This window comes from Thiorhodococcus minor (assembly GCF_010820565.1).
In the GTDB taxonomy this organism is placed as follows: Bacteria; Pseudomonadota; Gammaproteobacteria; order Chromatiales; family Chromatiaceae; genus Thiorhodococcus; species Thiorhodococcus minor.
This window is the reverse complement of record NZ_JAAIJQ010000033.1, coordinates 1-57,671: the sequence shown is the minus strand read 5'-3', so window position 1 is coordinate 57,671 and position 57,671 is coordinate 1. Positions and strand designations below refer to the sequence as shown.

51 protein-coding genes and 1 riboswitch (1 of these 52 running past the window's edge) are annotated in these 57,671 nt (G+C 63.5%); of the genes, 20 read left to right on the top strand and 31 right to left on the bottom strand.

Going from position 1 to position 57,671, the window contains the following annotated elements:
* The 6 genes from G3446_RS12670 to G3446_RS12645 all read left to right on the top strand — a co-directional run.
* Window positions 1-2,021, top strand: the 3' portion of a protein-coding gene (locus tag G3446_RS12670; protein ID WP_164453200.1) for a bifunctional diguanylate cyclase/phosphodiesterase. It extends 526 nt beyond the left edge of the window; only the last 2,021 of its 2,547 coding nucleotides appear in the window; its start codon lies off the left edge, out of view; its stop codon occupies window positions 2,019-2,021.
* Window positions 2,022-2,199: 178 nt separating this feature from the next.
* Complete coding sequence (locus tag G3446_RS12665) at window positions 2,200-2,880, top strand: TIGR04282 family arsenosugar biosynthesis glycosyltransferase (protein WP_164453199.1); 681 nt, start codon at window positions 2,200-2,202, stop codon at window positions 2,878-2,880.
* A 209-nt stretch (window positions 2,881-3,089) separates the two neighbouring features.
* The gene (locus G3446_RS12660) at window positions 3,090-3,785 is read left to right on the top strand and encodes a GntR family transcriptional regulator (RefSeq protein ID WP_164453198.1); all 696 of its coding nucleotides are present in this window, start codon (window positions 3,090-3,092) and stop codon (window positions 3,783-3,785) included.
* 231 nt (window positions 3,786-4,016) lie between these two features.
* On the top strand, window positions 4,017-4,901 hold the full coding sequence (prpB, locus tag G3446_RS12655) for a methylisocitrate lyase (protein ID WP_164453197.1): 885 nt from the start codon (window positions 4,017-4,019) through the stop codon (window positions 4,899-4,901).
* A gap of 106 nt (window positions 4,902-5,007) precedes the next feature.
* Window positions 5,008-6,162, top strand: a complete 1,155-nt coding sequence (prpC, locus tag G3446_RS12650; protein ID WP_164453196.1) for a bifunctional 2-methylcitrate synthase/citrate synthase — start codon at window positions 5,008-5,010, stop codon at window positions 6,160-6,162.
* A 98-nt stretch (window positions 6,163-6,260) separates the two neighbouring features.
* Window positions 6,261-7,709: a bifunctional 2-methylcitrate dehydratase/aconitate hydratase gene (locus tag G3446_RS12645; RefSeq protein WP_164453195.1), complete on the top strand. Its 1,449-nt coding sequence runs from the start codon at window positions 6,261-6,263 to the stop codon at window positions 7,707-7,709.
* A 224-nt stretch (window positions 7,710-7,933) separates the two neighbouring features.
* On the opposite strand, the gene G3446_RS28690 is transcribed toward G3446_RS12645, so the two are convergent.
* Window positions 7,934-8,068, bottom strand: a complete 135-nt coding sequence (locus tag G3446_RS28690; protein ID WP_280818815.1) for a hypothetical protein — start codon at window positions 8,066-8,068, stop codon at window positions 7,934-7,936.
* 202 nt (window positions 8,069-8,270) lie between these two features.
* Window positions 8,271-9,041 carry a spermidine synthase gene (locus tag G3446_RS12640; protein ID WP_164453194.1) on the bottom strand — a complete coding sequence of 257 codons (771 nt, stop codon included), beginning with the start codon at window positions 9,039-9,041 and terminating at the stop codon, window positions 8,271-8,273.
* A 173-nt stretch (window positions 9,042-9,214) separates the two neighbouring features.
* Between G3446_RS12640 and G3446_RS12635 the strand changes: the two genes are divergently transcribed.
* Both G3446_RS12635 and G3446_RS12630 read left to right on the top strand, forming a co-directional pair.
* Complete coding sequence (locus tag G3446_RS12635; protein ID WP_164453193.1) at window positions 9,215-10,165, top strand: hypothetical protein; 951 nt, start codon at window positions 9,215-9,217, stop codon at window positions 10,163-10,165.
* A gap of 15 nt (window positions 10,166-10,180) precedes the next feature.
* Entirely contained in the window at window positions 10,181-10,726 is a 546-nt protein-coding gene (locus tag G3446_RS12630) for a YqiA/YcfP family alpha/beta fold hydrolase (protein WP_164453192.1), read from the top strand.
* Between the two features lie 395 nt (window positions 10,727-11,121).
* On the opposite strand, the gene G3446_RS12625 is transcribed toward G3446_RS12630, so the two are convergent.
* Window positions 11,122-12,327, bottom strand: coding sequence for a TraB/GumN family protein (locus tag G3446_RS12625; RefSeq protein ID WP_164453191.1), 1,206 nt, complete (start codon window positions 12,325-12,327; stop codon window positions 11,122-11,124).
* A gap of 243 nt (window positions 12,328-12,570) precedes the next feature.
* On the opposite strand from G3446_RS12625, the gene G3446_RS12620 reads away from it, so the two are divergent.
* The gene (locus G3446_RS12620; protein ID WP_164453190.1) at window positions 12,571-13,011 is read left to right on the top strand and encodes a hypothetical protein; all 441 of its coding nucleotides are present in this window, start codon (window positions 12,571-12,573) and stop codon (window positions 13,009-13,011) included.
* A gap of 371 nt (window positions 13,012-13,382) precedes the next feature.
* The gene (locus G3446_RS12615) at window positions 13,383-13,697 is read left to right on the top strand and encodes a DUF3301 domain-containing protein (RefSeq protein WP_164453189.1); all 315 of its coding nucleotides are present in this window, start codon (window positions 13,383-13,385) and stop codon (window positions 13,695-13,697) included.
* A 24-nt stretch (window positions 13,698-13,721) separates the two neighbouring features.
* Here the strand turns inward: G3446_RS12615 and G3446_RS12610 are convergent, their stop codons facing one another.
* From G3446_RS12610 to G3446_RS12565, 10 genes are all read right to left on the bottom strand, one after another.
* The gene (locus tag G3446_RS12610; RefSeq protein WP_164453188.1) at window positions 13,722-14,189 is read right to left on the bottom strand and encodes a ClpXP protease specificity-enhancing factor; all 468 of its coding nucleotides are present in this window, start codon (window positions 14,187-14,189) and stop codon (window positions 13,722-13,724) included.
* 20 nt (window positions 14,190-14,209) lie between these two features.
* Window positions 14,210-14,845 carry a glutathione S-transferase N-terminal domain-containing protein gene (locus G3446_RS12605; protein ID WP_164453187.1) on the bottom strand — a complete coding sequence of 212 codons (636 nt, stop codon included), beginning with the start codon at window positions 14,843-14,845 and terminating at the stop codon, window positions 14,210-14,212.
* Between the two features lie 460 nt (window positions 14,846-15,305).
* The gene (locus G3446_RS12600; RefSeq protein ID WP_164453185.1) at window positions 15,306-16,037 is read right to left on the bottom strand and encodes a cytochrome c1; all 732 of its coding nucleotides are present in this window, start codon (window positions 16,035-16,037) and stop codon (window positions 15,306-15,308) included.
* Entirely contained in the window at window positions 16,034-17,278 is a 1,245-nt protein-coding gene (locus G3446_RS12595) for a cytochrome b (protein ID WP_164453183.1), read from the bottom strand. The genes G3446_RS12600 and G3446_RS12595 overlap by 4 nt, the downstream gene beginning before the upstream one ends.
* On the bottom strand, window positions 17,278-17,871 hold the full coding sequence (petA, locus tag G3446_RS12590) for a ubiquinol-cytochrome c reductase iron-sulfur subunit (protein WP_164453182.1): 594 nt from the start codon (window positions 17,869-17,871) through the stop codon (window positions 17,278-17,280). The genes G3446_RS12595 and petA overlap by 1 nt, the downstream gene beginning before the upstream one ends.
* Window positions 17,872-18,077: 206 nt before the next feature.
* Entirely contained in the window at window positions 18,078-18,830 is a 753-nt protein-coding gene (locus G3446_RS12585; RefSeq protein ID WP_164453181.1) for a Nif3-like dinuclear metal center hexameric protein, read from the bottom strand.
* Window positions 18,831-19,254: 424 nt separating this feature from the next.
* Window positions 19,255-19,995, bottom strand: coding sequence for an acetoacetyl-CoA reductase (gene phbB / locus G3446_RS12580; protein WP_164453180.1), 741 nt, complete (start codon window positions 19,993-19,995; stop codon window positions 19,255-19,257).
* A 172-nt stretch (window positions 19,996-20,167) separates the two neighbouring features.
* On the bottom strand, window positions 20,168-20,533 hold the full coding sequence (locus G3446_RS12575; RefSeq protein WP_164453179.1) for a phasin family protein: 366 nt from the start codon (window positions 20,531-20,533) through the stop codon (window positions 20,168-20,170).
* 175 nt (window positions 20,534-20,708) lie between these two features.
* A complete protein-coding gene (gene phaR, locus G3446_RS12570) occupies window positions 20,709-21,185 on the bottom strand; it encodes a polyhydroxyalkanoate synthesis repressor PhaR (protein WP_164453178.1) in 477 nt (158 codons plus the stop codon).
* Window positions 21,186-21,319: 134 nt separating this feature from the next.
* Entirely contained in the window at window positions 21,320-22,504 is a 1,185-nt protein-coding gene (locus G3446_RS12565; RefSeq protein WP_164453177.1) for an acetyl-CoA C-acetyltransferase, read from the bottom strand.
* Between the two features lie 149 nt (window positions 22,505-22,653).
* Here G3446_RS12565 and phaE point away from each other — a divergent pair, with 149 nt between their 5' ends.
* Window positions 22,654-23,748, top strand: coding sequence for a class III poly(R)-hydroxyalkanoic acid synthase subunit PhaE (phaE, locus tag G3446_RS12560; RefSeq protein WP_164453176.1), 1,095 nt, complete (start codon window positions 22,654-22,656; stop codon window positions 23,746-23,748).
* Between the two features lie 54 nt (window positions 23,749-23,802).
* On the top strand, window positions 23,803-24,870 hold the full coding sequence (locus G3446_RS12555) for a class III poly(R)-hydroxyalkanoic acid synthase subunit PhaC (RefSeq protein WP_164453205.1): 1,068 nt from the start codon (window positions 23,803-23,805) through the stop codon (window positions 24,868-24,870).
* Window positions 24,871-24,964: 94 nt separating this feature from the next.
* Here G3446_RS12555 and G3446_RS12550 read toward each other — a convergent pair whose 3' ends face one another.
* Both G3446_RS12550 and G3446_RS12545 read right to left on the bottom strand, forming a co-directional pair.
* Window positions 24,965-25,576: a hypothetical protein gene (locus G3446_RS12550; protein ID WP_164453175.1), complete on the bottom strand. Its 612-nt coding sequence runs from the start codon at window positions 25,574-25,576 to the stop codon at window positions 24,965-24,967.
* Between the two features lie 10 nt (window positions 25,577-25,586).
* A complete protein-coding gene (locus G3446_RS12545; RefSeq protein ID WP_164453174.1) occupies window positions 25,587-27,761 on the bottom strand; it encodes an EAL domain-containing protein in 2,175 nt (724 codons plus the stop codon).
* 40 nt (window positions 27,762-27,801) lie between these two features.
* Window positions 27,802-27,971, top strand: a riboswitch (TPP riboswitch).
* Window positions 27,972-28,157: 186 nt separating this feature from the next.
* Here G3446_RS12545 and thiC point away from each other — a divergent pair.
* Together thiC and G3446_RS12535 are read left to right on the top strand one after the other, a co-directional pair.
* Window positions 28,158-30,050 carry a phosphomethylpyrimidine synthase ThiC gene (gene thiC, locus G3446_RS12540; RefSeq protein WP_164453173.1) on the top strand — a complete coding sequence of 631 codons (1,893 nt, stop codon included), beginning with the start codon at window positions 28,158-28,160 and terminating at the stop codon, window positions 30,048-30,050.
* Window positions 30,051-30,539: 489 nt separating this feature from the next.
* Window positions 30,540-31,592, top strand: coding sequence for a rhodanese-like domain-containing protein (locus tag G3446_RS12535; protein ID WP_164453172.1), 1,053 nt, complete (start codon window positions 30,540-30,542; stop codon window positions 31,590-31,592).
* A 101-nt stretch (window positions 31,593-31,693) separates the two neighbouring features.
* On the opposite strand, the gene G3446_RS12530 is transcribed toward G3446_RS12535, so the two are convergent.
* From G3446_RS12530 to ubiK, 6 genes are all read right to left on the bottom strand, one after another.
* The gene (locus tag G3446_RS12530) at window positions 31,694-34,198 is read right to left on the bottom strand and encodes a glycogen/starch/alpha-glucan phosphorylase (protein ID WP_164453171.1); all 2,505 of its coding nucleotides are present in this window, start codon (window positions 34,196-34,198) and stop codon (window positions 31,694-31,696) included.
* A gap of 96 nt (window positions 34,199-34,294) precedes the next feature.
* Complete coding sequence (locus G3446_RS12525; RefSeq protein WP_164453170.1) at window positions 34,295-34,588, bottom strand: hypothetical protein; 294 nt, start codon at window positions 34,586-34,588, stop codon at window positions 34,295-34,297.
* A 1-nt stretch (window position 34,589) separates the two neighbouring features.
* Window positions 34,590-35,045 carry a DUF2939 domain-containing protein gene (locus G3446_RS12520; RefSeq protein WP_164453169.1) on the bottom strand — a complete coding sequence of 152 codons (456 nt, stop codon included), beginning with the start codon at window positions 35,043-35,045 and terminating at the stop codon, window positions 34,590-34,592.
* Between the two features lie 100 nt (window positions 35,046-35,145).
* On the bottom strand, window positions 35,146-37,047 hold the full coding sequence (locus G3446_RS12515; protein WP_164453168.1) for an ATP-binding cassette domain-containing protein: 1,902 nt from the start codon (window positions 37,045-37,047) through the stop codon (window positions 35,146-35,148).
* 56 nt (window positions 37,048-37,103) lie between these two features.
* Window positions 37,104-38,624 carry a YifB family Mg chelatase-like AAA ATPase gene (locus G3446_RS12510; protein ID WP_164453167.1) on the bottom strand — a complete coding sequence of 507 codons (1,521 nt, stop codon included), beginning with the start codon at window positions 38,622-38,624 and terminating at the stop codon, window positions 37,104-37,106.
* Window positions 38,625-38,639: 15 nt separating this feature from the next.
* Window positions 38,640-38,906, bottom strand: coding sequence for a ubiquinone biosynthesis accessory factor UbiK (ubiK, locus tag G3446_RS12505; RefSeq protein ID WP_164453166.1), 267 nt, complete (start codon window positions 38,904-38,906; stop codon window positions 38,640-38,642).
* Between the two features lie 409 nt (window positions 38,907-39,315).
* On the opposite strand from ubiK, the gene G3446_RS12500 reads away from it, so the two are divergent.
* The 4 genes from G3446_RS12500 to G3446_RS12485 all read left to right on the top strand — a co-directional run bounded on the left by G3446_RS12500 (window position 39,316) and on the right by G3446_RS12485 (window position 43,131).
* Window positions 39,316-40,038, top strand: coding sequence for a TorF family putative porin (locus G3446_RS12500; protein WP_164453165.1), 723 nt, complete (start codon window positions 39,316-39,318; stop codon window positions 40,036-40,038).
* A gap of 77 nt (window positions 40,039-40,115) precedes the next feature.
* Complete coding sequence (locus G3446_RS12495; protein ID WP_164453164.1) at window positions 40,116-40,454, top strand: P-II family nitrogen regulator; 339 nt, start codon at window positions 40,116-40,118, stop codon at window positions 40,452-40,454.
* 21 nt (window positions 40,455-40,475) lie between these two features.
* Window positions 40,476-41,786: an ammonium transporter gene (locus G3446_RS12490; RefSeq protein ID WP_342450107.1), complete on the top strand. Its 1,311-nt coding sequence runs from the start codon at window positions 40,476-40,478 to the stop codon at window positions 41,784-41,786.
* Window positions 41,787-41,928: 142 nt separating this feature from the next.
* The gene (locus G3446_RS12485; protein WP_209262388.1) at window positions 41,929-43,131 is read left to right on the top strand and encodes an ammonium transporter; all 1,203 of its coding nucleotides are present in this window, start codon (window positions 41,929-41,931) and stop codon (window positions 43,129-43,131) included.
* Between the two features lie 199 nt (window positions 43,132-43,330).
* On the opposite strand, the gene speE is transcribed toward G3446_RS12485, so the two are convergent.
* From speE to G3446_RS12450, 7 genes are all read right to left on the bottom strand, one after another.
* Window positions 43,331-44,194, bottom strand: a complete 864-nt coding sequence (speE, locus tag G3446_RS12480; protein ID WP_164453162.1) for a polyamine aminopropyltransferase — start codon at window positions 44,192-44,194, stop codon at window positions 43,331-43,333.
* Between the two features lie 87 nt (window positions 44,195-44,281).
* Window positions 44,282-44,617, bottom strand: a complete 336-nt coding sequence (locus G3446_RS12475) for an ArsR/SmtB family transcription factor (protein WP_164453161.1) — start codon at window positions 44,615-44,617, stop codon at window positions 44,282-44,284.
* Between the two features lie 11 nt (window positions 44,618-44,628).
* Window positions 44,629-45,510, bottom strand: a complete 882-nt coding sequence (locus G3446_RS12470) for an ATP-binding response regulator (RefSeq protein ID WP_164453160.1) — start codon at window positions 45,508-45,510, stop codon at window positions 44,629-44,631.
* A complete protein-coding gene (locus G3446_RS12465) occupies window positions 45,507-47,939 on the bottom strand; it encodes an ATP-binding response regulator (protein ID WP_164453159.1) in 2,433 nt (810 codons plus the stop codon). Before G3446_RS12465 ends, G3446_RS12470 begins: the two co-directional genes overlap by 4 nt.
* A gap of 27 nt (window positions 47,940-47,966) precedes the next feature.
* Complete coding sequence (locus G3446_RS12460; protein ID WP_164453158.1) at window positions 47,967-48,431, bottom strand: peroxiredoxin; 465 nt, start codon at window positions 48,429-48,431, stop codon at window positions 47,967-47,969.
* A gap of 38 nt (window positions 48,432-48,469) precedes the next feature.
* Window positions 48,470-49,837 carry an ATP-binding protein gene (locus tag G3446_RS12455; protein WP_164453157.1) on the bottom strand — a complete coding sequence of 456 codons (1,368 nt, stop codon included), beginning with the start codon at window positions 49,835-49,837 and terminating at the stop codon, window positions 48,470-48,472.
* Window positions 49,834-50,547 (bottom strand): response regulator, encoded by a 714-nt coding sequence (locus G3446_RS12450; protein ID WP_164453156.1) that lies wholly within the window; start codon window positions 50,545-50,547, stop codon window positions 49,834-49,836. Before G3446_RS12450 ends, G3446_RS12455 begins: the two co-directional genes overlap by 4 nt.
* A 213-nt stretch (window positions 50,548-50,760) precedes the next feature.
* Between G3446_RS12450 and G3446_RS27470 the strand changes: the two genes are divergently transcribed.
* Window positions 50,761-50,907, top strand: coding sequence for a hypothetical protein (locus tag G3446_RS27470; RefSeq protein ID WP_167757080.1), 147 nt, complete (start codon window positions 50,761-50,763; stop codon window positions 50,905-50,907).
* Between the two features lie 358 nt (window positions 50,908-51,265).
* Here the strand turns inward: G3446_RS27470 and G3446_RS12445 are convergent, their stop codons facing one another.
* Window positions 51,266-52,621, bottom strand: coding sequence for an HlyD family type I secretion periplasmic adaptor subunit (locus tag G3446_RS12445; RefSeq protein WP_164453155.1), 1,356 nt, complete (start codon window positions 52,619-52,621; stop codon window positions 51,266-51,268).
* Window positions 52,622-53,320: 699 nt separating this feature from the next.
* Here G3446_RS12445 and tnpC point away from each other — a divergent pair.
* The gene (gene tnpC, locus G3446_RS12440; protein WP_209262387.1) at window positions 53,321-54,325 is read left to right on the top strand and encodes an IS66 family transposase; all 1,005 of its coding nucleotides are present in this window, start codon (window positions 53,321-53,323) and stop codon (window positions 54,323-54,325) included.
* Here tnpC and G3446_RS12435 read toward each other — a convergent pair.
* A complete protein-coding gene (locus G3446_RS12435) occupies window positions 54,259-56,145 on the bottom strand; it encodes a type I secretion system permease/ATPase (protein ID WP_164453154.1) in 1,887 nt (628 codons plus the stop codon). The genes tnpC and G3446_RS12435 overlap by 67 nt on opposite strands.
* A 188-nt stretch (window positions 56,146-56,333) precedes the next feature.
* A partial coding sequence (locus G3446_RS12430; RefSeq protein WP_425338397.1) for a hypothetical protein occupies window positions 56,334-57,671 on the bottom strand: 1,338 nt, incomplete at its 5' end.

The following is a 57,671-nucleotide window of genomic DNA, read 5'->3' as shown; positions in this document are numbered from 1 at the left end:
CCGACAACGACCTGGTCGTCTGGTCGGAAGAGATGGTGTCCATCTGGGGGCTTCCGCCCGGGAGCAGCCGAGGCAGGCTCGCTGAGCTCGACGCCCGGGTCCACCCTGAGGATCTACCGCGCTGGCGCGCCAGCTTACGCGCCTGCGTCGAGGATGGCGCGGCACAAAACCTGGAGCTCAGAGTCGTTTGGCCCGACGACTCGACCCACTGGCTCGTCATCTATGGCGACGCGGTTCGCGGCGCCGACGGCCGCGCCATCCGCCTAGCGGGCGTCGCCCGCGACAACACGGAGCTGAGACAGGCCGAGGACGAGCAAGCCAGATTCTTCGGGCTATCCCTGCATCTCTTTCTCATTGCCAGCCTCGACGGGACGATCCGGCGCGTCAATCCAGCCTGGACGGAGATACTCGGCTATCGTCAGGACGAGCTGATCGGGCATCACCTGCTCGACTATCTCTATCCTGGCGATTCTGAAACAACCCGCGCGAAGCTCCAGGCGCTGCTGCAAGGACGCGATAGCGACTATTTCGAGAACCGTTACCTCTGCAAGGACGGCAGTCTGCGCACCCTCGCCTGGTCCGCCACCGCGCCCGCCGACACCGGCTTGATCTATGCCGCGGCGCAGGACATCACCGAACGGCGCGTAGCCGAGCAAGCCTTACGAGACAGCCAGAGTCGCCTAGAGGCGATGGCCTACTACGACCATCTCACCGGACTCCCGAACCGGCGGCTGCTGCTCAATCGGCTACAGCAGGCCATCGCCGTCGCCGACCGCGAAGGCTGTCTCGTTGCCGTTTGCTATCTGGATCTCGACGACTTCAAGCCGATCAACGACCAATGCGGCCATGAAGCCGGAGATGACCTGCTTCGGGCCGTCGCGGATCACCTCACCGCGAGCGTTCGCCCGGGCGACACCGTCGCCCGCTGGGGCGGGGACGAGTTCGCACTCGTACTCACGGACATGGTCGACCTGAGCACCTGCACCCAAGTCCTGGAGCGCGTCTTACGCAGCCTGAGCAAGCATCAGCTCATCCAAGGCCAGCCCCACCCAGTCTCTGCCAGCATCGGAGCAACGCTCTATCCGGACGACCACGGGGACGCCGATACCCTGTTGCGTCACGCCGACCACGCCATGTACTTGGCAAAGCAGTGCGGGCGCAACAACTTTCAATTCTTCGACCCCGAGCAAGACCGCCAGGCGATCGCCAGCCGCGAGCTGCTGCACAGCATCGCGCGGGCGATCGACGCAGGCGAGCTCTGTCTGCGCTATCAGCCGATCGTCAACATGCGCCGTGGCTGCATCGAGGCCGTAGAGGCACTGGTCCGCTGGCAGCACCCACTGCGAGGCCTCTTGGCGCCAATCGAATTCCTGCCCGCCATCGAAGGAACGGATTTGATCCGCGAGCTCGATCACTGGGTACTGAGCGAGGCACTGGCCCAGCAGGCGACCTGGGTCCAGCAGGGACTTTCCTTGCGCCTGCACATCAACGTGTCGGCGCAATCACTGCAAACGCCCGATTTCCTGCACGAAGTTTCATGCATCATCGACCGTCACCCGAGGGTCCAAGCGCAAAGCATCGAGCTAGAGATTTTGGAGACGACCGCGCTTCAGGACCTCGGCCTGGTGAGCGCGGTGATTGGCGAGGGCGCCCGGCTCGGGCTTTCCTTTGCCCTCGACGACTTCGGAACCGGCTACTCTTCGCTGATCTATCTGCGACGGCTGCCCGCGGGAACGCTCAAGATCGATCAGACCTTCGTCCGCAACATGCTCCAGGACAGGGAGGATCGCAACATCGTCGAAGGCGTCATCGGCATGGCCCGCGCCTTCGGCCGTGACATCATTGCCGAAGGCGTGGAGACCCTCGAGCACGGCAGTTTGCTGATGCGCCTAGGCTGTGATCGCGCCCAGGGCTACGGAATCGCGCGGCCAATGACCGCGGCGCAACTGCCGCAATGGATCGCCGCCTATCGGCAGCCGGCGCTCTGGGCCGATCGGGCGGAGCACCTCCTGTCAGAGTAACGCATGGCCCTTTTTCTCCGAGCCCAGGCGTCACTGCTCGGAAGCTCGGAAGCTCGGAAGCTCGGAAGCTCGGAAGCTCGGAAGCTCGCGTTTGATCATGGATCAAGTGACACCCGCGGCAACTGCCCCCACATCGCCGATCAGGCAGATCGTCATAGCGACAGACGGGAGCAGAACCATGCCAAGCCTGCACGAGAGTGCACGCGACGAGCCGGCTGGGCTCACCACACGCACGCTGATCTTCGGACGAGCCCCTGTCGCGGGCGAGGCGAAGACCCGCCTGATTCCCGCCCTCGGCCCCGCTGGCGCGGCAGCGCTGCAAGAACACCTCATGGCCGATCTCCTCGAAAGGCTGAGCGAGGCGCCCCGAGCACGCTTGGAGCTCTGGGCCGCGCCAGACGCCAGTCACCCGACCTTCGGCGATCTCGCACGCCGCCATGCCCTGAGCCTGCATCGGCAGTACGGCGAAAATCTGGGTCAGCGACTCGCGCACGCAGCACGGCAAGGACTGACACGCGCCGACGCTGTTCTTCTCATTGGCACCGACTGCCCCGACCTCACGGCCGACTACCTCGAGATGGCGCGTGAGCGGCTCCGCTGGAGCCATGCCGTTCTCGGCCCCGCATTAGACGGCGGTTATGTGCTTTTGGGATTCAAACGGCTATCGCACCATCTCTTCGACGGAATGCCTTGGGGGGGCGATCGGGTCGCCGACCTCACCCGCCAGCGACTCCGCGACCTACGATGGAGCTGGAGCGAGCTCCCCGCATTGGCCGACATCGACCGTCCCGAGGACCTTGTCCTTTTACCACCAGGACTCCAACCTCCTTGGCCGGTCCTAGCGCATGCCGCAGACTAGCCCGGACCGCCGCCGTCAGGACGCCAGACAAGCACCCCTTAGCCTTCGCGCAAGCGCGCGACCCCGCCAACAGCCGAGCCTGGACACGAACGCCTTCGCGACCCAGACACTTCACTCCCGAAACCAAAATTGTCGACAATAATATTGACAATGCCCGTTTTTGAGGCCATTTTTCACCTATGACTGGATCAGTGTCGACACTTCAAGCCATGGCAATCACCGCTGAAGCTTTACCTGAAGTGACCGCGACCATCGCGGATCGCATCTTCGATCAACTCCGCCAGGCCATCGTCGAGGGCGAGATCCCGCCCGGCAGCAAGATCAGCGAGCCCGTCCTGGCGGCACGCTTCGGCATTAGCCGAGGCCCCTTGCGCGAGGCCATGCGCCGACTGGAGTCGAGCAGCCTGGTCGAGCGCAAGCCCAATGTGGGGGCACGCGTCATCACACTGACCAGCGAGCAGTTGCTCGAGATCTATGTGATCCGCGAAGCGCTGGAAGGCATGGCCGCCCGCCTGGCGGCCGAGCACATGAGCGACGCGGCCATCGCCGACCTCAAGCGACTGCTGGCGCAGCACCGCAACGACGTCGCCCAGGAGGAATGGCAGGCCTACTTCCAAAAGGAAGGGGACCTGGACTTTCATTTCCGCATCGTGCAGGGCAGCGGCAACCGTCGGCTCGCCAACATCCTCTGCAACGATCTCTACCACCTGGCACGCATGTACCGCTGCCAATTCGGCATGAAGAGCGACCGGGCCAGGGATGCCCTCAAGGAGCACGAGCTAGTCGTCGACGCCATCGCCGAGCGCGATGGAGAGCTGGCCGAGTGGCTGATGCGCCGCCACATCCGCGCCTCGCGCAAGGCGACCGAGCGGCGCCTGGCGGCGATGCGCCCCTCAGACACCTGACACCTGACACCTGACACCTGACACCTGACACCTGACAACTATAAACCTAGATTCGGCAATTAGAACCGCAAAGGCGCGAAGGACACTAAGAAAAACAGAGGCTTGCATTGCCGCGTCGCTTCACCCTCTGGGTGAGCATGGCTTCGCAGACAAGATGTTGAAATCCTCTGCGCTCTTTGTGCCCTTTGCGGTTCAACTGCTCTTTTTGGGATAAATCGACCGGAGACCACCATGACAAAGACCCAAGGCGCCAAGCTGCGCCTCGCCGTGCAAGAGGAGTGCCCCCTGCAAGTGGTCGGCGCCATCAACGCCTATCACGCCCGCATGGCCGAGCGCACCGGCTACCGCGCGCTCTACCTCTCCGGCGGCGGCGTCGCGGCCGGCTCCTACGGCATCCCGGATCTGGGCATGACGAGCCTGGACAATGTGCTCGAGGACGTCAGCCGCATCACCTACGCGACCGGCCTGCCCTTGCTGGTCGACGCCGACACCGGCTGGGGCAGCGCCTTCAATATCGCCCGCACCGTCAAGCAGCTGATCCGCAATGGCGCGGCCGGCTGCCACATCGAGGACCAGGTCGCCGCCAAGCGTTGCGGACACAGGCCCGGCAAGGCCATCGTCTCCAAGGACGAGATGGTCGACCGCATCAAGGCCGCCGTAGACGCGCGCACCGACGACTTCGTCATCATGGCCCGCACCGACGCGCTCGCCGTCGAAGGGATGGACTCGGCCATCGAGCGCGCCATCGCCTGTGTCGAGGCCGGCGCCGACATGATCTTCCCAGAGGCCATGACCGAGCTGGCCCAGTACAAGGAATTCACCGCCGCGGTGAAGGTGCCCGTGCTCGCCAACATCACCGAGTTCGGCGCCACGCCCCTGTTCAAGACCGACGAGCTGGCGGACGTTGGCGTCTCGCTCGTGCTCTATCCGCTCTCGGCGTTCCGCGCCATGAATCAGGCCGCGCTCAACGTCTACCAGGCCATCCGCCGCGATGGAACCCAGGCCAAGGTGCTCGACACCATGCAGACCCGCATGGACCTCTACGACTATCTCGACTACCACAGCTTCGAGCAGAAGCTCGACGTGCTGTTCGCCCAGGGAAAGGCAGAAGACTAGCGATCGCCCGGGGCCCCGCCCCGGCCAGCAATCGCGCCCTCACGATTGGGTCCACACCGGCCAATTCAGGGGCCGGACACCACTCCAGACCGAGGAGACATCGATCATGGCTGAAAACCAAGAGAGCCAACTGCCCAAGCCGAAGAAGTCTGTCGCCCTGTCCGGCACCGCCGCCGGCAACACGGGCATCTGCACGGTCGGGCGCACCGGAAACGATCTGCACTACCGTGGCTATGACATCCTCGACTTCGCCGACACGGCCGAGTTCGAGGAGATCGCCCACCTGCTGATCCACGAGCGCCTGCCGACCCGCAGCGAGCTGGCCGCCTACAAGCGCAAGCTCAAGGCCCTGCGCGGCTTGCCCGCCGCCCTCAAGACGGCCCTGGAGCAGCTGCCGCCCTCGGCCCACCCCATGGACGTGATGCGCACCGGCTGCTCGGTGCTCGGCACCCTGGAGCCCGAGAAGGACAGCATGCCGGTTGCCGCAGCGCGCGACATCGGCGATCGGCTCATCGCCAGCTTCGGCTCCATGCTGCTCTATTGGTATCACTTCGCCCACAACGGCCGGCGCATCGAGGTCGAGACCGACGACGACTCCATCGGCGGCCACTTCCTGCACCTGCTGCATGGCGAGACGCCGAGCGAGGAATGGGTGCGCGCCATGCACACCTCGCTCATCCTCTACGCCGAGCACGAGTTCAACGCCTCGACCTTCGCCGCGCGCGTGGTCGCCGGCACCAACTCGGACATGTACTCGGCCATCACGGGCGCCATCGGCGCGCTGCGCGGCCCCAAGCACGGCGGCGCCAACGAGGCCGCCTGCGAGGTCCAGCAGCGCTACGCCACCGCCGACGAGGCCGAGGCCGACATCACCGAGCGCGTCGGCCGCAAGGAGATCATCATCGGCTTCGGCCACCCGGTCTACACCATCTCAGACCCGCGCAACGAAGTGATCAAGTCGGTTGCCAAGCGCCTCTCCGAGGGCAACGGCCACATGCGGATGTTCGAGGTGGCGGATCGCTTGGAGACCCTCATGTGGAGCCTCAAGAAGATGTTCCCCAACCTCGACTGGTTCTCCGCCGTGTCCTACGCCCAGATGGGCGTGCCGACCGCCCTCTTCACGCCGATCTTCGTCATCTCGCGCACCACGGGCTGGGCCGCGCACGTCATCGAGCAGCGCAAGGACGGCAAGATCATCCGCCCCAGCGCCAACTATGTTGGCGTCGAGAACCTCGAGTGGAAACCGATCGAGCAGCGCTGACCAGCCACCAGCTGCCAGCGCAAGCACTCCACCAAAGAGCTGGAGGCCGACCGCTGGGAGCTGGAGGCTCTCTTTAACCACCAAATGAGATCCGAACCATGAGCGCTCACATCGCCGACGCCAACCTGCGTCCCGATCCGGACCAGGAGCTGGTCGCCATTGCGGACTATGTCTGCGACTACAAGATCGACTCGCAAGAGGCCATCACCACCGCCCGGCACTGCCTGATGGACTCGCTGGGCTGCGCCATGCTGGCCCTTCAGTACCCGGAGTGCGCCAAGCACCTCGGCCCCATCGTTCCTGGCACGACCGTCCCGAACGGTGCCCGTGTGCCAGGCACTCAGCACACCATGGACCCGGTCAAGGCCGCCTGGGACATCGGTGCCATGGTGCGCTGGCTCGACTTCAACGACACCTGGCTGGCCGCCGAGTGGGGGCACCCCTCGGACAACCTGGGCGCCATCCTCGGCCTGGGCGACTATCTCTCACGCAAGGCCGTGGCCGACGGCGCCGCGCCCCTGACGGTGGGCGACGTCCTGAGCTACATGGTCAAGGCCCACGAGATCCAAGGGGTGCTGGCGCTGGAGAACAGCTTCAACCGGGTCGGACTCGATCACGTGCTGCTGGTGAAGGTCGCCTCGGCCGGCGTCTCAGCGCTCATGCTGGGCGCCGACAAGGACCAGGTCATCGACACCCTGTCGCAGGCCTGGGTCGACGGGCAGTCGCTGCGGACCTATCGCCACGCGCCCAACACGGGCTCGCGCAAGTCCTGGGCGGCCGGCGACGCCAGCTCGCGCGCGGTGCGGCTCGCCATGATGGTGCAGAAGGGAGAGATGGGGCTGCCCTCGGTCCTGAGCGCGCCGCGCTGGGGCTTCTACGACGTGCTCTTCAAGGGCAACAAGTTTGCGTTCCAGCGCGACTACGGCAGCTATGTGATGGAGAACATCCTATTCAAGATCAGCTTCCCGGCCGAGTTCCACGCCCAGACCGCCGCCGAGTGCGCCATGACCCTGCATGAGCAGGTCAAGGACCGCGTCGACCAGATCGAGCGCATCGAGCTGACCACCCAGGAATCCGCCATCCGCATCATCAGCAAGGACGGCCCGCTCCACAACCCGGCCGACCGCGACCACTGCCTGCAGTACATGGTCGCCGTGCCGCTCATCTTCGGTCGCCTCACGGCCGACGACTACGAGGACGCGGTCGCCAAGGACCCGCGCATCGACGCCCTGCGCGAAAAGATGGTGGTCACCGAGGACCCGCGCTACACCCAGGAGTACCTGGATCCCGAGAAGCGCTCGATCGCCAACGCCGTCCAGGTCTTCTTCACCGACGGCTCCAAGACCGAAAAGGTCGAGGTCGAGTACCCCATCGGCCACCGTCGTCGCCGCGCCGAGGGCATTCCGGTCCTGGAGGCCAAGCTCTTGGACGCGCTCAAGACCCGCTTCCCCAAGGGCCAGGCCCAGCGCATCTACGACCTCTGCCAGGACGAGCAGGCGTTGATGTCAACGCCGCTCAACCAGTTCATGGATCTGTTCATGATCTAAAGGCATCCAGGTGCTCCCCAGCACGAGACGTGGGGAGCACCTGGCGGCTGTGCTCGATCTCCATCCCTGCGAAGCCCGGAAGCGTCCATCCTCGTGGGCCATTGTCGAGATGACGGCATCGCGATGAAAGGGCCTCAGCTCGCGACCCTGCGCCCGATCAAGCCCACAGGCTCAAGCGATCCCCATGCGCCGACAGCCCCTGGGTGGCTGAGCGCCCCCTGCGCTCATTGGCCGGACTTATCCGAGCCCACACGCACCAACTTGACGAACTTCGCCTGCAGGCCTTTTGCCCACGCCGGCTGCTCCCAATTCCAGCCGACCACGATCCCGATAGCCAATCCAATCAGCATCTGCGTCATCTGCATTTCCTCCGGCTCTGGAGCGATTGCCCATTGCGCCACGCCGTTCGGGCGAGGCCGCAGCGCAGGTTAGCGCAAAACTATTGCCGAAAGTAAGGCTTTGGCGCGGAGCGCAGCTGTGAAAACCGATGGACCCGGCGTCGGTGCCTAGCCCCATTCGGCTCGCTCCCGGCGCCTTGTCGCGTCATATCTGGCCGTCGCCCTAAATCTGGTCTTCGAGATGGAAGCCGAGCAGCTCGAGCAGGATTCCCGTCAGCGCGCCGCCAAGCAGACCGCCGGTCAGTCCTGGGGGGATGTCGCGCAGGACATCGCTGATCTCTTGTTTCGCCCCCAGGTCGAGCATGGCGGACGTCGTCCCGCCAACGATCCAAATGCTCGCACCCACCACGGCCGCGATAAGCCCGGCGACCACGGGCGCCGCCAAGCCATCCGGCAGCCAGCTCAGGCTGCGACCGACCAGCCAGCGCTCGGCCATCTGAAAAAAGGTCCCGACCAAGGCCACGACACCCGCCGCAAGGACGAACATCCCGATCTGCGTACCGAGAAGACCCAGCACAAGGGCAAGCACAGTGCCGGCGAGCAAGCCAGCCAAGAGACCGGTCAAGGTCTCCGCCAGCGGCCGACTCCCACTCTTGGCGATCCAGGAGTAGAAGCTGCCGGCGATCACCCCAAACACGGCGGCGGTGCCGACAATCGCCAACAGCTGGACTTCTTGACCGGAGGCAATCAAATAGCCAATGGAGGCCAACACCCCGGCCATGGCACCTACCAGGGCCACCGGCATCGCGCTATAAAATGCCGATGTCGTCATCGCAGCCGCGGCAGCGGCAATCACCAGGGGCTCCCAGCCAGTCAGACCCAGCACGACAAGCACCTGGTATAGTCCGGCAAACAAGGCACCGAACAAGGCCCCGGCGAATCCCCAGACGACGAGCGCCATGACAATCGCGGTAAACTGATCCTTCGTAAGCATGCTCGATCACCTAGCAGCGTTTTGATCACGGCCCATGATTCTAGTCCATCGGCCTGGCCGGTGATCGATCTCAAGAGAGGGTTTCCAGGAGCGAGGCAGGCCCGGGACCTCGTCGGGCTCATCGTGGTCTCTGAATCAAGCCCCATCAACAGCTACGGACATTGATGCGCAGCATGTATCAGTCTCCAGTCAACGGCACAAAACGCGACTTCGACGGCCAGCCGCGCATCTATTACGATGGGTATTGGATCAAGTATTACGATCCGCCGAAAGACAGCTTCGATGTCCGCCGTCAGCTCATCGAGGCGCTGACCCGGCGCCTTTTCAATCACGTCGAGCACGGCATCAACATCCCAGGCACGCGGCTGAGAGAGGCGCGCGAGGCCTACGAGGCCGAGACCGATACCGAGCGCAAGCGTGTCAATGGGGCCATGCTGGCAGGCGCACTCTTCAATCGTGCGGCGGACATCTTTCGCAGTTTGGTCGACCTGCAGACCGCTGGCGTCGAGATCGGTCCAGATCACACCCTAATGCGCGAGTGCGGCCACTGCCTCATCGAGGCGCTCGAGCTGGGCAAGATGGTGCGCCACCGCGGTGGCGACGAGGGCATCGACGAGCTCTGGGGAGAGCCCTTCAAGGCCTTCTCGATGCCCATCGAGGCCTTCTACGCCAGCCGCTATCTGAAGATCGCCATGACCATGCAGGACATCGACCGCATCACCTCGGCCATGAAAGACACCTTCGCCGAGAGCCGGCAGATCCGCAACATCGGACCTCGCCTCGACGCGCTTGCCGAGGCGGCGAAGCGCAAGTGCGAGATCCTGCGGACGGACCCGATCGTCTTCGATGTGTGGCCCGCCTATGTCGTCGCGAGCGAGCGCGTCTGCAACTATGACCCCGCCCTGCCTAGCATCCATGACGCGAAGGACATCCGCGAAGCCGTGGAGGGGACGCGGCTGCTTCGCGAAGGCACTGATCTGGTCAGCTATCTGGTGCGCGCCCGCGTCCCCATGCCCAAGAGCATGCGCGAGTACATCGATCGCTGCCAACAGTTCAAGCGCACCTACATCGATTCCAGGCGCTTCCAATCGAGCCATCCACCAGAGGAAGCCTCGTCGGCCTGACGTGGCGAAGCGACCATGCTCGTCTATCTGCACGGCCTCTACAGCTCCAGCCGCTCCGCCAAGGGCCAGTTGCTGCGCAGCCAGCTAGGTTCTTTCGACGTTCGCGCCCCCGACTACCCCGCGCATCAGCCAGACGCCGCAATCGAGACCCTGATGGATTTCTTCGCCGAGCTCGGCGACGCCAGGCCGGCCGTCGTCGGGAGCTCGATGGGCGGATTCTACGGCCAGTACATGGCGCGACACATCCCCTGTTCGCACCTCTTCATGATCAACCCCGCGCTCACCCCCTGGACGCTGACCAACGTCGGCCTGGATGAGGCGACGATCCAGAAGACACGGATCTATACGATCGACCAGCCCTGCGACGGCACACCGACGACGCTGTTCCTGGAGACGGGGGACAAGGTGATCGACTATCGCATCGCCGAGCGTCTCTACCGCGACTGCGGGCGATGTCTCGTCTGGGAGGGGGGCGACCACGCCTTTCAGCATATGGACGCCGCCCTCGAAGTCATTCGGACGCATCTGCTCGAGCGCGGCTCCTCCGGCGCAAGCGCCTAGGGCTCCGTTCCATCCGATGCTGCAGGAACGGGTGACGCTGGGCGCATTGACCTCCAGGTCAACCGGCTGCGGCCTTAGGCGATTTCCAGGGAAGCTGATACCAGAGAGGCGGTCGAGGCGCCGGCTTCATAGCTCGGCCGAGCGACGTCGGGTCGGGGCAGCCGCTCGATCCGTGGGAGCGGCGCCCCGCCGCGGCTGAGGCGGTCGGAGCTGATCCGTCGCGCCGGGCGGCGCTCCCACGCAATGCCTGCCCGATGGCGCGTGATCGAATCGCCCCTGGTAAGAAGACTCTCGGAAATCGCCTTAAGGCCGACACTCCCAGCACTGATGTCTCCACATCGATGATGGGATCGCAGCTTAGTCCGAGGCGCGATTTGGTCTCGATCGAAAGGTCGCTAGCTCGAGACATGAAACAGGGTTTCGATGATCTTGAAGCCGGCGATATAGGTCCCGAGACCGGCACCGAGACTGCTCAGCAAGAACACCACCAGAACCCGAGACACCCGGTTTCTCCACCACCCGCGCCAGTTGGCGACATCCGCCCTCAGGCGACTGAAGTCTCCCACGCTCGGCTTGCGCAAGTAGAGCTCGACGGCTCCTGTCACCATTCCAGCCCCGATGGTCGGGTTCAAGGTCGTCAGCGGCGCCGCCAGGAAGGCAGACACGATGGTCAGCGGATGCCCAGCCGCCAACAAGGTCCCGACGGCGGAGAGCCCCCCGGTGATGACGACCCAAGACACGACGAGCTCCAGCCCGACCTCCGGCCCCATCGCGAAACCGTAACCGAAGCCCGCCAAAATCAAAAGCAAGAGCCCCCATGCCAAGACGGAAGGCCACTTGCTCGGCGGCGGAATCTCCTCCAGCGCGCGCAGCACCGCCGCGGGATCTCCCTGAGCCCGCGACAATTCCTCCGCGATCCCTCTGAGGTGTCCGACCCCGACCACGACGAGAATGCGCTTGGCATCCATGCGTGACGCCTCGCGGGCCAGCTTGGCGGCCATGTAACTGTCGCGCTCAGCGATCAAGGGAACATAGAGATCACTACGATCCGCGGCGAACTCGGCGAAGGTCGTCTCGAGCACGTCCCCTTCCTTGAGCCGCTCGATCTCGTCCTCGGTGACCTCGTCCGAGGTCACCATGGCCGCCAGCAGCCCGGCGAACAGGCTGTAGCGCTTCCACCAGCCGAGATTGCCCGAAATGCGCTTCAGGGTGACGCCGATCTCGCGGTCGATCAGCATCACAGGCAAGTCGCGCTCCTTGGCAAGTCGGATCGCGGCCCGCTGCTCGGCACCCGGCTCGATACCGAACTGATCGGCAAGTCGCTGCTGGTAGGCGGACAAGGCGAGGTTGGCGACCACCATGTAGACACGGTTCTGGCGGATCACCGAGAAGAGGTCCATCTGCGAGAGGGACTTGGGATCCATCAAGGCATTGAAACGACTGCGGCAGAGCTCGACCGCAATCGCATCATAGGTGCCCGACTGCATCAGCTTGCGGACTTGCTCGGCGCTCGCGCGCGAGACATGGGCCGTCCCGAGGAGGGTCACCTCGACCCCCGCATCCAGAAGCAGCTCGCGTTGTGGCTCTAGTGGCTCGACCATGGGCATTCGTCGCTGAGCAGCTTTGACAAAAGAGCCGCATGATACCCTAGCGGGGCGAGGATTGAATGCCAATCCGAGCCTCGGTTTGGCGCAGCGAGCGCGCCCAGGTCAAACTCCGCGGCAAGACTTGGATCCGCGAGCCCGCCCTGGCATCTTGAGTCGACCGGCCTAGCCCTTTTTGACGCCAGCGCATCCTCCCTTATCATGCGCAAGCGCTTTCCGACCTCCGATAAGGACGACACCATGGCTCTTTCACTCAGCCGCCCGACTCCCTTTGACCGGCCGCTGCTCCTCGGCCTCTCACTGCTGTTGGCCGCCACACTCCCGGCTTGCGGCTCGGTGAAGAAAGACAAGATGGCAGTGACCCTACAGAACGCAACCAACGGTTATCGGAGTGCCCTGCGCTGGGGCTACTATGAGAACGCCTATGGCTTCGTGGACCCCGAAAAGCGAAAAGATCGCGACCTCCCCGCCAATCTGGAGGGCATACGCTTGACGGGATACGACGTGGTACAGGCGCCCATCGCCAAGAAGGACAGTGACACGGCCATGCAGATCGTCAATATCGAGTATCTGCATGAGGACAGGCAGGTCGTCAAGAAGCTGACCGACCGTCAAGTCTGGCGCTACGACGAAGAGGCGAAGAAGTGGTGGCTCGAGTCAGGCCTGCCCACTTTCGAGTGAGCCCTGGACCATAGGCACTGGCGCGCTCAGCGAGCGCCGGCGAAGAGCGCCTCGAGCCGGTCGATCTCCAGCTGCCGGTCGGCGGGCAGCGATGAGCGCGTCTCTTGGAGGGCCCGCAAGGCACGCTGCGCTTCCATGAAGCGATCCGCGAGCAGGAGATCTTTGATGCGCCTGATCTCGAGAGAGCGCGGATCACCCGCGATGGCGTCGGCTCCTCGAGCGGGCGAAGACCCGGCGCGATCTTCCGCCGGCGGAGCTGCGCGGTCGCAAGCCCCCAGTAGCGGGGTGAGAAGCGCAATGAGAATCGCCCCCCAGCGCGATCGAGCCCCACGCATCAGCGGCGACCACGCGGCAACGCAGCGAGACAACCCATGGACAATTTGCTTGCCATCTTCCTCGTGCTGCTCCTCGGCTGGTTCTGGCTCGACAGCCTGCGGTCACGGGAGATCGCGACCGGAGTCTGCCAAACCGCCTGCAAGCAACGGGGGCTTCAATTCCTCGATCAGGCCGTGGCTCTGCGCAAGCTTGGTCTCGCGTGGCGCGCCGAGGGCATCCGCATCCGCCGCGTCTACAGGTTCGACTTCAGCGAGGAGGGGGTCGGCAGGAGAAGCGGCCACATCGTGCTGCGTGGCTTGGCGCTAGAGGACCTGAGCTTCGGCCTGCCCACGGACGTCAGCGATGCCTAGAGGGCGCGGGTCGAGACATTCGGACTACTTGACCACCTTGAGGGTCGGCCCGCCTTTGCCTTTGCCCTTGCCACGCGCAGCAGCTGGCGCGACGGACCCCGGCGACGCCTCCGGAGCGGCATCCAGCGGCCTCAGCTTGGGACCGGCCGACTCGGTACCCACTTCGGGCTCGGCATCCGGGTAGCGTGGCTCGGGGAAGACCATCCCCTGCCCGTTCTCACGCGTGAAGATACCCAGCACCGCCTCGCTCGGCGCCATGACTTCACGCGCTACGCCGCTGAAACGTGCGTTGAACTGAATCCAGTCGTTGCCGATCACCAAGCCCTTGACCGCGCTTGGAGAGATATTGAGGACGATACGCCCCTCCTCGACGAACTCGACCGGCACCTGAGCGCCGGGATACTCGGCTTCGACCACGAGGTGCGGCGTCATCCCGTTATCGAGGATCCACTCGTAGATGGCCCGGATGAGATAGGGCTTGCTAGAGGTCATGTTATCGGCGCTATCGTTCATCAGCCGGCGTCCGCGATCATCTCCTTCTCAGCCTCGGTCAGACTCTGCCGGAACGCATCCCAACCGAAGATTCGCTTCATGTAGACACGGATCGCATCCGCCTGTGGCGGCAGATCGACGCCCAGCACAGGGAGGCGCCATAGAAGCGGAGCGACACAGCAGTCGACGAGGGAGAACTCCTCGCTCATGAAGAAGGGATACACTCCGAAGAGCGGTGCCGTCACGATCAAGCTCTCTCGCAGCTCCTTGCGTGCCTGATCGACCTCGCTGCCTTCGCCTTTGAGGATGCGCCCCATCAGCGTGTACCAGTCTCGGTCGATCCGATACATGAAGAGCCGGGCGTTGGCGCGCGATACTGGGTCCACCGGCAGGAGCGGCGGATGCGGAAAGCGCTCGTCGAGGTACTCCATGATGATCCGCGACTCGTAGAGACGCAGCTCGCGGTCGACGAAGGTCGGAACGGTGCCGTAGGGATTGAAGTCCATCACCTCGTCGGGCAGCGCATTGGCGTCCACGTCGACGACGTCAACCGATATCCCCTTTTCCGCGAGCACCATGCGCACGCGGTGACAGTAGGGGCAATGAGGGTCGGAAAATAGGGTCATCACTGCTCGTCTGCTAGCGGCCTCTGCCATTTCTTGCCTTCTCCAGCGCGCAGGCGGAGCCCGGCAGGGCTCTTGAATCAAGGTTTGCGACTCTTCCGAGCCGAGATCCAGCCATCACCCCCGCACTCGCAGCCAAGCCCTGGCGCGCCCAAAGGCAGCGCAGACCCAGCCCGACGAGCAGGAACGGAGTGAAAGCCACCGAACCGTCAATCCCACAAGTATACCTGGGGGGGTGCGGCTTGGACGGGAAATTTGAGCGACAGTGCTCGAGAGGCGACTGGGGAGGAGGCCTCTTCCGGATCTGCCGACGGCGACTTCCCGGAATCGGCGCAGAGCCGCCCTCCCGAGAAACGGACATGGGCGGCGCTTGGTATTGCCCCCGTAGAGCGAAGCGCTGGGGTGTCACAGACTAGTGAGGGACTGAGCCTGGCCCGCTCTACGCGGACCAAGTCAGGCCTCACTCACGGCCGCCGAGGCGGCCGGCGCCCGGTCAGTGGACGTCTTTCCAGTACTCTTTCTTGAGCAGATAGGCCAGGATGAACAGCACACCCAGGAAGAGCAGCACGTAGACGCCGAGACGCTGACGCTCAAGCTTGAACGGCTCGCCGGCATAGGTCAGGAAGGCAGTGATGTCACGCACCACCGCGTCGTATTCCTTCGGCGACAACGAGCCCTCCTCGACGAGCTTGACGCCCGCAACGATAGGCTCGCCACCTTCCTCATGAGGCGGCTCGACGATGGCCTCCTGCTTGCCCTGGAGATCGCTCAGAACATGTGGCATGCCGACCAGGGGGAAGACGACGTTGTTTACGCCGTAGGGCCGTGTGTCATCCAGGTAGAAGCTCTTGAGATAGGTGTAGACCCAATCCGGAGAGCGCCAGCGGGTGGCCAGCGTGAGATCCGGCACCGCGGTGCCGAACCACTTGAGGGCATCCTCGGCACGCATTGCATTGGTCATGAGGTCGCCCGGCTTGGCATCGCCGAAGAGCAGATTCTCACGCAGCGTCACCTCGTCGATTCCTAGGTCCTTCGCCATACGGTTGTAGCGCATGTACTGCAGGCTGTGGCAGCCCATGCAGTAGTTGACGAAGTACTTGGCGCCGCGCTGCAAAGAGGCTTGGTCATGCAGATCAATGTCAGCATGCTCCAAGTGCAGGGCCTCGGAGGCCGGCAGGGCCGCCGGCACCAACGCGAAAAGGGTGGCAATGATCAGCTTTCTCATGAGGTCACCCTCTCAGGAACGGGCTTGGTCTTGTCCAAAGCGCTGTAGATCGGCATCAGCAGGAAGTAGGCGAAGTACAGCGTCGTGAAGATCTGTGCGAGCAGGGTGTAAAGGTCAGACACCGGCTGCATGCCCAGCCAGGCCAGTACGACGAAGGACACAGCAAAGATTGCCGTAGCCCACTTGAAGATCGGCCCCTTGTAGCGCATCGACTTGACCGGGCTGCGATCGAGCCACGGCAGAACGAACAGGATCAAGATGGCCGCGAACATGACGACCACGCCAGGAAACTGCGAGTCCCACATCGGCGGCACCGCGCGCAGCATGGCGTAGAAGGGGGTGAAGTACCAGACAGGCGCGATGTGCGCCGGCGTTTGCATGGGGTTGGCTGGCTGGAAGTTCGGCGGCTCCAGGAAAAGCCCGCCGAAGGTCGGCATGAAGAACATGACGACACTAAACAGCGCCAGGAAGACCACGACCCCCATCAGATCCTTGACGGTGTAGTAGGGGTGGAAGGGGATGCCGTCCGCAGGCGCCTTGTCGCTCCACTTATTGCCCTTCGGTCCTTGCTTGATCTCGATGCCGTCGGGGTTATTGGAGCCGACGTGGTGGAGGGCCACGATATGCATGAACACCAGCCCGACGAGAAGGAAAGGCAGCAAGAAGTGGAATGCGAAGAAACGGTTCAGTGTCGCGTCGGAAATGACGTAGTCACCACGGACCCAAACCGAGAGGTCTTCACCGATCCCAGGGACAGCGGCGAACAGGTTGACAATAACCTGAGCACCCCAATAGGACATTTGGCCCCACGGCAGGAGGTAGCCGAAGAAGGCGGTCGCCATCATCACGAGGTAGATGACCACGCCGATGATCCACAGTAGCTCGCGCGGCTTACGGTAGGAGCCCCAGAGTAGACCGCGGAACATGTGCATGTAGATGACGATGAAGAAGGCCGACGCACCCGTGGAGTGCATGTAGCGAATGACCCAGCCCCAATCGACATCGCGCATGATGTACTCGACCGAGGCAAAGGCCAGATCGGCGTCGGGCTTGTAGCTCATCGCAAGCCAGATACCCGTGACGATCTGAATCACAAGGGTAAGGATTGCGAGAGAGCCGAAGAAGGACCAGAAGTTCAGATTCTTCGGCGCATAATATTCGGAGAGATGTGCGCGCCAGGTCTCCGTGAGCGGAAATCGCTTGTCGATCCAGCTGAGGTTTTCGGTCTTTTCAGCGCTCATCAGGCCGCTCCTCCATCTTCACCGACCAAGATGGTGGTGTCGTTCAGATAGGTGTGCTTTGGGATCACCAGGTTGGTCGGCGCCGGGACCCCCTTGAACACACGCCCGGCCAGGTCGAACTTCGAGCCGTGGCAGGGGCAGAAGAAACCGCCCTTCCACTGCGGGCCAAGGTCGTCCGGGGCGAATTCTGGCCGGTAGGTCGGCGAGCAGCCCAGATGGGTGCAGATCCCGATGGCAACCCAGTAGTCCGGCTTGATCGAGCGCGCCGGGTTCTTGCAGTACTCGGGCTGTTGCGCAACTTCCGAATTCGGATCGACGAGACGCGGGTCGTTGGTCGGCAGCGCATCGAGCATTTCGGGCGTCCGACGCACGACCCAGATCGGCTTGCCACGCCACTTGACGCGCAGCAGGGCGCCTGGCTCCAGCTTACTGACATCGGCTTCGACCGGCGCACCCGCAGCCCGAGCACGAGCACTCGGATTCATGGATGCGACGAACGGGACCAGGGCGTAACCGGCACCAACGGCACCGACCACGCTCGTCGCGGCAACGAGTACTCGTCGCCTCATTTTGTTCACGCCTTGCGCGCTCATAGGCCAAAATCCCCCGGCTGTTGCAAGCACTGCCCAAAGCGAGCCAGGCCAGCACTCCACGCAGCTTGGATGAAACGTTCAGGTGGAAAAATTTAGAATATGACGATTAACTGCAAAATCGACCGCGCATTCTCTTCGATCCCTGCGCGCTAGGTCAAGGAAAAAGCTGAGAAAAAGTAAGCCTGATCCCTTCCAGCGACTGATTCTCACGCCGGATTCTCGATGTCGACGAAGCGATGGCGCAGCCCGAAGCTCTCGGCTAAATGCTCTCCAAGCGCCTGAGCACCATAGCGTTCTGTCGCGTGATGACCCGCAGCGACAAAGCACACTCCGAGCTCGCGCGCCTGATGCGTCGTCTGCTCGGAGATCTCCCCGCTGAGGAAGGCGTCCACACCAAGCTCCGCAGCCTGCTCGATGTGCCCCTGACCGCCCCCCGTACACCATGCGACACGCGCGATGCGTCTCGGCATTTGACCGACCAGCAGCGGCTCGCGCCCCAGGGAATCCGAAACGAAGGCCGCGAAGACATCGGGAGCCAGTGGCTCCTGAAGGCGAGCGACCCATAAGAGACCATCGCCAAGCGCGGATGGTTCCGCTTCGACGAATCCGAGCCGTCGCCCGAGCAAAACGTTGTTGCCGATCTCGGGATGGGCGTCGAGCGGCAGATGGTAGGCGATCAAGCTCATGCCCGCCCTGAGAATCATCCTTGCACGCCGCCCCTTCATGCCGACGAGGCAGGGGCTCTCGCCCTTCCAGAACCAACCGTGATGGACCAGGATGGCGTCGGCCTCCTCGGCGATGGCGGCCTCGATCAAGGCGGCGCTCGCGGTGACCCCCGAAACGAGTCGCCGGATCGGCCGCTCGCCCTCGACTTGCAAGCCGTTCGGCGCGTAGTCACTGAAGCGCGAGGCCTCGAGGAAGCGGTCACAGTAAGCGACCAGTGCGCGCGGCTCAATCATGCGGAAGCCCTTATCGAGTGGAAGCGGATCGCAGGAAGGCCCATCGTCGCCGCGAGCCACCATCCTTGCGGCAGCAGCTGAGCGCCCCTTAACCCCCCGTTAGATAAGCCCTAGCTTAATCCAAGCCTCGCGGACTGGTCCAACCCGCCCGCTCGCTTCGCGGTTCTCGCCAACGCCTTGATGGCTGCACGGCGAATCCCTCCGAACAGCCGGACGACGGCATTCGGCGCCCGGAGCGAGACCATCGAGCCGCTCGCGCAAAGAGCGCTTCGGCGCAGCACCGACGCCCTGCAAACAGGCAAAAAAAAAGCCCGGCGGGGAGCCGGGCTATAAACGTCTCATGATGAGAGAGACGAGGAGGACTCGGTAAAATCTTTCAGGCTCCCCGGAGGACCACTGAGGCCAGCCCGGGAAGTCGCCACAATCAGTGCATGAACAGACCGCCGTTGACCGGGATATTCGCGCCAGTCACGTAGGCCGCTTCGTCGCCGGCCAAGAAGCCAATTGCCGCCGCAATCTCATCAGGCTGAGCCATGCGGCGCATCGGGATTCCGCCGATGATGCTGTTGCGAACGCTGTCATCCATGGCCAAGGTCATGGCCGTCTCGACATAGCCGGGCGAGATGGTGTTGACGGTCACGCCCTTGGAAGCACCCTCTTGCGCAAGCGCCATAGTGAACCCGTGCATACCCGCCTTGGCTGCGGAGTAGTTGGCCTGACCGAACTGACCGCGCTGGCCGTTGACGGAAGAGATGTTGACGATGCGACCGAAGCCACGCTCAAGCATGCCTTCCCACACCGGACGCGTCACGTTGAAGACGCTGTTCAAATTGACATTGATGACCGCCTGCCACTGGGCGGCCTCCATCTTTTTGAACGTCTTGTCGCGGGTGATGCCCGCGCAGTTCACCAGAATATCGACCGGGCCATGCTGCTCGCCGATCTCTTTGATCATGCGCGTCGCGTCTTCAAACGAAGAGACGTCAGCAGCGATGGTGGCAATATCGAAGCCCTCGGACGCGCGCGCTTTCTTCCACTCCTCCGCAGCCGCAGCCTCGGACGGGTGGTGATTCGCCACGACTCTGCAGCCGTCTTTAGCGAGACGCGTACAGATTGCGGTACCAATGCCGCCGATACCGCCGGTGACGAGTGCGATACGTGCCATAAGACTCCTCCAAACGCTCGTTCTGTTTTGACTGTGAACCTTACATCTCAAAGCATGGCCGGTGAAGCCTTGCCCCCATTTGTTGTGACGCCCATCAATCGATCCCTATCGATCACCAAGGTCACGACAAATGGCAGTCCCTCCATGGACCGCCGGGCGGCCGGTCGCGCGATTAGGACGCGCTCGTGCTCTTGCGCAGGTCTGCGCTGATCTCGCTCATGTTCGTCTCGACCCAGCCACGGTAGTCGTCACGGGCTTCGCTGGCGATCTGCATGGTGGACTTGCCCTCGGCAATCATGCGCTCGCCCAGATCCTTGGTCGCGTCGACCTGACCCTTCAAGAACTCGTTGTAGCCCTTGGACTCGGTGGCAATCTTCATGACGCGCATGGCGTGATCCATGTACAGGGTCATGGCGTCCATCTGACGCGCAGCCATCTTCTCGAAGATGCGGACGTTCAGCTCGCCAAGGCTGGTCATGCGCTCGACGCTCTTGTTGGACCACTCGTTCATAGTCTTGATGCTGTCAGTCGTGTTCATGTGTCGTCTCCGAAGGTTTGTTGTGCAGTGCAGCAATGTTGCGTTGCACAATAAGCCGACTGAGCGGCGCGGTCAACACCAGATTTTGCAATTCTTTCTATTGAGCGCCCCGCAAGCCGCCGAGGCCCCATCAATTGCGCGCCAGCCAAACAACAGCTAAGGCTGGCAACATGGATCAGCCCGCACCCTCGTCGTCCTTCTTGCGATCAGGCCCCAGCGGAAAACCGGCCGCGCGCATGAAGTCTTCTTGCAGGTCGGTCCAGATCTCGACATTCTTTTGGGTCATGCGCGTCATCGCCTCGAACGGCGTCTCACTCAAGGCCTTGGCCATCTCCTGCTGTTGCTTGGCGAAGAGGTCCAGCGAGGATTCGAGATAGCGGGCGAACATGCCCTGCAGCGTGCCGCCATAGAACCGGATGATCTGAGCCAGCATGGCGGCGCTGAACAGCGGCTCGCCCCCGGTCTCTTCCTCCAGCATGATCTGGAGCAGGATGGAGCGCGTGATGTCGCTCTCGTTTGCGGTATCGACGACCTTGAAGCTGGCGCTGTTCATGACCAGGTCGCGGACGTCGGCGAGGGTGATGTAGCGGCTGACCTCGGTATCGTAGAGACGGCGGTTCGGGTATTTCTTGATGATTCGCTCGCTGTTCATAGGCGCCTGAGCTGCTTGGGCTTGTCTGTGCTTCGGGCAAGTGTACCCGACTCGCGACAACGCCTCGCCGGGGCGAGCCGGCGAGGCGTTGAATCGTCACGCAATAGGGCTGCGATCAGCCCTCAAGCCGAGGCTCAGGGGCGCTCGACGGCCAAGGCAACACCCTGCCCCCCGCCAATGCAGAGGGTCGCGAGCCCCTTCTTCGCATCGCGCTTCTGCATCTCGTGAAGCAGCGTCACCAGCACGCGGGCACCCGAGGCACCGATCGGGTGCCCAATCGAGATGGCCCCGCCATTGACGTTGACCTTGCTGAGATCCCAGCCCAGCTCCTGATTGACGGACATCGCCTGGGCCGCGAAGGCCTCGTTCGCCTCGACCAGGTCCAGGTCGGCAGGGGTCCAACCTGCCTTCTTCAGGCAGTCGGTCGAGGCCGGGATGGGGCCGGTGCCCATGATCGCCGGATCCACGCCGGCACTCGAGAAAGCGACCAGGCGCGCCATGGGCGCCAGGCCCAGCTCCTTGGCCTTGGATTCCTTCATCACCACGACCATGGCCGCACCGTCATTGATGCCGGAGGCATTGCCGGCGGTGACCGTACCCTCCTTGTCGAAGGCGGGGCGCAGCTTGGCGAGCTTCTCGGCGGTGGTGCCCGGACGCGGGAACTCGTCGGTATCGAATACCAGCGGATCACCCTTACGCTGCGGGATGCTCACCGGGACGATCTCGTCCTTGAAGCGTCCGGACTGGATGGCTGCTTCCGCCTTCTGCTGAGAGGCGGCGGCAAACGCGTCCTGCGCCTCACGGGTGAAGGCATACTTCTTGGCGATATTCTCCGCCGTGACGCCCATGTGGTAATCGTTGAAGGCATCCCAGAGGCCGTCGACGATCATGGTGTCCTTCAGCTTCCAGTCGCCCATGCGCTTGCCATCGCGCGAGCGCGGCAGGACGTGCGACGACTGACTCATACTTTCCTGACCGCCGGCGATGACGATGTCCGCATCACCACAGGCAACCGCCTGCATGGCCAGATGGACCGCCTTGAGTCCGCTGCCGCAGACTTTGTTGATGGTCATCGCCGGCACGCTGTGCGGGAGACCTGCACTTAGGGTGGTCTGGCGTGCCGGATTTTGCCCGCAGCCGGCGGTCAGCACCTGACCGAGAATCACTTCGCCCACCTGCTCCGGCGCAATCCCGGTGCGCTCGATCAAGGCCTTGAGGACAGTCGCCCCGATCTCGGTCGCGGCCAGGGATGAGAGTGCGCCGCCGAAGGTCCCGATCGCGGTACGGCCCGCATCGACGATGACGATGTTCTCGCTCATGGTGTGGATGTCCTCATCTGTGGAAGGTGGAAGTGCCCTCGTTTCAATGGCCGAGGGCTTGTTGATGAGCGGATTCTACGCACCTTTGTTGCAGTGCACAAATCCGCATGCTAAGTTTTGCGCAATCTCATCCCGAGGAGGGCAACTACATGAGCAACGATAGCTTTTTCACTGACAACTGGCTCGACCTTCAGCGCAAGTATTGGGACAGTTGGGCAGACATGAGCCGCAAGGCAATGGGCCTGGAAGAAGACAAGAAGATGACCACGCCCTGGGAGGGGGCCCTGGACCATTGGTGGAAGGCCATGTCGCCGGCCGCGCCCGACTTCTCCCAAGCCTTCATGGAGAAGATGATGGAGCAGGGCAAGAGCTTCTTCCGCATGGCCGAGACCTTCGCCAACAAGCCGGGCGACACGGCTCCGAGCGACGGGCTGTCCTGGTGGACCAAGGCGCTGGAGGACATGCAAAAGCAGTTCACCGGCTCGCTCGACGACAGCGGCAATACCATGCAGCGCATGATGTCTTTCTGGGAGATGCCGCTGGACAACTGGCAGCGCATGATGTCGTCCATGTCCCCCATGCCCGGCGACATGCTCCGCAACATGCCGCACGAGCAGTTCAAGGACCGCATCGACCGCGCCCTCTCCGCCCCTGGCCTTGGATACACGCGCGAAGAGCAGAGCCAGTATCAGGAGCTGATGCGCCGCTCCGTGGATTATCAGGCCGCCTTGCAGGAGTACACGTCCTTCTACAGCCGGCTCGGCATGAAATCCGTTGAGCGCATGGGCGACTTCATCCAGGGCGCGATCGACAGCGGCAAGAGCATCGATTCCGCGCGAGCGCTCTATGACAACTGGGTCAGCTCCTGCGAGGCCGTCTACGCCGAAGAGGTCGCCACGCCCGAGTACGCTGAGATCCACGGGCGCCTCGTCAACGCCCAGATGGCGCTGAAGCGCCGACTGGCGATCATGGTCGACGAGAACCTCGGCGCCATGAACATGCCGACCCGCAGCGAGCTGCGCACCCTGCAGGAGCGCCTGCAGGAGACGCGCCGCGAGAACAAGCAGCTTCGCCAAGCCCTCCACGCACTGGAGAAGCAGGTCGCCGCCATCAGCGGCAAGGCCCCGGCAACTGCACTCAAGGCCTCGGCCCCGGCAACTCGGTCGACAGCCAAGCCGTCCACGCGCGCAACGACGACCCGGCGCAAGACGGCCGCCAAGAAGACCACGGCTTCGGACGACTGAGACCCAAACGATCACGTGCAGCGCCACTGACAGACCACCGCGAGGACACAGATGATGCTTCCCATCGACATTCGGCCGGACAAGCTCTCCGAGGAGATGCTCGACTACACCCGCAAGCTGGGCCAGGGCATGGAAAACCTGCTCAACGCGGACGCCATCGACACCGGAGTCAGCCCCAAGGAGGCGGTCTACGGCGAGGACAAGCTCGTCCTCTACCGCTATGAGACCCCAGAGGGCGTCACGCCGGGACAGCCCCCGCTGCTGATCGTCTACGCCCTGGTGAACCGACCCTACATGACCGACATCCAGGAAGACCGCTCCACCATCAAAGGGCTGCTCGCCACCGGCCAGGATGTCTATCTCATCGACTGGGGCTATCCGGACCAGGCCGACAGCGCCCTGACCCTGGACGACTACATCAACGGCTACATCGACCGCTGCGTCGACCACCTCTGCGAGACCCACGAGGTGGACAAGGTGAACATCCTCGGGATCTGCCAGGGCGGCGCCTTCAGCCTCATGTACACGTCCCTGCACCCCGACAAGGTCAACAACCTTGTCACCATGGTCACGCCGGTCGACTTCAAGACGCCGGACAACCTGCTCTCGGCCTGGGTGCAGAACGTCGACATCGACCTGGCCGTCGACACCATGGGGAACATCCCCGGCGAGCTGCTGAACTGGACCTTCCTCTCGCTCAAGCCATTCAGCCTGACCGGTCAGAAGTACGTCAACATGGTCGACATGCTCGACGACCCGAACAAGGTCAAGAACTTCCTGCGCATGGAGAAGTGGATCTTCGACAGCCCGGATCAGGCCGGCGAGACCTTCCGCCAGTTCACCAAGGACTTCTACCAGAGCAACGGCTTCATCAACGGCGGCGTGAAGGTGGGCGGCCGCGAGATCGACCTCAAGAACATCAGCTGCCCTGTGCTGAACATCTATGCCCTGCAGGACCACCTGGTACCGCCGGACGCCTCCAAAGCCCTCAAGGATCTCGTCGGCAGCAAGGACTACACGGAGCTCGCCTTCCCCGGCGGACACATCGGCATCTACGTCAGCGGCAAGGCGCAGAAAGAGGTCACCCCAGCCATCGGCAAGTGGCTCAACGAGCGGACCTAGGGCCGCGACCAGCTACCAGCTACCAGCTACCAGCTACCAGCTACCAGCGAAGAGCCTAGCTGCGGCTGGCAGCTGGCGGCTGGCGGCTGGCTCGTCAGTCCTGCACGTAGAAATGGCGCCACCCGGTCCCGCTCGCGCGAATCAGCAGATCGAATAGCGCAGGGGTCGGCGTGGCCTCGCTCGGGAAGATCTCCTCGACCAGAATGAAGAGGCGGCCGAAGCCGCCCTGATCCTTCCAGTCCCACAGCCACGGGGGCCGCGTCTCACCGCAGCTCGGGCAGGTCACGCCGGCGTGCGGATGAGAGGCCCAGTGCGCGGCGCGCTCGCGCCAATCCACCAAGCGCGCACGACAGCCGATGCAGCGAGGCGCGCGCGTGTTGCGGCCGACCAGCAGATGGGGGTGCTCCCAGGACGGCGGGATCCGGATATGGCAGAAACCGCCTTGGCCATCAGGATCCGACGCGATGCTGACCGCGCAGCCGGCGAAGGCGAGCAGGCTGAGAAATCCCGGACCGATGCGATAGGCCGGCGCCTCGGACATCTCCAAGCGCTCGCCGACGAATCCCGTCTCAACGAGCGCCTCGACCAGCAGCCCGACCTGCGGACTGGCATGCGGGTCCGCCGGGGTCAGCACCATGCGGCCCGTGTGGCTGGCCAAGGCGGCCTCAGAATCGGCGGGGGAGAAGGTCGTTGCTGTGCTCACCATTGGCCAGGACTCAGGCCTCGCGCGACATGCGATGGAAGTCGAAGCTCAGCTCCTGGCTCGGTGGCTGGAGATAGCTACCCTGGATGAAGTCCGGTCGGCATGTCCAGACGCGCGACACCGTTTCCTGATCATCGATGCCCGGGGCGATCACCGCGATGCCGCGCGCTTGTAAGGCTTGCACGATCTCGGTCAGCCGCGCGCGGTCGGTATTGCGCACGACACTGAACGATAGCTTGGCCAGCTTCACGCCAATTCGCCCGAGCAGGGATACCTCGTCGCGGCTTCCGGAGACGTTGGCCACGCAGATCTGGATCCCGTAGCGGCCCAGACGGTCGATCAGCACCTTGGTCTCGGCACGGTTTTGGCGCACATCCGTCATCTGAAACTCGAGCAGCGGGTACATCCGCGTCAGGTTGAGCGTGAGGATCTGGTCGCGAAGCCAGGGAAACCACTCGGGCGCCGACAATGTCCCGACACTCTGGTGCACCAAGAGCTTGAGGCCAGGGTGCGATTCGCGCTGCGCGCTCATCACCTCGAAGGCCCGACGCAGGACCCAGCGATCGACCCTCGGCATCATCTCGGAGCGCTCGGCGACGGAGAGAAAATCCGCCGGTGGGATCTGCTCTCCATCCAGCGTCTGCATGCGGATCTGCGCCTCGTACAGCTCATCGTCCGACTGACTCAAGGCCAAGACGGGCTGAAACAGCAGCAGAAAACCGTCCTGGGCCAAGGCGGCGCTCACCAGACGCTTGACCACGGACTCCGCCTCTGGACTCGCGCCCGCCGTTGGCTGCGACGACCAGACATGCACCTGACTGCCGCCGACCGAGCGCGCGCCCGCGACGGCCTTCTCCGCGCGCGCCACCATGGTGACGGCGTCTTCGGAGGGCGAATCCAGCAGACCGACGCCGAGACTGGCGGCAATCCTGAAGTCGATCTCCCGATCCTCCGGCTCGAGACCGGCGATCTGCTGGCACAGCGAGGTCGCCAGCGCCTCGAGCGCGCCGACATCCTCACGCGCCGCCAGCAGTGCGTAGCGAAAGTCCGCCATCCGGGTCGCGCTGTCCTCGGTGACCATGAGCCGGCTCAAGACGCCCTCGAGCGCGCGCAGCAGCTTCTCGGTGACGGTCAGGCCGAGCTTGTCCAGGAAACGCTGGGGCTCGTCCAAATCGACCAGGATGAGGGCGATGGCCCCGGATTGGGGAGCGCCGGCCTTGGCGATCTGCTCCAGATGCCGCATAAAGACGTCACGCGGCAGGAATCCGGTGGCGGTCTCACGCCGATTGACCAGGGTGCGCCTGTCCTGCAGCCAGCGTGACATGCGCATGCGGTACTCGACGGCGGCGATCAGCGCGGCGCGCTTGACCGGCTTGTGGATGAAACCATCGCCGCCGGCCTTGAGCGCGGCCAACTGCTTGCCGAGGTCGTCTTCATCGGAGAGGAAGAGGATAGGGATGCCGTAGAAATCGTCGTGATCACGAATGATGGCCGTGAGCTCCGAGCCCGTCACTCCCTCGAGGTACAGGCTCATGAGCACCAGATTCGGTCGAAATGCCTGCATGCGGGCGAGCAGCTTCATCGGCGCGTCCAGCACCAGCGTCTCCATGCCGATGCTGGCGAGCAGCGTCGCAATTTTCTTGGCCTGTTTGGCGTCTTGGTCCAGGATCAGGATGCGATAGCGCGTCGTCTCGACCAGCCCGCACATGCGGAGCACGCGCGCGGCCAAGCGCCTGGGTGAGACCGGCGCCGCCAAATAGCTCGCCGCGCCGGCACGCAGCGCAGCCAGCCGCGCCTCCATGGCATCCTCACGCCGATCGTCGCGCGCGATACAGATGACCTTGGTCTGCCCGCGCGCGCGGCGGAGCTCGGCAACCAGCTTTGCGAGCCCGTCTTCCTCCGGCAGCGCCGCCGTCTCTACGATGGCGACCTCAGGTGCGGCGTCCGCCAGCTCCCGAACCAAGTCGTAAGCGTTCTCGAAGGATGCAATGCGCAGTCCCTTGGGCTGGAGCAGCGGCTCGAGATCGGCCAATAGCCCCCTGTCCGCCCCCAGGTAGAAGACGCGATTCTCTTGCGGTGCGCTGGTCGTCGATGTCATATCCTGATGTGCCCTGATCTCTGGTCTGGCCGCCGGCCGCGCCCCACCTGGGGCCGGCAGCGGGCTTGGCAGATCGATTGCGGCGTCCATCTATTGAAATCGCCGCTCCCTTTCGCTAGGTTCGAGCGAGTAATGCTGCTGGGGGTGTCCGTGACGACCCGCTTAGGCTTGGATTTTCGGTGCTCGGGCCTGTGACGTCCAGCCGAGGTCCGAGCCGGCGAGGCGCAGTCCCGGGCTGAGAGAAGACCCTTTGAACCTGAACCGGATCATGCCGGCGCAGGAAAGCAGAGAAGGTATCAGGCGCGCTCGCCATTTCCGACCTCAGTTCGGACGAGCGGCCATGACCACGACGCTTTCCTCCCGACCTGCCCTGGCGGGGATGGATCGACCATCCCACTGCGCTCTTCAAGGCCCCCAGTCAGCCAGCTTCGAGCACCCAGGTCCAAGGCGCCATCCTGTGCCTTGCATCAGCCTCCAGGAGTTTAGATGAGCGCCATCCCACAAGAATTCGTCCGCAAGACCGCCCAGCTTTCCGAAGACGTCACCCAGCCCTTCCCCAGCTCGCGCAAGGTCTATGTCACCGGCTCCCGTCCCGATCTGCGCGTGCCCATGCGCGAGGTCAGGCTGACGCCCACGGAGACCAACGCCAGGCCGGAAGAAAATCCTCCCGTGCTGATCTACGATACCTCGGGCCCCTACACGGACCCGGATGCGCGGATCGATCTCCTGAGCGGCCTGCCCGCGGTGCGCGAGCAGTGGATCGAGGAGCGCGGCGACACCGAGCTGCTCGATGGCCCGACCTCGGCCTTCGGCCGCCAGCGCCAGCACGACCCGGCCCTAGCCCATTTGCGCTTCGAGCACCTGCGCACGCCCCGCCGCGCCAAGCCCGGCTGCAACCTGACCCAGATGCACTATGCGCGCAAGGGCATCATCACACCCGAAATGGAATATGTCGCCATCCGCGAAAGCATGCGGCTCGAGGAGCTGCGCGCGGACCCGCGCTACGCCAAGCTGTTGCGCCAGCACCCGGGGCAAGACTTCGCCTCCGGCATGCCGGAGACCATCACACCCGAATTCGTCCGCGACGAGGTCGCCCGCGGACGCGCCATCATCCCGGCCAACATCAATCACCCCGAGCTCGAGCCCATGATCATCGGGCGCAACTTCCGGGTGAAGATCAACACCAACATCGGCAACTCGGCGCTCACCTCCTCCATCGAGGAAGAGGTCGAGAAGATGGTCTGGTCCGCGCGCTGGGGCGGCGACACCCTGATGGACCTCTCGACCGGCAAGAACATCCATGAGACGCGCGAGTGGATCCTGCGCAACGCCCCCATGCCCATCGGCACCGTGCCCATCTATCAGGCGCTGGAGAAGGTCGAGGGCAAGCCCGAGGAGCTGACCTGGGAGCTGATGCGCGACACCCTGATCGAGCAGGCCGAGCAAGGCGTCGATTACTTCACCATCCACGCCGGCGTGCTGCTGCGCTATGTGCCCCTGACCGCCGACCGACTCACCGGCATCGTCTCGCGCGGCGGCTCCATCCTCGCCAAGTGGTGTCTCGCCCATCACCAGGAAAATTTCCTCTACACCCACTTCGCGGAGATCTGCGAGATCATGAAGGCCTATGACGTCGCCTTCAGCCTCGGCGACGGTCTGCGCCCCGGCTCGCTGGCCGACGCCAACGACCGCGCCCAGTTCGCCGAGCTGGAAACCCTGGGCGAGCTGACCAAGCTCGCCTGGGAGCACGACGTCCAGGTCATGATCGAAGGCCCCGGGCACGTGCCCATGCAGATGATCCAGGAGAACGTCACCAAGGAGCTGGCGGACTGCCACGAGGCCCCCTTCTATACTCTGGGGCCACTGATCACGGATATCGCACCCGCCTACGACCACATCACCTCAGGGATCGGCGCCGCCAACATCGGCTGGTACGGCACGGCCATGCTCTGCTATGTCACCCCCAAGGAGCACCTGGGCCTACCGGACAAGCAGGATGTGCGCGACGGCATCGTCACCTACAAGATCGCGGCCCATGCCGCCGACCTGGCCAAGGGGCTGCCCGGCGCCCAGATTCGCGACAACGCGCTCTCCAAGGCCCGCTTCGAGTTCCGCTGGGAAGACCAGTTCAACCTCTCGCTGGATCCCGACCGCGCCCGCGAGTACCACGACCAGACCATGCCGCACGCCTCGCACAAGGTCGCCCACTTCTGCTCCATGTGCGGACCTCACTTCTGCTCCATGAAAATCACGCAGGACGTGCGTGACTATGCCGACGCCCACCGCATTGGCGACGTGGACGCGGCCGTCGAGGAAGGCATGAAGGAAAAGGCCCGCGAGTTCCGGGAGAAGGGCGCCGCGATCTACAAGGAGGTCTGATCGACCTGTTCCGCTCCCCTGAGGCCGGGCCAGCCCAGCGGTTGGCTCGGCCACGCAAGGATGCCGACTAACCGCTCCTCGGGGATAGCCCATCAATAGCTTCCCCCTGTATCAGCGGCAGCGTTGCCAAGAGGTCTTCGCACATGGATCACTAGGGCAACTCAGCCGTTTTCGAGCCCGCAGCGCGGAATCGGGAAACAAGCGCTGAACGGCTTCTAACTGCCCGAAACGCCCCAGACACGAGATTCCGGCCGCGTCGGATGACATGGACAACGAAGCCTGCCGTCCCGCCGGGGGCTATCCTTCGTCCTTGAAGAAGCGGTCGGCTCCCGGCCTTCAGCGGCCAACTTCTTCGGAGCAGCCGGTTGGCGCATGCCAATCTCTCCAGCCTCACCCGTGAGGCGAGCACCAGAAATAAGACAAGCCATTGTTTTCCTTGGCGCCCTTCGCACCTTTGCGGTTCAAATCCCGAATCTTGGATGGCCCCTCATGAGCATCAAGACCTCCCGTGTCCTCAAGATCCTGCGTGAGCGTTTCTACGCCTTCCCAGGCATCTCCGAGCGCGCCTTGCTGGAATCCCTGCAGATCTTCCGCCTCTTCGATCTGCGCGAGGGCGAGCAGCTTCGACTCACCGGCAGCGAGCTTCCGGACCGCCTCTATGTCGCCATCGGCCGCATCTCGATCACCGATGCGGCCGGAGCGCGCAGGGAGGTCTCGGCGAGCGCGCTTGGTCATATCGAGCTGCCCTGCCTTCCGGCGGCAGTCACCATAGACGCCCTCGAAGACTCTCAGCTCTGTCACGTCGATACCGCGCTCGCCGACTACCTCCTCACCCTGGAAGAGGTGGCCGAGAGCGTCGTGGCACCTGATGGGCTCCGCGAGGACGACCTTCGGCTGGCGCGAGACACGGCCCCATTCCGCCGCATCCCGCTGGAGAACGCGGAGCGTGCGCTGACGAGCCTACGCGAGCGCAAGGTCAAGGCGGGAGAGGAGATCGCCAAGATGAGTCGGGAGACGGACAGCTTCTTCGTCGTCGCGGCCGGACGCGCCGAGCTGTGGCGGATCGACGACGAGGAAGGCATCCCCATGAAGGCCGGGGAGCTGACGCGCGGGGCCGTCTTCGGCGAAGAGAGTCTCCTCACGGGCAAGAGCAGCGCGGTCACTGTGCGGATGCTGGAAGATGGGATGCTGCTTGAGCTACGACGCGATGTCTTTGAGCAGCTCTTGGCGAAGCCACTGGTGCGCGAGGTGGAGACGCCCGTGGCCAAGGCCATGATCGAGAGTGGCCATGTCGCCCTGGACGTGCGGCTGGAGGAGGAATTCGACGAAGGGCACATCCCAGAGGCCCTGCACGTCCCGCTCTCGCAGCTACGCACGCGGCTGGACGAGATCGACAGGACTGCCCGCCACGTCGCCTATTGCCGGAGCGGACGGCGCAGCTCGGTCGCCGCCTTTCAGCTGAGCGAGCTCGGCTTCGACGTTGTCAGCATGGCTGGAGGCATCCTGGCCTGGAGCGATCCCCTGACCGAGCCCGTCGACTGACGTCCACGGGCGCGCGGGCGAGCCCAGAAGGGCATCGAGACGAGCGTGCGATCCCGATCTCGAAGCCCGACCTTAGCAGCCAATCGCGCCCGTCGCGCGACCTAAGCTTGGGGCAGCACCTTCTCCAGGCCCCAGATGTCGCGGTTGTACTCCTCGATCGTCCGGTCGGACGAGAAATGCCCGCTGTGCGCCGCGTTGAGGATGCTCATCCGCACCCAATGGTCCCGATCTTGGTAGGCGGCTGCGGCGCGCTCCTGGGCCTCGAGGTAGCTGCGGAAGTCCGCGGCGGTCATCCAGGGATCGTGCGGATTGCGGATCGATCCGATGACGGCGTCGAAGAGCCCGCCCTCGAACTGGTTGAAGTGGCCGGACTCGAGCAGATTCATCACATCCATCAGCGCCGGGTCGTTGGCGATGATGCCGTTGGGGTCATAGTGCTGACGACGTGACTCGACCCCGGCGGCGGTGAGACCGAAGAGGAAGAAATTCTCCTCGCCGACTTGATCGCGAATCTCGATGTTGGCCCCGTCGAGCGTCCCGATGGTCACCGCGCCGTTCATCATGAACTTCATGTTGCCCGTGCCCGAGGCCTCCTTGCCGGCCGTCGAGATCTGCTCGGACAGGTCCGTTCCGGGGGCGATGACCTCCATGAGCGAGACCCGATAGTCCGGGATGAAGGCGACACGCAGCAAGCCCTCGGTCGCCGGATCCTTGTTGACGACGGTCGCCACGTGATTGATCAGGCGGATGATCTGCTTGGCCATCACATAGCCGGGCGCGGCCTTGCCGCCGATCAGCACGCAGCGCGGCGTCCAATTCTCCGTGTCGCCGCGCTTGATGCGATTGTAGAGGTGGACGACGTGCAGGATGTTGAGCAGCTGGCGCTTGTATTCGTGGATGCGCTTCACCTGGACGTCGAAGAGCGCCTCGACCGGAAACTCGACCCGGCAGAGCTGACCGACAACATCGGCTAAGCGCTGCTTGCTGTCCTGTTTGATGGCATGCCAGCGCTTGCGGAAGCTCGCATCGTCCGCGTGGGGCGCCAGCTTGGACAGCTTATCCAGATGGTAGACCCAGTCCGTGCCGATGGTCTCGTCCAGGAGGTCGCGTAGTCCTGGGTTGCAGAGCGACAGCCAGCGGCGCGGCGTAACCCCATTGGTCTTGTTGTTGAACTTCTCCGGCCAAAGCTCGTGGAAATCACGGAAGAGTCCCTCCACCAGCAGCTCCGAGTGCAGCGCCGCCACACCGTTGACCGAATAGCTGCCGACGATTGCCAGGTAGGCCATGCGGACCTGAGGCTCGTAGCCCTCCTCGATGAGGGACATGCGCCGCTGACGGTCGTTGTCCCCCGGCCAGCGCAGCGAGACCTCGGCGAGGAAGCGGGCATTGATCTCGAAGATGATTTCGAGGATGCGCGGCAGCAACTGGCGGAACAGCCGCACCGGCCAACGCTCAAGGGCCTCGGGCAGCAGGGTGTGGTTGGTGTAGGCCATGGTGCTGGTCGTGATATCCCAGGCCTCGCCCCACTCCAGACCGTGATCGTCCATGAGCTGGCGCATCAGCTCGGCCACGGAGACCGCCGGATGGGTATCGTTGAGCTGGAAGCAGTTCAGCTCGGCGAAGCGGCTGAAATCCTTTCCATGCAGCCGCACCCAGTCCCGCAGCACGTCCTTGAGGCTGGCGCTGGCTAGGAAGAATTGCTGGCGCAGCCGCAGCTCCTTGCCGTTCTCGCTCGCATCATTGGGGTAGAGCACCATGGTGATGTGCTCGGCCGCGTTCTTCTGGGCGACGGACTCGGGATAGCTGCCCGCGTTGAACTCGTCCAAGTCGAACTCATCCGTGGCCGCCGCCTTCCACAGGCGCAACGTATTGACGGTGTCGTTGCGATAGCCAGGCACCGGAATATCGTAGGGGACAGCGAGAACGTCATGCGTATCGACCCAGCGCACGGCCAAGCGGCCAGCGTGATCCGTATAGCTCTCGGTGCGCCCGCCGAACTGAATCCGCTGCGTGAACTCCGGCCGCTCCAGCTCCCAGGGGTTGCCGTCGCGCAGCCAGTGATCCGGCTCTTCCACCTGCTCGCCCTTTTCGATCAGCTGGCGGAACATGCCGTACTCGTAGCGCAGGCCGTAGCCTCGCACGGGCAGCTGCAGGGTGGCACAGGAGTCCAGGAAGCAGGCCGCGAGCCGCCCCAGGCCGCCATTGCCGAGGCCGGGGTCCGGCTCGTTCGAGGCGATCTCTTCCAGCATCAGGCCGAGGTCGTAGAGCCCTTTCTCCACGGGACCGTCGACGTCCAGGTTGAGCATGGCGTTGGAGAGCGTCCGCCCCATCAGGAACTCGAGGGACAGGTAGTAGGTGCGTTTGCAGCGCTTGTCGTCATAGGCCTGGCGCGTGCGCTTCCAGCGCTCCATCAAGCGGTCGCGCAGGGTGATGGCCAAGGCCTTGTAGGGGTAGTAGGCCGACTGACAATCGCGGTCCCGCCCGAAGGTGTGGGCGTAGTAATGCTTGAAGTCCTGCGACAATCCCTCGGCGTCCATCGCCAGCGGTGGAAGATCGAAGACCTGATCGTTCGGGTGATTCTTGATGGGATTCGTCAGAGAAGACATGCGCCTGGGATTCCTTAAGCAGCTCGGAGTGGACGACAAAATCATACTCGCTTCGGCCCCGAGACAGGACCTTTGCGAAAGGGATCGGGCCGCGGCTCAGCGGCGGTTGGACGTCAGGCTCGGGAGGGGCGAGCGGCCCTGCTTGAAGTCGGCGCGCAGCCGCGCGAGCAAGCGCGCGCGCTCGGCATCGCCAGCCACCATGAGTGCCGCGAAGGCGGCCCGCCACTGGGCCATGTACTCACGGTCCTCCTGCAGGTTGGTATAGCTCATGACGGCGGAGCAATAATCCGTCGCCTTCAAATAGTCCTTGAATGGTGTTTCGCTGGGCGCAAGCAAGGGGGCGACGAGCTGACGCGCCCGGGCCGAGGCCTTGAGCTTGAGGTCGGCCATCTCAGTAATATACCGCGGTGACGCGCCAATGCGCACCGCTCAGCCGCAGCCGTAGCGTGACCGGGGTGCCATCGCCCCGCTCCATGCGGACCACGAAGCCGCCCGGGCTGTCGAAGAAGCCATAGGACAGCGCGGACAGAAATCCCAGCCCCGGGGCCGTGGCGGCGACTAGCTGGTCCTGGACCCAGCCCAGTGTCACCTGGGTCTCGAGCGCGTCCTTGCCATACTGGCGTATCCCCGTCTCGAGCCACTCGATGAAGGCGTCGGATAGTTCGCCGATCACGGTGTCGCGCTCCTTGTTCAGGCGCCGCGCGATCTCGTCGCGAACGGCGTCGACGTCCACCATGGCTGCAAGTGCCGCCCGGTCGTCATGCATCACGGCCAGATGCAGATTCCAGAGGGCGACATAAGGCCAGACGATGAAGGCCAGAAGCATGACGGCCAGAACAGCCGTCATGCTCAGCGTCGGAATCCGTGACCTACGCCAGACACGGCCGGCGAGCGCGCGTCCGCGTCCGGACAGCCCATGGGAAGCGAGCCTCATGGCGCGAACGCCCTCATGCACTGGCCGCCTGCGCTTGCTCGATGGCCTCGCTCACCTCGAGCCAGTCGGACTCCACCGCCTCGAGCTCGGCATTGACCTGCCTCTGCTCCGACAGCAGCGTCAGCAGCCTTTCCTTGGCCTCGGGCTCGTAGAGGCCGGGCGCCGTCAATGCCTGCTCCAGGCTCGCCCGTCGCTCGCTCAGCGCAGCGAGTCGCCGATCCAGCTCCTGCTCGCGCCGCTTCAGCGGCTGCAGCGCCTTGCGCGCCTCGGCCGCCTGTCTGCGCAGCGCCTTGCGATCGACGACCTCGCGCTGGGTCTCAGCGTCCGCCGCAGTTGCCGCGTCTGGGTCGGTGCGCGCGAGCCAAGCGGGATAATCGTCGAGATCCCCGTCGAAAGGCTCCACCGCGCCGTCATGGACCAGCAGCAGGGTATCGCTCGTGACCCTGAGGAGGTGGCGGTCGTGCGAGACCAGCACCAGGGCACCCTCGAAACCTTGGAGCGCCTCACTCAGGGCATGGCGCATCTCCAGGTCGAGGTGGTTGGTCGGCTCGTCGAGCAGGAGCAGACTGGGCTTCTGGCGGATGATGAGTGCGAGCACGAGCCGCGCCTTCTCACCGCCAGAAAGCGGCGCCACCGGCTCCAGGGCGCGATCGCCGACGAAGCCGAAGCCCCCGAGATAGCTGCGCAGCGCCTGCTCGCTCGCATCTGGATCCAGGCGCCGCAGGTGCGCGAGCGGCGTGTCGTCCGGGCGCAGCTGGTCGACCTGATGCTGCGCGAAGTAGCCGACTCTCAGGTCTTGCGCGCGCTCGCAACGGCCGGCCTGCAGATCGAGCTCGCCCGCCAGCACCTTGATGAAGGTCGACTTGCCGGCGCCGTTGCGCCCGAGCAGACCGATGCGATCGCCGGGATTCAGGCTCAGGCCGACCCCCTTGAGAATGGGGACCTCGGCATAGCCCGCGGCGGCCTCATCGAGACGCAGCAGGGGGCGCGGCAGATGCTCGGCCGAGTCGAAGCTGAAGCGGAAGGGCGAGTCGATGTGCGCGGGCGCGATCAGCTCCATGCGCTCCAATGCCTTGAGACGGCTCTGCGCCTGACGCGCCTTGGTCGCCTTGGCGCGAAAGCGCTCGACGAAGCTGTGCATGTGGGCAATCTCGCGCTGCTGGCGCACGTAAGCGGCCTGCTGCTGCGCCAGCCGCTCGGCGCGCTGGCGCTCGAAGGCGGAATAGCTGCCCTGATAGAGCGTCAGGCGCTGGCGCTCCAGATGCAGAATGTGACTGGCCACGGCGTCGAGGAAGTCGCGGTCGTGCGAGATGAGGATGAGCGTCCCGGGATAGGCCTTGAGCCAGCCCTCGAGCCAGATGACCGCATCCAGATCCAGGTGGTTGGTCGGCTCGTCCAGCAGCAGCAGGTCGGACCGGCACATAAGGGTGCGCGCCAAGGCGAGGCGCATACGCCAGCCTCCCGAGTAGCTATTGACCGGCCGCGCCTCGTCGCCCGGTTTGAACCCTAGGCCGTGCAGCAGCTTGGCGGCACGACTCTGAGCGCCATAGCCGTCGATGTTCTCGTAGCGCCCGAGCAGCTCGGCGTGACGCAGTCCGTCGCCAGCGGCATCCGCCTGCGCCAGCTCCGCCTCGATCTGACGCAGCTCGCGGTCGCCATCGAGGACGAAGTCCATCGCCGAGCGCTGCGTGTCCGGCGTATGCTGGGCGACATGGGCCAGCTCCCAGGACTGAGGGATTTGCACCTCGCCCGTATCGGCGTGCAGCTCTCCGAGCAGCACGGCAAGCAGGCTCGACTTTCCACATCCGTTGGCCCCGACCAGACCAACCCTCTGTCCCGGATAGATGGTGAGTGAGGCCCCTTCGAGCAGCAGGTTGGGCCCGCGTCTGAGGCTCAGGTCTTGAAGTTGCAGCATGTCGATTGATCGGAAAAATGGGGCCGGCGGCGTCGGATCCGGCGTTGCGCGCCGACCTAGGGCGTGGGCGAGCCACGATCCAGGCGACGATAGCCGATGGCCTCGCTGAGATGAACCCTTTGGATCGCCTCGGCGCCCTGGAGATCGGCGATGGTCCGTGCGACCTTGAGAATCCGGTGATAGGCGCGGACCGAGAGCCCGAGGCGCGCCAGCGCCTGCTCCATCAGATTCCGCCCGGCCGCGTCCAAGGCACAATCTCGATCGATCTCGCGCGGCGTCAGGGCGCTGTTGACCTTCTCGGCCCGCTCATGCTGGCACGCACGCGCCTGGATGACGCGCGCGCGGACCTGAGCTGAGCTCTCCGCAGCGGCAGCGGCCGGGGTCGCGAAATGCGCGGCCTCGATCCGGGGCACCTCCACATGCATGTCGATGCGATCCAGCAGCGGCCCGGAGATGCGCCCGCGATAGCGCGCGATCTGATCCGCCGTACAGCGGCAGCGTCCGCCGCTATCGCCCAGATAGCCGCACGGACAGGGATTCATGGCCGCGACCAGCTGGAACCGCGCAGGGAAGCGCGCCTGGCGCGCCGCCCGTGAGATGTGGATCTCGCCGGATTCGAGCGGCTCGCGCAGCACCTCGAGCACCTTGCGATCGAACTCCGGAAGCTCGTCGAGAAAGAGCACCCCATTGCTCGCCAAGGAGATCTCCCCCGGCATGGGATTGCTGCCTCCGCCGACCAAGGCGACGCCGGAGGCCGTGTGGTGCGGGGCGCGAAAGGGTCGCGTGCGCCAGCGCGCAGGGTCGAATGCTTCACGCCCGGAAACCGAGCGGATGGCCGCCGTTTCGATCGCCTCGGTCTCGCTCAAGGGCGGCAGGAGGCCGGGCAGTCGATTGGCGAGCATCGACTTGCCCGTCCCCGGAGGCCCCATGAGCAAGAGACTGTGCTGGCCGGCGGCGGCAACCTCCAAGGCGCGCTTCGCCTGCTCTTGACCGCGCACATCGGCCAGATCGGGATAGTCGGACACCGGCTCGGCGGGCCGCTCGGGGGCATGGTCAGGCAATGCGGTGGTCCCGCTCAGGTGCTCGCAGACCTCCATGAGGTGCCCCGCCGCACGCACCACCAAGCCGGAGACCAAGGCGGCCTCGTCGGCATTCTCCTTCGGCAGGATGAGCTCGCGGCCAGCCTCACGGGCCGCGAGGGCGATCGGCAGCACACCCTGGATTGGCCTCAATTGACCCGAGAGCGCGAGCTCTCCGATCAGCTCGCAGCCATCGAGCCTGTTCGCAGGCACCTGACCCGAGGCACCGAGGATGCCCACCGCGATCGGAAGATCGAAACGCCCGCCGTCCTTGGGCAGATCCGCGGGTGCCAGATTGATGGTCACCCGGCCGTCCGGAAAACGGAAGCGTCCGTTCAGCAGGGCACCGCGCACCCGGTCCTTGCTCTCTTTGACCGCCATCTCGGGGAGGCCGACGATCGAGAGCGCCGGCAAACCGCCGGAGAGGTGGACCTCGACAGTTACCGCCGGGGCATGGATGCCGACGCGCGCCCGGCTATGGAGGACACAGAGAGCCACACCTGGGCTGCAGGTCTAGTCCGCCGTCGCGCGCCCCGCATCCAGCGCCCGCTCCAGCTCCCCGACCTGAGCCTCCAAGGCGGCGAGCTTTTCGCGCGTGCGCGCAAGCACCGCGGACTGGACGTCGAATTCTTCCCGCGTCACCAGATCGAGCCGGGACAGCCCGGCCTCCAGCGAGGCCCGGACGTTCTTGTTGATGTCTTCCTGCAACACCTGAATCCCCTTCGGCATGGCCGAGGAAAGTCGCTGCACCAGGTCATCGAAGTGTTTTGGATCGAGCATAGGATACCTCTGCAAAGGGGGCGGACTCATTCTTGGGCCGCGGATTCTGACCGCCGCGGCCTCGGGCGCAATGCCCGCTCCGAGGGCCAAGCCGGAGACCCCGCTTGGGACGCTGTCAGCGGTCCATTATAGGGCGTCGTGACCGAGGCCGTCTGCGCGGCGGGCCGCACCAAAATGGCGCAGCCGTTCGCGACGAACGGTCGCCGCGCATCAAATCAGTGCAAACTTATGTGGCGACTTTCGCACATGAGACCGAAAAACGTCGCGATCCTCGCCTATGCGCTTTACTGGCATGTTACGTGCTGAAAGCGGCGATACGTCACCCCGGGCCGCCGGCTGAATTCCGGGCGCCGGCCTTGGCCCCAAAGAAACTCCCTGACATGTCCGGAACCTAACGAGGAATCGAGCAATGAAAGCACAACGCATCAGCGCCATCCTGGCCGCCGGCGCCTTTTCAATGGGTGCGGGCGCATGGCAGACCGCGGCCGCCGAAGGACCGCACTCGGTCAGTGCCAACATCGGCGTCGTCAGCAACTACATCTGGCGCGGCCAGACTCAGACCGACAACCAGCCCGCTGTTCAGGGTGGCTTGGACTATGCCCACGAGAGCGGCTTCTCGGCCGGCACCTGGCTCTCGAACGTCAACTTCGGCGACGACACCAACTACGAGTGGGACATCTACGCAGGCTTCGGCGGGGCCATCAACGACGACCTCAGCTATGACCTCAGCGTGGTCTACTATGCCTACCCGGACGGCCGCGACACCGACTTCGCGGAGATCGGCGCCAGCGCGAGCTACAGGTGGCTGACCGCCGGCATCGCCTACACCGTCTACGGCCAGGCCAACGACGCTCCCGGCGTGGTCGACGACGAGGCCCTCTTCATCGAAGGCGACTTCTATTACTACGCCTCTCTCGACTTCGCCCTGCCCTACGAGCTCGGCTTGGGCATCCACGGCGGCTATTACGACTTCGACTACAACGACGGCGGCAACGACTACGGCCACGTCGGCGCTTCCATCAGCCGCGAGGCAGGCGAGTTCGGCACCTTCAGCCTGAACTATGACCAGGTCCTGCGCGACACCTACGACGAAGATCCCAAGCTCTGGATCGGTTGGAACAAAGAATTCTGATCGAGCGCCCTTCGCGACTTGAGACCCACCGACCGGGGAGCCAGCGCTTCCCCGGTCAATACAGGAGCTAAACCGCAATGAAATTAGTTGCAGCCGTCATCAAACCTTTCAAGCTCGACGACGTGCGCGAGGCCCTCGGGGACATCGGCGTCTCCGGTATCACGGTCATCGAGGTCAAGGGGTTCGGTCGCCAGAAGGGCCACACCGAGCTCTATCGCGGCGCCGAGTACGTCGTGGACTTCCTGCCCAAGATCAAGGTCGAGATCGCCGTCGATGACGACATGGTCGAAAAGGTCATCGAGGCCATCAGCTCGGCCGCCCGCACCGGCAAGATCGGCGACGGCAAGATCTTCGTCTTCGACCTCAACCAGGTCATTCGCATCCGCACCGGTGAGACCGGCGCCGATGCGCTCTGATTCAGCCCGGGAGAAGTAACGGTGAAATCCATCCGCACTCTAAACCTGTTGAAACCGCTGCTCGCGGTTTCGCTGCTCGGCCTGCCGGTGCTCGCCTCGGCGCAAGAGGACGCGCTCAACTCCGGCGACACGGCCTGGATGCTGACCGCGACTGCCCTGGTGCTCTTCATGACCATCCCCGGCCTGTCGCTCTTCTACGCCGGCCTGGTCCGCTCCAAGAACGTCCTCTCCGTGCTTATGCAGTGCTTTGCCATCACCTGCATGATGAGCATCCTCTGGGCCGTCTACGCCTACAGCTTCGCCTTCACCGACGGCGGCGCCATGAATGACTGGATCGGAGGGGTCGAGAAGCTCTTCCTGTCCGGCGTCACCGTCGATGCCATGTCCGGGACCATCCCGGAGACCGTCTTCATGACCTTCCAGATGACCTTCGCCGTCATCACCCCCGCCCTCATGGTCGGCGCCTTCGCCGAGCGCATGAAGTTCTCCGCCATGCTGATCTTCATGGCGCTGTGGGTCACCCTGGTTTATGCCCCCATCGCCCACTGGGTCTGGGGCGGCGGCTGGATCGGCGAGATGGGCGCGCTGGACTTCGCCGGCGGCACCGTGGTGCACATCAATGCGGGTGTCGCCGCGCTCATGGCGGCCTTGGTCCTCGGCAAGCGTAAGGGCTACCCGACCACCGCCATGCCTCCGCACAACCTTGGCCTGACAGTGATGGGCGCATCCATGCTGTGGGTCGGCTGGTTCGGCTTCAACGCCGGCTCTGAGCTTGCCGCCGACGGCACGGCAGGTATGGCCATGGCCGTCACCCAGCTCGCGACCGCCGCGGCGGCCCTGACCTGGATGTTCGCGGAGTGGATCAACCACGGCAAGCCGTCCGTTCTAGGCATCGCCACGGGCGCGGTCGCCGGCCTGGTCGCCATCACCCCGGCCTCTGGCACGGCAGGCCCCATGGGCGCCATCGCCATCGGCTTCGCTGGCGCGCTCTTCGCCTTCATCGCCTCGACCAAGGTCAAGCATTGGCTCGGCTATGACGACTCCCTGGACGTCTGGGGCGTGCATGGCATTGCCGGCATCGTCGGCGCCATCCTGACCGGCGTGTTCGCCGACGCCAGCCTCGGCGGCGCCGGACTCGCCGAGGGGATGACTATCGCGAGTCAGGTCTGGATCCAGTTCCTGTCCGTGATCGCGACCCTCGTCTACGGCGGTGTCGTCAGCCTCCTCATCCTGCTGATCCTCAAGGCCACCATCGGCCTGCGCGTCACCGAGGAGCAGGAGACCGAAGGTCTGGACATCTCCCAGCACGACGAGCGCGGCTACATCCTCTAAGGCCCGCACGGCGGCCGGCCTCCCCCGGCCGCCATCTTCCTGTCCCCGGGCCGCGGCCGCGGCCCACGAATCCCATACGGAGGCGACATTCGTGGAAGCCACCACGCAGCTCACCTATGCGCTCGACACCTTCTACTTCCTCATGACGGGCGCACTCGTCATGTGGATGGCGGCGGGCTTCGCCATGCTCGAGGCCGGACTGGTCCGGGCCAAGAACACCGCCGAGATCCTCACCAAGAACATCGCGCTCTTCTCCGTGGCCTGCATCATGTACATGATCGTCGGCTACGGCATCATGTACCCGGCCGGCGGCAACGGCTTCGTCCCAGACATCTCCTTCGCCTTCATGTTCGGCGGCGATCACAGCGAGTCCAAAATCGTGGAGGAAGGCCTCAACCACGCCCTGATGTCGGACTTCTTCTTCCAGGTCGTCTTCGTCGCGACGGCCATGTCCATCGTCTCCGGCGCCGTCGCGGAGCGCATGAAGCTCTGGTCCTTCCTGCTCTTCGCCGTCGTCCTGACGGCCTTCATCTATCCGGTGCAGGGCTACTGGAAATGGGGCGGCGGCTGGCTGCAGGAGCTCGGCTTCAATGACTTCGCCGGATCCGGCGTCGTTCACCTCTGCGGCGCCACCGCCGCCTTGGCGGGCGTGCTGCTGCTCGGTCCGCGCAAGGGCAAGTACGGCAAGGACGGCTCCATCAACGCCATTCCGGGCGCCAACCTGCCGCTGGCGACCCTGGGTACCTTCGTCCTCTGGCTCGGCTGGTTCGGCTTCAATGGCGGCTCGCAGCTCGCGCTGACCGGGCTCGAGAACACCAATGCCGTCGCGGCCATCTTCGTCAACACCAACATGGCGGCCGCGGGCGGCACCGTGCTCGGCCTCGTCACCGCACGCATGCTCTTCGGCAAGGCGGATCTGACCATGGCGCTGAACGGCGCACTGGCCGGCCTGGTCGCCATCACGGCCGAGCCCCTGACGCCATCTCCCGCAATGGCGACCCTGATCGGCGCCGTCGGCGGCGTGCTGGTGGTCTTCGCCATCGTGACGCTGGACAAGCTGCGCATCGACGACCCCGTCGGCGCCATCTCGGTACACGGCATCGTCGGCATGTGGGGCCTGATGGCCGTGCCCATCACCAATACGGATGCTGGGTTCGCACCTCAGGCCATCGGGCTCGGGGCCATCCTCGGCTGGGTGTTCGTGACGTCCTTCGTCGTCTGGCTCCTCCTGAGACTGACGGTGGGCATCCGCGTCGGCGAGGAAGAGGAGTACGAAGGCGTCGACATCGGCGAGTGCGGACTCGAGGCCTATCCGGAGTTCGTGGGCTCGCGCGGGGCGATCTAGGCGATCGCGTCGAGAGCTCCGCATGCATCACTGACTGACTGACGCGCCCAAGAGCGCCAACCGGGCGAGCGGTGGCTCAGGCTCACCGCTCCCCGCCCTGATTCATGCTTTGCATCTTGTGAATCGATTGGGGGCCCCATGAGGCCCCCTTTTTTGTGCGCGCAGGAAAAGCGCCGAGGGCCAGCGACGGCCCGCATCGTCAGTCTGGAGACCCTGCGAGCCCGTGTCGAAAGAACTCCGGCTGGGCGAGCGCCGCACGATGGATCTCGACGTTGTAATACTGCGTCTCGAAGGCCTTGCGCTCCGCATCCTCGGCTCGAAAGCGCGCGAGGTCGGTCTCCTTGCCCGCCATGGTGGCGCTCCACCAGCCCGAGGGGTAGATGGCCTGCGGGAAGAACAGCGTGCGCGATGCCGCGAAGCCGGCGGCACGCATCGCGCCATGCATGTCGTTGAGGATCTGCATGTGATAGAGCGGCGATTCGCTCTGTTGGACTAGGATCCCCCCGGCATCCAAGGCGCGCCAGCAATCGGCGTAGAAATCCTTGGTGAAGAGCCCTTCGGCTGGACCGACGGGGTCCGTGCTGTCGACGATGATGAGGTCCAGACTCCCGGCCTCGGCCTGCTGGATCCAGCGAATGCCGTCCTCGAAGCGCAGCTGGGCGCGCGCGTCTGAGTTGGAGCTGGTCAGCTCGGGAAAGTAGCGCTCGGCAAGCCTGGTCACGGCCTCGTCGATATCGATCTGAGTCGCGGACTCGACACTCGCATGCTTGAGCACCTCCTTCAGGGTGCCGCAATCGCCGCCGCCGATGATGCAGACACGCTTGGGCGCCTGATGAGTGAAGAGCGCCGGATGCGACATCATCTCGTGGTAGAGAAAATTGTCGCGGGTCGACAGCATGGTGCAGCCGTCGATCACCATGAGATTCCCGAAGCCCTCGGTCGCATAGACCTCGATCAGCTGATAGGGGGTCTGCTCCTCATGGAGCTTCTCGCGGAGACGCAGCGAGAATGCGCTGCCGGCATCGCCGGCGATCTCGGTGAACCAGTGACGGGGCTCAAGCATGGCGGCTGTCCGTGACGAAGATGGGCCGCCATTATGGGAAAGGCGGCGCACCGCCACAAGTCAGCGGCGGGCGCGATCGAGAGGGGGTTATTGAGGCGGACGATCGTCCAGGTTCGCGGGACAAAGCACCTCGCGCATGATGCCGATCAGATCCAAGAGCTGCCCGTTGCGGATCCGATAGTAGATGCGATTGGCCTCCTTGCGCGCGACCACGATGTTCTTGTTCCGCAGCTGCTCGAGATGCTGCGAGATGTTGCTTTGCGAAGTGCCCGTGCGCTCGACGATCTCGCCGACGGAGAGCTCGGTATCGCCCAGCGAGCAGAGAATCTTCCAGCGCAACGGATGCGCCATCGCCTTGAGGGCGTTGGCGGTCAGCGCCGTATCCTCCGCCCCCAAAGACTCAGGGTTTGCTGGCTCGGCCATCATACATCCTCCTAATTGACCTCACGCGCGGCCCGATGCCTTGTCGGGTCCGCCTCTTTTTCGACTCGGACGTACCCTGTCATGTTCTTGGCGATGCAGATGATGTCGCTGATATGGCCGGCGCTGTCTTTCACCGCCGTTCGCGAGAAGAGGATCGGCACCCGGCGCCCGTCGCTCGCGATGAAGCGCGCCTCGATCTTGCTGAGCGCCCCAGTGCGAATCAAGGCCTCAAGCCAAGTGCCCATGAAGGCTCCAGCCTCCGCATCGCCCTCTTCCTCGAAGACATCTCCGATCGACATGCCCGTCAGCTCCTCGGCGCTGTAGCCAAGCATCTGACGCGCCGCCGGATTGGTCAGCTTGATGGTGCCATCCGGCTCCAGCACCAACAGGGCCTCGCCCATGTAGGTGAGTATGTTCTCGAGATATTGGCGTGCCTCGGCGAGCTCCAGGGTCCGCTCGGCCACCTTCTGCTCCAGGGTGCGATTGAGCTCTCGCTCCTTTTCGATCAGCCTGAAATAGGTGCTGATCTTGTTGATCAGCTGATTGTCCTCGATCGGCTTGAGCAGATAGTCGGCGGCCCCGACCGCGAAGCCCTGCTGCTGGAACTCCTCCGACTTGAAGGCCGCCGTGAGGAAGATGATGGGAATGTCGCGCGTGCGCTTGCGCATCTTGAGCAGCGACGCGGTCTGAAAGCCATCCATCTCCGGCATCTGCACATCGAGGATGATCAGATCCACGTCCGGATGCTGATGGGTGCAATCGATCGCCTCCTGCCCGGAATGTGCCTCGAGCACGGTGACGTCCATGTGCGCCTCGATCAGGGTGCGCAGGGTGAAGAGGTTGTGCGCGTGATCATCGACGATCAGGAGCTTGAACCCGGCATAGCGAGTCATGTCGTCTCCTCCTCTGGGCGATTGGCATCCACCTTGCTTAAGACTCCAGCACCCTCAGGATCCGAGGGCGACGACGGCGATTCCAGATCGACCGGCCGACTCAGGACGCGCGCAAGCAGGGCACTCAGCCTTTCCTGGTCGATCGGCTTGGAAAGATAGGCCAGGGCGCCGACGTCGAGGAAGACGTCGATCTGGCTCTCGCTGGCCGCGGGGCCGATCACGGCAACCGCCGGGTGGGGCTCCCGACTCTTCTCGCTCAAGGCCCGGATCGTATCACAGGTCATTTCGGTGGACACCTGAGCCGCCAGGAGCACCAGCTCGCAGCCCTCGCCCTCCTCGGCCAGGGTCTCCAAAGCCTCATCGAGATCCGCCGCGGTCTGCACCCGCAGCCCGAGCGCGCTCAGATCCGAGGTCAGCGCAACCAGCGTCTTGACGTCACGCTCGATGATCAGGACCCAGGTGGAATCCGCTTCGATGCGCGTCTCGACGGGCGATTCCGTCACGATCCTCTCCGCAGCCTGGTCCGCCCCGACGACGTCGCCCGCGCTCGGCTCCGCCTCGGCCTGCCGCGCCGTCTGCGTGATGTCGGCGGAAAGCGGCAGGAGCAGTGAGAAGCGCGCGCCCGCCCCCGGTGCGCTCTCGACCTCGATGGAGCCGCCCAGCAGACCGGCCAGCTCACGACTGATCGAGAGACCGAGCCCGGTTCCGCCATATCTGCGACGCGTGGACCCGTCCGCCTGCTGAAAGGCCTCGAAGATGATCTCCTGCTTGTCGGCGGGGATGCCGATGCCCGTGTCGGAGACGCTCAGCACGATCGGATAGCGCTTGTCGTCGCGCGCGGCGACGCCGATGTGGACCTGACCGCGCTCGGTGAACTTGATGGCGTTGGCGAGGAAATTCTTGAGGATCTGGCGCAGCTTGTCCCGATCGCTGAAGATCCGGCCCCTGGCCTGAGGGCTGACGCTGAGGCTGAGCTCGACCGGCTTGTCCGTCAGCATGGGCAAGAACAGCTCCATCAGCTCCTCGAGCATGGGCTTGAGCTCGACCCACTCCAGCGACAGGCTGACGTGACCCGCCTCGATCCTCGAGATGTCGAGGATGTTGTCGATCATGGTCCTGAGATCCCGCCCCGCCTCGTGAATCACCTGGGCCTGGCGCCGCTGCGCTGGCGTCAGGCCGCTGCTCTCGCCCCCCAACATCTTCGAGAGCAGCAGGATGGAGTTGAGCGGCGTGCGTAGCTCATGGCTGACGTTGGCGAGGAACTCCGACTTGTAGCGGTTCGATTTCTCCAGCTCGCGCGTATGCGCGCGCGCCGTGCGCAGGTGCTCCGCATGCGTCTCCGCGAGCGCGGTCAGCTGCTCGCCGAGCTCGCGGATCTCGCGCGGACCGCCCCAGCTGAAACGCAGCGGTCGGCCATCGCGCAGGATCTGACCGATCCCGCCGGTCAGCTCCTGACCGAAGTGCTCCAGCCGCGCGGCGATCCAGCGCGCCAGCACCATCACGAAGAGCACCAGCAGAAAAATGATGGAGAGCACCCGGACGATGAGCGCGTCGCGGAAGGCGTCGATAGGCGAGGGATCGACCGGCCGGCCGACCCAGAGCGGCAAGCCGTCCTCGGTGAGAAACATCGGCACCCAGAGCATTTGGCGCCCTTGACTTCCCTTCCAGAGCGCGAGCTTCCCCTCGGCGAAGATCTCCTCGAGGCCGGGAAAGGCCTCGAAGGCCTCGGGCTCGCCGCTCGCCGGCTCCCCTGGCCGGAGATAGCTCCCGTCGTGATTGACCCAGAGGGTATTGCGGTAGAAATCGGCCAGACCGCCCACGTCGATGGTCAGCACCACGACACCCTTGGCATGGCCGTCCTGATCGCCGCCGATCTGACTCGCCAGATCCAAGGTCATGAGCTGACGCGGATCCTCGGCGCCCGCGCCACGGTCGACCCGGATCCGGCTCACCATGACGGTCTTGGGCTGACTCTCGAGGCCGACCGCGAGGAAACGCCGATCAGGAAGCTGCGGGGGCCGAGCCGTGGGGCGCCACTCCTGGCTGACCGGGTCGCGCGCCAGCCAGAAGCGCTCCTGACCGCCCTGATCGACGAAGAGGATCTGAATGACATCGCGCTGGTCGGCGAGGATCTGGTTGATCCATGCGGTATAACGGGCACGGGCCACGTCGATCTGATCCGCGTCGCCACGCTCGCCCAGGATGAGTCCCGGCTCCGGCAGCTTGGAGAGCAGCCGAATCATCTCATGGCGGCTCGCCAGGTGCTGATCCAGGTCGCGGAAATCGGCGCGGAGATTCTGCAGATATGCCCGCTGGTAGAACATCGAGGTGCGATCAAGCACCAAGGGCAGATTGATCACCGCCGCCAGAATCAGCGGCATGAGTCCGAAGACCAGCAGGAAGACGAGGATGTAGGCGCGCAGCTTCAAGCGTGAGAGCGCAGGGGCGAGGTGCGGCTAGAGCGCGCGGACCAGCTGCAGGACCTGCGCGGCATGGCCCTTCGGCTTGACGCCATAGAGGGCGTAACGGATGACCCCCTCCCGATCCACGACGAAGGTCGAGCGCACGATCCCCATCCGCCTCTCGCCATGCGCCTCTTTTTCGCGCCACACATCATAAGCCTCGCACACCTCGCCGTCCGTGTCGGAGAGCAGATGGAAGCTCAGTCCCAGCTTGTCACGGAAGGCGCCGTGGCTGCTGCAGCTGTCGCGGCTGATGCCGATGATCTCGGTATCGGCCGCGTCGAACTCGCCTTGCAGGTCCGTGAAGTCGAGCGCCTCCATGGTACAGCCCGGCGTGTCGTCCTTTGGATAGAAATAGACCACAGTGTTGTGGTGACCGATCAGCTCCGCGAAATCGACCCGCTCCATGTCGGCGTTCGGCAGAGAGAAGACAGGGGCGCGATCGCCAGCTTGCAGCATTGCTGATTGCTCCGGTGGTCTGAATCGGAGACCCGAATTTAGGGACCCCCAGCGCGAGCGTCAACTCTGCGGGGCGCGGCAGTCGCATCCTTGTCCCAGCACTGACTGGGCAGGCGCACGCTCGCGATGGTGCCGCCCCCTCGCCGACGCCCCAGACGGAGCTCGATCTGGTTCGCCAGCGCCAGCTGATGGGCCACCGCCAGACCCAGCCCAGTGCCGCCGGTCGCGCGATTGCGCGAGCCCTCGAGCCGATAGTAAGGCCGGAGCACGGCCTCCAGCTCGCCCTCCGGAATGCCCGAGCCACGGTCGAGCACGAAGATCACCGGCCGACTGGATTGGCAGTCCAGATAGACCTCGACGAGGTCCCGACTATACCTCAGGGAGTTCTCCAAGAGGTTACCGACGATCCGCCTTACGGCGAGGGCATCCACCCGGCAGTGGCATCTCGGACCGCCTTCCGAGATCACACGGGGCTGACCGACGATGAGCTCTTCGACCAGGATGCGAAGATCGACGACCTCGCGCCGTCCGGCGCCGAGGTTCTTGCCAAGCTCCACGGCTTGCGTGATGAGCGCGCCCATTTCGTCGATGTCACGCTCCAGGCGGGCCACCAGATCCGGCGACGTGCCCTGGGGAAGCATGGCGACCGCAAGCCGCAGGCGAGTGAGCGGTGTTCTCAGGTCGTGCGAGATGCCAGCCAGCAGCATGGTGCGGTTCGCCAGCAGCTCGCGAATCTGGCGGCTGGTCTCGTTGAACTGCCGGGCCAGATTCGCCAGCTCGCGCGGCCCGGTCTCCGACAGCTGATTGGGAGAGAAGCCGAGCGCAACCTGCTCCGCCGCCTCGGCGAGACGCCGCAGCGGACGCGACACACGCCCCGCCAAAATGACCGTGGTCACGATGATGAGAAAGACAGCCACCAAGACGACGACCGCGAGGCCCTGCAACGGCCGTGTGCCGATGCGGCTGCGCGGAAAGCCTGTCCAGAGCGTTTCCTCGCCAACCCCAATGGCGGCCCAAAACCAGCGCTCGCCGTTGGCGACGCTGGTGACGATCTCGACCCTGTGCGCCAGACGCTGCGAAAGGGCCTCTTCGACGCGCTTGAGATAAGGGAAGAAATAGCGCCGGGAATCCGCCAGAGGCCGCTCCTCGGCAAGGCGAATCTGGTATTCCGTCGCGAGCCGGTTCCTGTATTCGTCGCGCAGGTCGGGCGGCAGCTGGGTCAAGGTGCGCGCCGAGAGGACCATGATGCTGGCCAGGTCGGACGCGGAGCGATGCGCCACCGGGATCAGGGCATAGAACACGAGGGCCGAGGAGGTGACCAGAGCGAAGGCGCCGAAGGTGACGATCAGCGTCAGGAGCGCACGGCCGAACAGCGTCGCCGGAACGAGACGCCGCAGCAGCCTCATGAATCTCCTGCCGGCGTGAACATGTACCCCTTGCCCCAAATGGTGCGGATGAATCTGGGATGCTTGGTCTCGGGCTCGATCTTGGCGCGAAGCCGGGCGATCTGCACATCCACGCTGCGGTCGAACGGCGAGCGCTCGTAGCCTTTGAGCAGATCGAGCAGTCGGTCGCGGTCGAGAACGCGATCCGGATGCTCGGCGAGGACGCGGAGCAGATCGAGCTCGCCGCTGGTCAAGCCGACCAGCTCGTCGCCGCGCCTCAGCTCGTGCTGTGCGAGATCCAGCTTGTAGGGGCCGAACCGAATGATGTCCTGCTCGCGCTCGTCGTCCTCCCGGGCCGGCTGACGGCGCCGCATCACCGCGCGGATACGCGCCAGTAGCTCGCGCGGATTGAAAGGCTTGGGGAGATAGTCGTCCGCGCCGACCTCCAGGCCGACGATACGGTCCACCTCGTCGCCACGAGCTGAGAGCATGATGATGGGGACGTCCGTCTTGGCGCGCAGCCGGCGCGCAAGCGTCAGCCCGTCGTCGCCGGGCAGCATGAGATCGAGGATGACGAGATCGGTCTCGTTCTCCGCCATCCAGGCGTCCATGGCCTCCCCGTCCTCGGCGCCGGCCACCGCGAATCCCTCGCGCGCGAGATAGTCGCTCAACAGCGCCCGGAGCCCCGGGTCATCGTCCACGACGAGGATTCGCAACACTCGATCAAGCATAAGGACATCGCGCTCGGCCGTGTGGCCGGAATCTTAGAAACAATTTGTTACAACATTAGCAGATGCCGAAATACTCTGTTAACGGCTTGCGTGCAACATAGCCACAGACCCGCAAAGTAGAATGGCGGTTTACGTCGGTACCTCGCTTCACAGGCGTCCGTGCTCGAGGGTCAAGGAGATGCATTTCGACCAACGGAGAACGGAGACCTGCGCATGAGCTTCGATGCCCTCACCCTGCTGGGCCTGTCGTCCAGCGTCCTTTGCGGCGGTTTCCTGATCGCCCTGGTCAATCGCAACGAAAGCAAGAAGCGAACGATCATCCCTGAGTCAGCCCCCGAAGACGACGGCACCCCGAGCTAGGGTCCTCGCCCCTCAGTTTCCGAGCAGCAAGCCAACTGGGTCGCACGGCAGCCACACACCCTGCCGTCGCGGCTCTTTTTTGCGCGACTGGCCCTCCTTGCTCCAGTTTCAGAATAGGACGGCCGCACGCCCAGCTGCTGACGATAGCCGAGTATTCTGGGTAATCAGGTAAAGTTACATTACTTGAATTTATTAGTAACTGAAGTTTTGCCCTATTGGAGGGGGTTCCGCGCCTAGGCGGGGGGAGTTCTCGAGGGTTTTGCCCGTTTTCGCGCAAACCCCACCGGAACCCCAGGACCGCAAGTCGCTGCCGAGCCGGGCGTTCTCAGAACCGAAAAACTTCAGTTTTAGTAACTATTCAGCTTTCTCGGAACGCGCGCCTGAACCCATCGGACAAGGGTTTCAGTACGTAGTTGAGAAAGGTTCTCTCACCGGTAGTGATATAGACTTCGCCCTGCATCCCCGCGCGAAGATTATTCAACTGCTGGATTACATTAGGCGTTTCGACCAAGGTCAACCGGGCCGTAAAATATTCTTCGCCGGTTTTTTCATCTACCTCTGAATCCGCGGCAACATAATCTACTGTAGCGGGTATAGGATCGTTCAACTGGCGATTGAATGCCGTGATCACGACGTTCGCGTCCTGTCCGGTCTGAACGTAGTCGACATCCCGTAGCGCGATTCGTGCTTCGATCTTGTAGCCACCAACCGGTACGATTTCTGCGATCACTTCGCCCGGGCGGATGACACCACCGATGGTATTTACTGCGGACTTTGTCAATATACCGCCGGCTGATGCGCGGATATCGCTTTTTTCAACGGTGTTACCGGCCGCCGAGATCTGGTTTTTGACGCTATCCATCTCGCCGCGAGTTTCGGACAGTTGACGACTGATCTCGCCACGCCGCCCGGCGATGGTCGCGGCCTTTCTGTCAAGTATTTCACTAACGCGAAATTCCAACTCGGTAATCTCGGTGTTCAGACGATCCAGCTCGCCACTCAAGCGTAAAAACAGTCGCTCAAGTTCATCGGCCTCGTTGCGCGCATAGTGACCCTCTTTCAGCAATGGCTGAATGCGCTTTATCTGTTTGGCAAGGTTTTTTCGTTCTTTGATAGTGTTGTTTTTCTGGCTTTTCAGACCCTTGAGCTGACCGCGTGCAGAACTCACTTGCTGGTCGAGCTCAGACAGTTCTTTGATCAATAACTCACGATTGTCATCAAATTCACTTTGCTGATCGGCCATGAGCTGATCGTACCTGATCTTATACAAGGATTCGGCAAGTCTTACCGATGTCATTTCGTCCGAATTATGAAAATGGCCAGGAAAACGAATGGATGCTTCGTCGGCATACTGCGCAACCAGACGTGCTTCGATGGCTTGCAGCAAGGCGTATCGACTTTGCAAGCGACCCAGTTCGGCTTGATCGATAATGGGGTCCAACGTCACGATCGGGGCTCCGGGCTCGACAACTTGGCCATCGACCGCGTGAATTTCAATCACCGTCCCCCCGGTGGGGTGTTGTACAGTTTTACTTTTACCAACCGGAATGACCGACCCCATTGCGATCACGGCCGAAGACAGCGGAAATAAAACAGCCCAAAGCCCGAAAATTGTTATAAAGGCGCCAACTGTCAGCAGTCCCACTCTAGTGATGCTGGCTGTTTCAACCGCGACGGTATCCGCCCAATGATGAACCACTGATGGTTTCGTCATGTTTTAAAACTTCCTGCCACGTACTGGCGCATCGTTTTGCGTAGCCGTACAGAGTCCCCCCTTGACCGCAACCACCCGGCCTGGCCAGGATGAGCCTATCTTCGCCGCCCGATGAGACCGCGCCCCTGACCGATGCATCTGAGCGACCACAGCCTCAGTCAGCTTGATGAAGCCAACGTCCAGGCCTTGGACGATGATGGGTTGCGTGGCCTGTCGCTGCGGCTGTTGGACGGCCTGAAAGAAGCGCGCAAACGGTTGCATCGGAATCCGGCCAAGAGTTCTAGTCCGCCCAGCAGTCGTGCGCCCTGGGAGCGCCCGTGGGCGGGGGAGGCGAAGGCGCCGGACGGGGCGGAGGGCGACACGACCACCCTGGCTCGGGACGACGAAACGACCACGCCCCCGGAAGATCCGCCCGACCCCCCTGAAGACGCACGCGCCAGCGCGCGCGTCGAGCGAGAAACCCAAGCGCAAAGCCGGCAAGCAACCTGGCGCGCCCGGCTTCGGGCGCACCCAGGTCCTGCGGGCCCAGGAGACGCGGCACCATCATCCCAGCGCCTTCGAGGCCTGCGCCGAGGCGCTGCCGGCCGGCGCGCCCCGTGTCGCCTATGCCGGCTTTCAGTCGGTCGATCTGGTGTGGGGCGATCCCGAGCAACCGGGCCTGCACCTGCAGGTCACCGATCATCGTCTCGATGAAACCACCTGCGCCTGCGGTCATCACAGGCGCGCACGCCCCGGCGAAGGGCGGGTCGAAGATCCAACTTTAGCGCCGGCGACCTTAAGCGATGGCGTCTGGTCGGGCCGGGGCTCGCGACCCGCATCGTCGCCCTGCATCTGCGCTTTCGCCTATCGCGACGGCGGATGCGGGAGTTTCTCCACGACTGGCTGGCATTGAGCCTGAGCGTCGGCACCCTGGATCGCACCCTGCGCGAGGCCGCCGCCGCGGCGGCACCGTTGGAGAAAGACCTGATCGAGGCGGTGGTGGACAGAGACCTGCTGCACGCCGATGAGACCTCCTGGCCGCAAGGCGCCGAGTTGCTGTGGCTGTGGGTCTTCACCAGTGCCACCGTCACCCTGTTCGTGGTCGGCAAGCGCGGGCGTGAGGTCCTCGATCGCCTCCTGGCGGGCTTCACCGGCTGGCTGATGAGCGACGGCTGGCAGGTCTATCGCCATCTGCCCCAGCGCCTGCGCTGCTGGGCGCACCTCACGCGCAAGGCGCAGGGGTTGATCGACAGCTACGATCGCGAGGCCCAAGCCTTCGGGCATCAGGTCCAAAACGCCTTCGACACCCTGATTGGCGTCATCCATGCCGCGCGTGACGGCCCGCCGGTCGATTTGCCCTCCCTCCATGCCGCGTTGCTCGACGATCTGCATGCCGCCTGCGTGCGCCTGCTCGGGCACCGCCACGCCAAGACGCGCGCCTTGGCCGTCGAGCTCTGGAACGACTGGGAGGCGATCTTTCGCGTGCTGGACAATCCCCAGTGGCCGATCACCAATAACGAAGCCGAGCGGGCGCTGCGCCATTGGGTGATCGCGCGACGCCTCATGATGGGCACGCGCTGCGAGGCCGGGTCGCGCACCTTCACCGTGTCGGCCAGCGTGATCGAAACCTGTCCTAAACGCGGCCATGTGCCTTGGCCCTATCTGGCCGGTGTGATCGCTGAGCGCCGCGCCGGTCGCGAGGCGGCTCCGCTGCCAGGTCTATGAACGGCTGCCGTTTTGCCTCTATTCGACGACTTGTCGGCATGGTCCGGTTGCGCTTTCTGCAATTGCCTTGGTTTCAAAATTCGACCGCTTGAGTTTTTCCCTCCTGTTGGCTTACTTTCGCCTGGGGACAGCATTTTGTTTGCGGAAGCATAGCGTGGATTCCTGTACTTTTGCGCGGTGATCTTGCCGTTCGCCATCACAATCAAACGGTCGGCGACATGGGTAATAGATTTACGCTGAGAAATAATGAGTATGGCAACGCCTCGTTTTTTGGCGGCTTTCAAGGATGCCATCAGGATTTTATCTCCGGTCGCATCCAAGTGCGCGTTGGGCTCGTCCAAGATCAGAACTTTCGGCTCGGTATAAAAGGCTCGCGCCAAGGCTATGCGTTGTCTTTGACCACCTGATAGCGGGGTTTTGTCCGGACCGAGCATCGTGTTGTAGCCGTCAGGCAAATGACCAATCAGTTCATGAACGCCGGCCAATTTGGCCGCACGTACCAGCGCCTCATCGTCGGGCTGGATTTCCAGTCGGGCGATGTTCTCAGCGATTGTACCCGGGAACAGTAATATATCCTGAGGTACATACCCAATGGCCCGACCCCGCTGCCATTCCGGCCATTGGGCAATATCGAATGCATCGAGCTTTATGTAACCTGAGGTCGGTGCGATAGCACCGACGATCAAGCGTGAAACAGTGGATTTTCCGGCACCCGAAGCCCCCATCAATGCCAGTATCTGGCCTGGCTTGAGCTCGAAAGAGACATCGTCAACCACCGGCTTTCGCCCGGTATCGGCATTGGGATGAAACACCAAATTTTCGACGCTCAAGAATCCCTCGGGTGCCGGTAGCTCAACCAAGGTTGCTTTCTGGGATTTTGCGGTCGCCGTCTTTATGGAATTTCTGGCTTTGCGAAAACTGATCAGCCCGTCCCAGCCGCCAATCAGTTGCTCGATCGGCATCAGCGTCTTACCCAGCAGCATGCTGGCGGCAAACATCATGCCGCCGGACATATCGCCACCCAGAACCAGGCTCGCACCCCAAGCCATTACCAACACTTGCAACGCCTGACGAACAAATCGGCTCATGCCATAAAAAGCGGCGGCGCTCTTTGACGCCCGATCAGCGGCATTCAACGATGTGGCGGTCTTTCCACCCCAGCGTTGCATAATAGAAGGCAGCAACCCCATGGCACGGATGTCATCCGTACGCCGCATCACCGTCAGCGAAAACGAACTGGCCTCGCTGCTCGCGTCACCGGATTCGTCCCGGGCCTTTTTCGTCAGCGCGGAGTTGGACAACGCGATACCGACCATCATTGCGATACCGACCACGGCAACCAGCCCCAAGGTCATATGCAGCAGGAATAGAAACGCCAAAAAGATCGGAAAAAACGGTAGATCATGTATCGTGATGTACTGCCGACCACTCAAGAACGCACGAATGGTGTTGAGATCCTTGAGTACCTTGGTGGCATCGAGTGAGTTCGCACGATCATGCACCAGAAAATCAAAGATAGTGTCAGAATATTTAGCGATAAACCCATGTGCAATGCGGGTCGCCAGACGCGATCGGACAACCTCGCCAATGGCATAGAATAACAAGGCAACTACGGCGATTACGGTGATGTAGATTAAGGTATCGAAGCTTTGCGACACCAGCACGCGATCGTACATTTGCAAGAGATGTATGGCGGGTGCGAGCAACAGCAAATTAACGAAGAGTGAAAACAACAACAGTGGGCGTGACCACAAGGGCACTTGAAACCCCGAGTCGCCAATAGCCGGCATCGAGCTACCGTTGTTACTTGTTGTTGCCATAGTAGAAACCACAAACTGTATTGACAGCAAACCAGCTTAGCCTGCGCTGCAGGCCAACGATCCGGCGTTCTCAGTGCAAACACTCGAAGCATTCACAAACTCCGAGCGCAAAAACCAATAGACCCGCGATATAGACTATCGCGGGCCCACATCTTCTTTACCTCGCCCTACAACGAGGTATGCACCTACTAACCCAGATCATCCATACACGCTTCGGTCATCAGATCAAGATTAGCGGCCGCGACTGCCGGATCTGCAGCTATATCCAAGATATCTTCGGTCGTGGTGGCGAACCAGACATCTTCCGACATAATTTCCTCACCGTCGGTGGTACTGGCGGTCGAGCGCATCAAATCCCGCCCTTTGTCGTCCGACACGATCTCCATCTGCGTAGACACAGAAGCAATACCAGCTTCGGCGGCAGACTGGAGTTCACCGTCTTCCAAAACCGCATCGCCATCGTCGATCCACAGACCAATACCCTCAAGCTCGGCACCCGAAACAAGACCATCACCATTATCATCGTGCTGCGCGAGGTTCTCGTAACCGTTCGCGTACCGACCGGCGTCGTCACCGAATAGCGCAGAGCCGTCTATAGTGCCATCGGCGCCAATTTTGGACATATCGACCAGGAGACCATCCCCGGTGCACTCGATCCACTCGATCGTGTCCAGGTCGCCATCGGCATCGATGTCAAACTGTACCGTACGACCTAGATCGGCTTCGGGGTCCTTTAGGCGAGAGGAGGTTTCACCGGTGACATCGATTTTGCCATCACCATTGAGATCGAGCGCAACAGGAGAGACGCGATTGATCCAAGATTGATCGATGATCTGCACCATCTGGGATTGTTCCGCGATCGTAACGCAGTCGTCTCCCGACACGCTATTGATGTTGATCGAAAAATACTCGTTGTACTCAATGCCTGCGGTAGAGCTGTGGATTAAGTTGTCAGTCGTGATCTTTTCATTCCATGCGGACACCTGGAATGAATCAGACTTTGTTTGCCCAGCCTTGATCGTCAAACTGATGTACTGATCATCCCACATACCATTCATCGATGTCGAATAGTCCCAAGTCGCATAGGCTGGACCGACCATAGGACGATCTCCGTACCGAGCATCCGTGGCATTAGGCACCCTGCCGTAAACATACTGCGTACTCCACCAGGATACTACCGAATAGTACCCACCCCACATGATGTCTTGATTTTGAATACCGGAAGTGTACCCCGACTGGTAGTTCGCGCCCAAGTCGCGTATGTCGAGGAAGAATGTTGTATCCTCGGTTACGGCATTGTCAACTTGCACCTGGAAGGACTTCACTTGCCCCTCATACATTGAGGTGTCACCAACGATAGTTGCCAAACATGGAACCGGTGCTGCCACACCGGCGTCGTTGTTCGGCGTGTCTTGATCGGCAACCACATCAATGTCAGGAATGATCGAGACGCCATTGCCCTGGTCGATGGCATCGGAGTCGGTCTCATCCGGACCCACGTTCGGGTCGATCAACACCTTGCCCGA

Bases quoted from the DNA above. Each gene is read 5' to 3' on its own strand.
- G3446_RS28690 (WP_280818815.1), bottom strand. From the start codon at position 8,068: ATGACGCAGATGCTGATTGGATTGGCTATCGGGATCGTGGTCGGCTGG.
- G3446_RS12450 (WP_164453156.1), bottom strand. From the start codon at position 50,547: ATGCTTGATCGAGTGTTGCGAATCCTCGTCGTGGACGATGACCCGGGG.
- G3446_RS12495 (WP_164453164.1), top strand. From the start codon at position 40,116: ATGAAATTAGTTGCAGCCGTCATCAAACCTTTCAAGCTCGACGACGTG.
- ubiK (WP_164453166.1), bottom strand. From the start codon at position 38,906: ATGCTCGATCCAAAACACTTCGATGACCTGGTGCAGCGACTTTCCTCG.
- speE (WP_164453162.1), bottom strand. From the start codon at position 44,194: ATGCTTGAGCCCCGTCACTGGTTCACCGAGATCGCCGGCGATGCCGGC.
- G3446_RS12565 (WP_164453177.1), bottom strand. From the start codon at position 22,504: ATGAGCGAGAACATCGTCATCGTCGATGCGGGCCGTACCGCGATCGGG.
- G3446_RS12600 (WP_164453185.1), bottom strand. From the start codon at position 16,037: ATGAGAAAGCTGATCATTGCCACCCTTTTCGCGTTGGTGCCGGCGGCC.
- G3446_RS12630 (WP_164453192.1), top strand. From the start codon at position 10,181: ATGCTCGTCTATCTGCACGGCCTCTACAGCTCCAGCCGCTCCGCCAAG.
- G3446_RS12445 (WP_164453155.1), bottom strand. From the start codon at position 52,621: ATGACGAAACCATCAGTGGTTCATCATTGGGCGGATACCGTCGCGGTT.
- G3446_RS12500 (WP_164453165.1), top strand. From the start codon at position 39,316: ATGAAAGCACAACGCATCAGCGCCATCCTGGCCGCCGGCGCCTTTTCA.
- G3446_RS12660 (WP_164453198.1), top strand. From the start codon at position 3,090: ATGGCAATCACCGCTGAAGCTTTACCTGAAGTGACCGCGACCATCGCG.
- G3446_RS12435 (WP_164453154.1), bottom strand. From the start codon at position 56,145: ATGGCAACAACAAGTAACAACGGTAGCTCGATGCCGGCTATTGGCGAC.
- G3446_RS27470 (WP_167757080.1), top strand. From the start codon at position 50,761: ATGAGCTTCGATGCCCTCACCCTGCTGGGCCTGTCGTCCAGCGTCCTT.
- G3446_RS12460 (WP_164453158.1), bottom strand. From the start codon at position 48,431: ATGCTGCAAGCTGGCGATCGCGCCCCTGTCTTCTCTCTGCCGAACGCC.
- phbB (WP_164453180.1), bottom strand. From the start codon at position 19,995: ATGGCACGTATCGCACTCGTCACCGGCGGTATCGGCGGCATTGGTACC.
- G3446_RS12640 (WP_164453194.1), bottom strand. From the start codon at position 9,041: ATGCTTACGAAGGATCAGTTTACCGCGATTGTCATGGCGCTCGTCGTC.
- G3446_RS12635 (WP_164453193.1), top strand. From the start codon at position 9,215: ATGTATCAGTCTCCAGTCAACGGCACAAAACGCGACTTCGACGGCCAG.
- G3446_RS12620 (WP_164453190.1), top strand. From the start codon at position 12,571: ATGGCTCTTTCACTCAGCCGCCCGACTCCCTTTGACCGGCCGCTGCTC.
- prpC (WP_164453196.1), top strand. From the start codon at position 5,008: ATGGCTGAAAACCAAGAGAGCCAACTGCCCAAGCCGAAGAAGTCTGTC.
- G3446_RS12520 (WP_164453169.1), bottom strand. From the start codon at position 35,045: ATGACGGCTGTTCTGGCCGTCATGCTTCTGGCCTTCATCGTCTGGCCT.
- prpB (WP_164453197.1), top strand. From the start codon at position 4,017: ATGACAAAGACCCAAGGCGCCAAGCTGCGCCTCGCCGTGCAAGAGGAG.
- G3446_RS12585 (WP_164453181.1), bottom strand. From the start codon at position 18,830: ATGATTGAGCCGCGCGCACTGGTCGCTTACTGTGACCGCTTCCTCGAG.
- G3446_RS12475 (WP_164453161.1), bottom strand. From the start codon at position 44,617: ATGGCCGAGCCAGCAAACCCTGAGTCTTTGGGGGCGGAGGATACGGCG.
- G3446_RS12535 (WP_164453172.1), top strand. From the start codon at position 30,540: ATGAGCATCAAGACCTCCCGTGTCCTCAAGATCCTGCGTGAGCGTTTC.
- G3446_RS12470 (WP_164453160.1), bottom strand. From the start codon at position 45,510: ATGACTCGCTATGCCGGGTTCAAGCTCCTGATCGTCGATGATCACGCG.
- G3446_RS12455 (WP_164453157.1), bottom strand. From the start codon at position 49,837: ATGAGGCTGCTGCGGCGTCTCGTTCCGGCGACGCTGTTCGGCCGTGCG.
- G3446_RS12530 (WP_164453171.1), bottom strand. From the start codon at position 34,198: ATGTCTTCTCTGACGAATCCCATCAAGAATCACCCGAACGATCAGGTC.
- G3446_RS12575 (WP_164453179.1), bottom strand. From the start codon at position 20,533: ATGAACACGACTGACAGCATCAAGACTATGAACGAGTGGTCCAACAAG.
- G3446_RS12625 (WP_164453191.1), bottom strand. From the start codon at position 12,327: ATGGTCGAGCCACTAGAGCCACAACGCGAGCTGCTTCTGGATGCGGGG.
- G3446_RS12525 (WP_164453170.1), bottom strand. From the start codon at position 34,588: ATGGCCGACCTCAAGCTCAAGGCCTCGGCCCGGGCGCGTCAGCTCGTC.
- G3446_RS12665 (WP_164453199.1), top strand. From the start codon at position 2,200: ATGCCAAGCCTGCACGAGAGTGCACGCGACGAGCCGGCTGGGCTCACC.
- G3446_RS12615 (WP_164453189.1), top strand. From the start codon at position 13,383: ATGGACAATTTGCTTGCCATCTTCCTCGTGCTGCTCCTCGGCTGGTTC.
- G3446_RS12550 (WP_164453175.1), bottom strand. From the start codon at position 25,576: ATGGTGAGCACAGCAACGACCTTCTCCCCCGCCGATTCTGAGGCCGCC.
- G3446_RS12515 (WP_164453168.1), bottom strand. From the start codon at position 37,047: ATGCTGCAACTTCAAGACCTGAGCCTCAGACGCGGGCCCAACCTGCTG.
- G3446_RS12595 (WP_164453183.1), bottom strand. From the start codon at position 17,278: ATGAGCGCTGAAAAGACCGAAAACCTCAGCTGGATCGACAAGCGATTT.
- G3446_RS12645 (WP_164453195.1), top strand. From the start codon at position 6,261: ATGAGCGCTCACATCGCCGACGCCAACCTGCGTCCCGATCCGGACCAG.
- phaR (WP_164453178.1), bottom strand. From the start codon at position 21,185: ATGAACAGCGAGCGAATCATCAAGAAATACCCGAACCGCCGTCTCTAC.
- G3446_RS12555 (WP_164453205.1), top strand. From the start codon at position 23,803: ATGCTTCCCATCGACATTCGGCCGGACAAGCTCTCCGAGGAGATGCTC.
- phaE (WP_164453176.1), top strand. From the start codon at position 22,654: ATGAGCAACGATAGCTTTTTCACTGACAACTGGCTCGACCTTCAGCGC.
- G3446_RS12485 (WP_209262388.1), top strand. From the start codon at position 41,929: ATGACGGGCGCACTCGTCATGTGGATGGCGGCGGGCTTCGCCATGCTC.
- petA (WP_164453182.1), bottom strand. From the start codon at position 17,871: ATGAGCGCGCAAGGCGTGAACAAAATGAGGCGACGAGTACTCGTTGCC.
- G3446_RS12610 (WP_164453188.1), bottom strand. From the start codon at position 14,189: ATGACCTCTAGCAAGCCCTATCTCATCCGGGCCATCTACGAGTGGATC.
- G3446_RS12605 (WP_164453187.1), bottom strand. From the start codon at position 14,845: ATGGCAGAGGCCGCTAGCAGACGAGCAGTGATGACCCTATTTTCCGAC.
- G3446_RS12545 (WP_164453174.1), bottom strand. From the start codon at position 27,761: ATGGACGCCGCAATCGATCTGCCAAGCCCGCTGCCGGCCCCAGGTGGG.
- thiC (WP_164453173.1), top strand. From the start codon at position 28,158: ATGAGCGCCATCCCACAAGAATTCGTCCGCAAGACCGCCCAGCTTTCC.